This window comes from Streptomyces carminius, from assembly GCF_002794255.1.
GTDB classification, from domain to species: Bacteria; Actinomycetota; Actinomycetes; order Streptomycetales; family Streptomycetaceae; genus Streptomyces; species Streptomyces carminius.
The window spans coordinates 170366-224489 of sequence record NZ_PGGW01000039.1 but is presented as its reverse complement, the minus strand read 5'-3'; the positions used below and the strand labels follow the sequence as shown (position 1 = coordinate 224489).

General features: G+C 73.4%; 62 protein-coding genes and 2 tRNA genes (2 of these 64 cut by a window edge). 30 read left to right on the top strand and 34 right to left on the bottom strand.

What is annotated here, in order from left to right:
• On the top strand, positions 1 to 791 hold the 3' portion of the coding sequence (locus CUT44_RS11505; protein ID WP_100201832.1) for a MerR family transcriptional regulator. It extends 61 nt beyond the left edge of the window; only the last 791 of its 852 coding nucleotides appear in the window; its start codon lies beyond the left edge, outside the window; the stop codon is at positions 789 to 791.
• A gap of 56 nt (positions 792 to 847) precedes the next feature.
• Positions 848 to 2065 (top strand): FUSC family protein, encoded by a 1218-nt coding sequence (locus tag CUT44_RS11500; RefSeq protein WP_158239597.1) that lies wholly within the window; start codon positions 848 to 850, stop codon positions 2063 to 2065.
• On the opposite strand, the gene CUT44_RS11495 is transcribed toward CUT44_RS11500, so the two are convergent.
• Positions 2053 to 2850, bottom strand: coding sequence for an exodeoxyribonuclease III (locus CUT44_RS11495; protein ID WP_100201830.1), 798 nt, complete (start codon positions 2848 to 2850; stop codon positions 2053 to 2055). The genes CUT44_RS11500 and CUT44_RS11495 overlap by 13 nt on opposite strands.
• A gap of 23 nt (positions 2851 to 2873) precedes the next feature.
• On the opposite strand from CUT44_RS11495, the gene CUT44_RS11490 reads away from it, so the two are divergent.
• Both CUT44_RS11490 and CUT44_RS11485 read left to right on the top strand, forming a co-directional pair.
• The gene (locus tag CUT44_RS11490) at positions 2874 to 3353 is read left to right on the top strand and encodes a GNAT family N-acetyltransferase (RefSeq protein WP_100201829.1); all 480 of its coding nucleotides are present in this window, start codon (positions 2874 to 2876) and stop codon (positions 3351 to 3353) included.
• A 113-nt stretch (positions 3354 to 3466) separates the two neighbouring features.
• The gene (locus CUT44_RS11485; RefSeq protein WP_100201828.1) at positions 3467 to 4447 is read left to right on the top strand and encodes an arylamine N-acetyltransferase family protein; all 981 of its coding nucleotides are present in this window, start codon (positions 3467 to 3469) and stop codon (positions 4445 to 4447) included.
• 113 nt (positions 4448 to 4560) lie between these two features.
• On the opposite strand, the gene CUT44_RS33070 is transcribed toward CUT44_RS11485, so the two are convergent.
• Positions 4561 to 6348, bottom strand: coding sequence for a hypothetical protein (locus CUT44_RS33070; RefSeq protein WP_158239596.1), 1788 nt, complete (start codon positions 6346 to 6348; stop codon positions 4561 to 4563).
• Positions 6349 to 6536: 188 nt separating this feature from the next.
• On the opposite strand from CUT44_RS33070, the gene CUT44_RS11475 reads away from it, so the two are divergent.
• A complete protein-coding gene (locus tag CUT44_RS11475; RefSeq protein ID WP_100201827.1) occupies positions 6537 to 7295 on the top strand; it encodes an SAM-dependent methyltransferase in 759 nt (252 codons plus the stop codon).
• 33 nt (positions 7296 to 7328) lie between these two features.
• Here the strand turns inward: CUT44_RS11475 and CUT44_RS11470 are convergent, their stop codons facing one another.
• The 4 genes from CUT44_RS11470 to CUT44_RS11455 all read right to left on the bottom strand — a co-directional run bounded on the left by CUT44_RS11470 (position 7329) and on the right by CUT44_RS11455 (position 10107).
• Positions 7329 to 7607 (bottom strand): hypothetical protein, encoded by a 279-nt coding sequence (locus tag CUT44_RS11470; RefSeq protein ID WP_100201826.1) that lies wholly within the window; start codon positions 7605 to 7607, stop codon positions 7329 to 7331.
• Positions 7608 to 7682: 75 nt separating this feature from the next.
• The gene (locus CUT44_RS11465; RefSeq protein WP_233221346.1) at positions 7683 to 8318 is read right to left on the bottom strand and encodes a class F sortase; all 636 of its coding nucleotides are present in this window, start codon (positions 8316 to 8318) and stop codon (positions 7683 to 7685) included.
• A 5-nt stretch (positions 8319 to 8323) separates the two neighbouring features.
• Positions 8324 to 9166 (bottom strand): DUF4397 domain-containing protein, encoded by an 843-nt coding sequence (locus CUT44_RS11460; RefSeq protein ID WP_100201825.1) that lies wholly within the window; start codon positions 9164 to 9166, stop codon positions 8324 to 8326.
• Between the two features lie 326 nt (positions 9167 to 9492).
• Positions 9493 to 10107 carry a sigma-70 family RNA polymerase sigma factor gene (locus CUT44_RS11455; RefSeq protein WP_100201824.1) on the bottom strand — a complete coding sequence of 205 codons (615 nt, stop codon included), beginning with the start codon at positions 10105 to 10107 and terminating at the stop codon, positions 9493 to 9495.
• Positions 10108 to 10218: 111 nt separating this feature from the next.
• Here CUT44_RS11455 and CUT44_RS11450 point away from each other — a divergent pair, with 111 nt between their 5' ends.
• Together CUT44_RS11450 and CUT44_RS11445 are read left to right on the top strand one after the other, a co-directional pair.
• A complete protein-coding gene (locus CUT44_RS11450; protein ID WP_100201823.1) occupies positions 10219 to 11232 on the top strand; it encodes a MerR family transcriptional regulator in 1014 nt (337 codons plus the stop codon).
• A gap of 210 nt (positions 11233 to 11442) precedes the next feature.
• Complete coding sequence (locus tag CUT44_RS11445; protein WP_100201822.1) at positions 11443 to 11916, top strand: YxiG-like protein; 474 nt, start codon at positions 11443 to 11445, stop codon at positions 11914 to 11916.
• 3 nt (positions 11917 to 11919) lie between these two features.
• On the opposite strand, the gene CUT44_RS11440 is transcribed toward CUT44_RS11445, so the two are convergent.
• The 4 genes from CUT44_RS11440 to CUT44_RS33520 form a co-directional block, all read right to left on the bottom strand.
• Positions 11920 to 12768 (bottom strand): GNAT family N-acetyltransferase, encoded by an 849-nt coding sequence (locus tag CUT44_RS11440; protein ID WP_107488050.1) that lies wholly within the window; start codon positions 12766 to 12768, stop codon positions 11920 to 11922.
• Between the two features lie 99 nt (positions 12769 to 12867).
• Positions 12868 to 12993: a hypothetical protein gene (locus tag CUT44_RS34505; protein WP_269846176.1), complete on the bottom strand. Its 126-nt coding sequence runs from the start codon at positions 12991 to 12993 to the stop codon at positions 12868 to 12870.
• Positions 12990 to 13475, bottom strand: coding sequence for a hypothetical protein (locus CUT44_RS11435; RefSeq protein ID WP_100201820.1), 486 nt, complete (start codon positions 13473 to 13475; stop codon positions 12990 to 12992). The genes CUT44_RS34505 and CUT44_RS11435 overlap by 4 nt, the downstream gene beginning before the upstream one ends.
• Entirely contained in the window at positions 13472 to 13627 is a 156-nt protein-coding gene (locus tag CUT44_RS33520) for a hypothetical protein (protein WP_199185675.1), read from the bottom strand. Before CUT44_RS33520 ends, CUT44_RS11435 begins: the two co-directional genes overlap by 4 nt.
• 357 nt (positions 13628 to 13984) lie before the next feature.
• Between CUT44_RS33520 and CUT44_RS11430 the strand changes: the two genes are divergently transcribed.
• The 3 genes from CUT44_RS11430 (at position 13985) to CUT44_RS11420 (ending at position 16076) form a co-directional block, all read left to right on the top strand.
• Positions 13985 to 14245, top strand: a complete 261-nt coding sequence (locus tag CUT44_RS11430) for a GntR family transcriptional regulator (RefSeq protein ID WP_100201819.1) — start codon at positions 13985 to 13987, stop codon at positions 14243 to 14245.
• A gap of 629 nt (positions 14246 to 14874) precedes the next feature.
• A complete protein-coding gene (locus CUT44_RS11425; RefSeq protein ID WP_408646733.1) occupies positions 14875 to 15474 on the top strand; it encodes an NUDIX domain-containing protein in 600 nt (199 codons plus the stop codon).
• Positions 15475 to 15596: 122 nt separating this feature from the next.
• Positions 15597 to 16076: a hypothetical protein gene (locus CUT44_RS11420; RefSeq protein ID WP_100201817.1), complete on the top strand. Its 480-nt coding sequence runs from the start codon at positions 15597 to 15599 to the stop codon at positions 16074 to 16076.
• A 115-nt stretch (positions 16077 to 16191) separates the two neighbouring features.
• Here the strand turns inward: CUT44_RS11420 and CUT44_RS11415 are convergent.
• The 7 genes from CUT44_RS11415 to galU all read right to left on the bottom strand — a co-directional run bounded on the left by CUT44_RS11415 (position 16192) and on the right by galU (position 21849).
• Positions 16192 to 16265: transfer RNA gene (locus CUT44_RS11415), tRNA-Ala, on the bottom strand.
• 102 nt (positions 16266 to 16367) lie between these two features.
• Complete coding sequence (sepX, locus tag CUT44_RS11410; protein ID WP_100201816.1) at positions 16368 to 17537, bottom strand: divisome protein SepX/GlpR; 1170 nt, start codon at positions 17535 to 17537, stop codon at positions 16368 to 16370.
• Between the two features lie 171 nt (positions 17538 to 17708).
• A complete protein-coding gene (locus CUT44_RS11405) occupies positions 17709 to 18335 on the bottom strand; it encodes a GNAT family N-acetyltransferase (protein ID WP_100201815.1) in 627 nt (208 codons plus the stop codon).
• Positions 18332 to 18844 (bottom strand): MogA/MoaB family molybdenum cofactor biosynthesis protein, encoded by a 513-nt coding sequence (locus CUT44_RS11400; RefSeq protein ID WP_100201814.1) that lies wholly within the window; start codon positions 18842 to 18844, stop codon positions 18332 to 18334. The genes CUT44_RS11405 and CUT44_RS11400 overlap by 4 nt, the downstream gene beginning before the upstream one ends.
• The gene (moaC, locus tag CUT44_RS11395) at positions 18841 to 19359 is read right to left on the bottom strand and encodes a cyclic pyranopterin monophosphate synthase MoaC (protein ID WP_100201813.1); all 519 of its coding nucleotides are present in this window, start codon (positions 19357 to 19359) and stop codon (positions 18841 to 18843) included. The genes CUT44_RS11400 and moaC overlap by 4 nt, the downstream gene beginning before the upstream one ends.
• Positions 19360 to 19497: 138 nt before the next feature.
• Positions 19498 to 20943, bottom strand: a complete 1446-nt coding sequence (locus CUT44_RS11390) for a molybdopterin molybdotransferase MoeA (protein WP_100201812.1) — start codon at positions 20941 to 20943, stop codon at positions 19498 to 19500.
• A gap of 3 nt (positions 20944 to 20946) precedes the next feature.
• Positions 20947 to 21849, bottom strand: coding sequence for a UTP--glucose-1-phosphate uridylyltransferase GalU (gene galU, locus CUT44_RS11385; protein WP_100201811.1), 903 nt, complete (start codon positions 21847 to 21849; stop codon positions 20947 to 20949).
• Between the two features lie 124 nt (positions 21850 to 21973).
• Here galU and CUT44_RS11380 point away from each other — a divergent pair, with 124 nt between their 5' ends.
• Positions 21974 to 22624 (top strand): 5-formyltetrahydrofolate cyclo-ligase, encoded by a 651-nt coding sequence (locus tag CUT44_RS11380; RefSeq protein ID WP_100201810.1) that lies wholly within the window; start codon positions 21974 to 21976, stop codon positions 22622 to 22624.
• A gap of 42 nt (positions 22625 to 22666) precedes the next feature.
• Here the strand turns inward: CUT44_RS11380 and CUT44_RS11375 are convergent, their stop codons facing one another.
• Positions 22667 to 25435, bottom strand: a complete 2769-nt coding sequence (locus tag CUT44_RS11375; RefSeq protein WP_100201809.1) for a penicillin acylase family protein — start codon at positions 25433 to 25435, stop codon at positions 22667 to 22669.
• Positions 25436 to 25706: 271 nt separating this feature from the next.
• On the opposite strand from CUT44_RS11375, the gene CUT44_RS11370 reads away from it, so the two are divergent.
• From CUT44_RS11370 to mscL, 6 genes are all read left to right on the top strand, one after another.
• A complete protein-coding gene (locus CUT44_RS11370; protein ID WP_100201808.1) occupies positions 25707 to 27194 on the top strand; it encodes a potassium/proton antiporter in 1488 nt (495 codons plus the stop codon).
• A 270-nt stretch (positions 27195 to 27464) separates the two neighbouring features.
• Entirely contained in the window at positions 27465 to 28901 is a 1437-nt protein-coding gene (locus CUT44_RS11365; protein ID WP_408646732.1) for an MFS transporter, read from the top strand.
• 110 nt (positions 28902 to 29011) lie between these two features.
• Positions 29012 to 29377 (top strand): FmdB family zinc ribbon protein, encoded by a 366-nt coding sequence (locus CUT44_RS11360; protein WP_100201807.1) that lies wholly within the window; start codon positions 29012 to 29014, stop codon positions 29375 to 29377.
• A 114-nt stretch (positions 29378 to 29491) separates the two neighbouring features.
• Positions 29492 to 30340: an S-methyl-5'-thioadenosine phosphorylase gene (locus CUT44_RS11355; protein WP_100201806.1), complete on the top strand. Its 849-nt coding sequence runs from the start codon at positions 29492 to 29494 to the stop codon at positions 30338 to 30340.
• Positions 30341 to 30609: 269 nt separating this feature from the next.
• Positions 30610 to 31209, top strand: coding sequence for an RcpC/CpaB family pilus assembly protein (locus tag CUT44_RS11350; protein ID WP_233221345.1), 600 nt, complete (start codon positions 30610 to 30612; stop codon positions 31207 to 31209).
• Between the two features lie 132 nt (positions 31210 to 31341).
• Positions 31342 to 31899 carry a large conductance mechanosensitive channel protein MscL gene (gene mscL, locus CUT44_RS11345; protein WP_100201805.1) on the top strand — a complete coding sequence of 186 codons (558 nt, stop codon included), beginning with the start codon at positions 31342 to 31344 and terminating at the stop codon, positions 31897 to 31899.
• Positions 31900 to 31966: 67 nt separating this feature from the next.
• Here the strand turns inward: mscL and CUT44_RS11340 are convergent, their stop codons facing one another.
• Positions 31967 to 32179 (bottom strand): hypothetical protein, encoded by a 213-nt coding sequence (locus CUT44_RS11340; RefSeq protein WP_199185674.1) that lies wholly within the window; start codon positions 32177 to 32179, stop codon positions 31967 to 31969.
• A 131-nt stretch (positions 32180 to 32310) separates the two neighbouring features.
• On the opposite strand from CUT44_RS11340, the gene CUT44_RS11335 reads away from it, so the two are divergent.
• Entirely contained in the window at positions 32311 to 33483 is a 1173-nt protein-coding gene (locus tag CUT44_RS11335; RefSeq protein ID WP_408646736.1) for a P1 family peptidase, read from the top strand.
• Between the two features lie 185 nt (positions 33484 to 33668).
• Here CUT44_RS11335 and CUT44_RS11330 read toward each other — a convergent pair whose 3' ends face one another.
• Positions 33669 to 34685, bottom strand: a complete 1017-nt coding sequence (locus CUT44_RS11330; protein ID WP_100201804.1) for a sigma-70 family RNA polymerase sigma factor — start codon at positions 34683 to 34685, stop codon at positions 33669 to 33671.
• 180 nt (positions 34686 to 34865) lie between these two features.
• On the opposite strand from CUT44_RS11330, the gene CUT44_RS11325 reads away from it, so the two are divergent.
• Complete coding sequence (locus CUT44_RS11325; RefSeq protein ID WP_100201803.1) at positions 34866 to 35387, top strand: GNAT family N-acetyltransferase; 522 nt, start codon at positions 34866 to 34868, stop codon at positions 35385 to 35387.
• A gap of 158 nt (positions 35388 to 35545) precedes the next feature.
• Here CUT44_RS11325 and CUT44_RS11320 read toward each other — a convergent pair whose 3' ends face one another.
• Positions 35546 to 36217, bottom strand: coding sequence for a TetR/AcrR family transcriptional regulator (locus tag CUT44_RS11320; RefSeq protein WP_100201802.1), 672 nt, complete (start codon positions 36215 to 36217; stop codon positions 35546 to 35548).
• Between the two features lie 273 nt (positions 36218 to 36490).
• Here CUT44_RS11320 and CUT44_RS11315 point away from each other — a divergent pair, with 273 nt between their 5' ends.
• Together CUT44_RS11315 and CUT44_RS11310 are read left to right on the top strand one after the other, a co-directional pair.
• Entirely contained in the window at positions 36491 to 38314 is a 1824-nt protein-coding gene (locus CUT44_RS11315) for a glycoside hydrolase family 3 protein (RefSeq protein ID WP_100201801.1), read from the top strand.
• 97 nt (positions 38315 to 38411) lie between these two features.
• Positions 38412 to 38487, top strand: a tRNA-Arg gene (locus tag CUT44_RS11310).
• A gap of 116 nt (positions 38488 to 38603) precedes the next feature.
• On the opposite strand, the gene CUT44_RS11305 is transcribed toward CUT44_RS11310, so the two are convergent.
• The 4 genes from CUT44_RS11305 to CUT44_RS11290 form a co-directional block, all read right to left on the bottom strand.
• A complete protein-coding gene (locus CUT44_RS11305) occupies positions 38604 to 39071 on the bottom strand; it encodes a type II toxin-antitoxin system VapC family toxin (RefSeq protein WP_100201800.1) in 468 nt (155 codons plus the stop codon).
• Complete coding sequence (locus tag CUT44_RS11300; RefSeq protein ID WP_100201799.1) at positions 39061 to 39330, bottom strand: type II toxin-antitoxin system Phd/YefM family antitoxin; 270 nt, start codon at positions 39328 to 39330, stop codon at positions 39061 to 39063. Before CUT44_RS11300 ends, CUT44_RS11305 begins: the two co-directional genes overlap by 11 nt.
• A gap of 186 nt (positions 39331 to 39516) precedes the next feature.
• Positions 39517 to 39705, bottom strand: coding sequence for a hypothetical protein (locus CUT44_RS11295; protein ID WP_233221344.1), 189 nt, complete (start codon positions 39703 to 39705; stop codon positions 39517 to 39519).
• A gap of 158 nt (positions 39706 to 39863) precedes the next feature.
• Entirely contained in the window at positions 39864 to 40748 is an 885-nt protein-coding gene (locus CUT44_RS11290; protein WP_100201798.1) for a fructosamine kinase family protein, read from the bottom strand.
• Between the two features lie 541 nt (positions 40749 to 41289).
• Between CUT44_RS11290 and CUT44_RS11285 the strand changes: the two genes are divergently transcribed.
• The 3 genes from CUT44_RS11285 (at position 41290) to CUT44_RS11275 (ending at position 43650) form a co-directional block, all read left to right on the top strand.
• Positions 41290 to 41493 carry a cold-shock protein gene (locus CUT44_RS11285; RefSeq protein WP_100201797.1) on the top strand — a complete coding sequence of 68 codons (204 nt, stop codon included), beginning with the start codon at positions 41290 to 41292 and terminating at the stop codon, positions 41491 to 41493.
• A 286-nt stretch (positions 41494 to 41779) separates the two neighbouring features.
• Entirely contained in the window at positions 41780 to 43222 is a 1443-nt protein-coding gene (locus CUT44_RS11280) for a DEAD/DEAH box helicase (protein WP_100201796.1), read from the top strand.
• 80 nt (positions 43223 to 43302) lie between these two features.
• Positions 43303 to 43650 (top strand): SCO5918 family protein, encoded by a 348-nt coding sequence (locus CUT44_RS11275; RefSeq protein WP_100201795.1) that lies wholly within the window; start codon positions 43303 to 43305, stop codon positions 43648 to 43650.
• 169 nt (positions 43651 to 43819) lie between these two features.
• Here CUT44_RS11275 and CUT44_RS11270 read toward each other — a convergent pair whose 3' ends face one another.
• Positions 43820 to 44158: a MerR family transcriptional regulator gene (locus tag CUT44_RS11270; RefSeq protein WP_100201794.1), complete on the bottom strand. Its 339-nt coding sequence runs from the start codon at positions 44156 to 44158 to the stop codon at positions 43820 to 43822.
• A 611-nt stretch (positions 44159 to 44769) separates the two neighbouring features.
• Here CUT44_RS11270 and CUT44_RS11265 point away from each other — a divergent pair.
• The 3 genes from CUT44_RS11265 (at position 44770) to CUT44_RS11260 (ending at position 46052) form a co-directional block, all read left to right on the top strand.
• Entirely contained in the window at positions 44770 to 44994 is a 225-nt protein-coding gene (locus CUT44_RS11265) for a cold-shock protein (RefSeq protein ID WP_100201793.1), read from the top strand.
• A gap of 216 nt (positions 44995 to 45210) precedes the next feature.
• Entirely contained in the window at positions 45211 to 45351 is a 141-nt protein-coding gene (locus CUT44_RS33065; protein ID WP_158239595.1) for a hypothetical protein, read from the top strand.
• A 263-nt stretch (positions 45352 to 45614) separates the two neighbouring features.
• Complete coding sequence (locus CUT44_RS11260) at positions 45615 to 46052, top strand: DUF4259 domain-containing protein (protein WP_100201792.1); 438 nt, start codon at positions 45615 to 45617, stop codon at positions 46050 to 46052.
• Positions 46053 to 46149: 97 nt separating this feature from the next.
• Here CUT44_RS11260 and CUT44_RS11255 read toward each other — a convergent pair whose 3' ends face one another.
• Both CUT44_RS11255 and CUT44_RS11250 read right to left on the bottom strand, forming a co-directional pair.
• Positions 46150 to 46629: a pyridoxamine 5'-phosphate oxidase family protein gene (locus CUT44_RS11255; RefSeq protein WP_100201791.1), complete on the bottom strand. Its 480-nt coding sequence runs from the start codon at positions 46627 to 46629 to the stop codon at positions 46150 to 46152.
• A gap of 135 nt (positions 46630 to 46764) precedes the next feature.
• Positions 46765 to 47223: a PaaI family thioesterase gene (locus tag CUT44_RS11250; RefSeq protein WP_100201790.1), complete on the bottom strand. Its 459-nt coding sequence runs from the start codon at positions 47221 to 47223 to the stop codon at positions 46765 to 46767.
• A 488-nt stretch (positions 47224 to 47711) separates the two neighbouring features.
• Between CUT44_RS11250 and CUT44_RS11245 the strand changes: the two genes are divergently transcribed.
• Positions 47712 to 48206 (top strand): SRPBCC family protein, encoded by a 495-nt coding sequence (locus CUT44_RS11245; RefSeq protein WP_100201789.1) that lies wholly within the window; start codon positions 47712 to 47714, stop codon positions 48204 to 48206.
• Between the two features lie 50 nt (positions 48207 to 48256).
• Positions 48257 to 48691 carry a DUF6234 family protein gene (locus tag CUT44_RS11240; RefSeq protein WP_146252202.1) on the top strand — a complete coding sequence of 145 codons (435 nt, stop codon included), beginning with the start codon at positions 48257 to 48259 and terminating at the stop codon, positions 48689 to 48691.
• A gap of 7 nt (positions 48692 to 48698) precedes the next feature.
• On the opposite strand, the gene CUT44_RS11235 is transcribed toward CUT44_RS11240, so the two are convergent.
• The 5 genes from CUT44_RS11235 to CUT44_RS11215 all read right to left on the bottom strand — a co-directional run bounded on the left by CUT44_RS11235 (position 48699) and on the right by CUT44_RS11215 (position 52493).
• Positions 48699 to 49580, bottom strand: coding sequence for a helix-turn-helix domain-containing protein (locus CUT44_RS11235; RefSeq protein ID WP_100201787.1), 882 nt, complete (start codon positions 49578 to 49580; stop codon positions 48699 to 48701).
• Positions 49581 to 49665: 85 nt separating this feature from the next.
• On the bottom strand, positions 49666 to 50313 hold the full coding sequence (locus CUT44_RS33060; protein WP_100201786.1) for a hypothetical protein: 648 nt from the start codon (positions 50311 to 50313) through the stop codon (positions 49666 to 49668).
• On the bottom strand, positions 50310 to 50810 hold the full coding sequence (locus CUT44_RS33055) for a hypothetical protein (RefSeq protein WP_158239594.1): 501 nt from the start codon (positions 50808 to 50810) through the stop codon (positions 50310 to 50312). Before CUT44_RS33055 ends, CUT44_RS33060 begins: the two co-directional genes overlap by 4 nt.
• Entirely contained in the window at positions 50807 to 51115 is a 309-nt protein-coding gene (locus tag CUT44_RS11220) for a hypothetical protein (RefSeq protein WP_146252200.1), read from the bottom strand. The genes CUT44_RS33055 and CUT44_RS11220 overlap by 4 nt, the downstream gene beginning before the upstream one ends.
• A 181-nt stretch (positions 51116 to 51296) precedes the next feature.
• Entirely contained in the window at positions 51297 to 52493 is a 1197-nt protein-coding gene (locus tag CUT44_RS11215) for a helix-turn-helix domain-containing protein (RefSeq protein WP_233221343.1), read from the bottom strand.
• Positions 52494 to 52629: 136 nt separating this feature from the next.
• On the opposite strand from CUT44_RS11215, the gene CUT44_RS11210 reads away from it, so the two are divergent.
• Positions 52630 to 53352 carry an HAD family hydrolase gene (locus tag CUT44_RS11210; RefSeq protein WP_100201783.1) on the top strand — a complete coding sequence of 241 codons (723 nt, stop codon included), beginning with the start codon at positions 52630 to 52632 and terminating at the stop codon, positions 53350 to 53352.
• A gap of 231 nt (positions 53353 to 53583) precedes the next feature.
• Here the strand turns inward: CUT44_RS11210 and CUT44_RS35035 are convergent.
• Positions 53584 to 54124 (bottom strand): IS630 family transposase gene (locus tag CUT44_RS35035; RefSeq protein WP_456300517.1); it runs 529 nt beyond the window's last position. Within the gene, positions 53584 to 54124 belong to an annotated coding region that runs on past the window's edge; the region does not span the whole gene.

The window sequence follows — 54124 nt, the reverse complement described above, 5'->3', positions numbered from 1 at the left end:
AAGGAGCGGCGGACGGGACGGGACGCGCGGAGTACCGCACGGCCGAGCTCGCCGGTGCGGCCGGCATCACCGTGCGCACCCTGCGGTTCTACCGCGAACGCGGACTCCTTCCGCCGCCGCGCCGCGAGGGCCGGATCGCCTGGTACGACGAGCACCACCTCGCCCGGTTGCGGACGATCTCCGAACTGCTGGCGCGCGGCCACACCCTCGGCGGCATCGCCGATCTGATCGACGCCTTCGAGAAGGGCCGGGACTCCGGCCGGGCCGCCGAACTGCTCGGGCTGGACGGCACCCTCGTCCCGCCCTGGTCGGAGGAGACCCCCGTCCGGCTCACCCCCGAGGAGCTGGCCGCCCACTTCCCCGGCGAGGTGACCCCCGAGAACCTCGCCGCCGCCCTGCGGCTGGGCTATCTGGCCGTCGACGGCGACGAGGTGGTCCATGTCAGCCGCCGGCTGCTCGACGCCTCCACCGCGCTGGTGCGCGAGGGCATACCGCTGGCGGCGGTGCTGGAGGCGGGACGCGTGGTCCGCGAGCACGCCGACGCCGTCGCCGGCCTGTTCACCGAACTGATCAGGAACCATCTGCTCGCGGACGCCCGCCGGCCGGCCGGCGCCGGCCCGGAGTGGCTCACCGAGGTCATGGACCGGCTGCGCCCGCTGTCCAAGCAGGTCGTCGACGCCGAGGTGGCCCTGGCCGTGGACCGCCGGATCCGCGCCGAACTGGAGAACTGGCCGCGGCCGGACGACGAGCCCGGAACCGGGACCGCGCCGGAACCGGACACCGGGGCCTGACCGGCCCGCGGGAACCGCCCGGCATGACGGGCCACCCTCGTGGCACCGGTATCTGCATGATGCATACACGCCCTCCGGCGCCGCGCGCCCGGGCCGCCGCCGCGCTCCGCGCCGTACGGGCGGAGGTCTCCTGGGCCGCCCGCGCCGCGCGCCGCGCCGGGCGGGGGCCGGGCCGGGAGCGCGACATGGTCGTCCAGTCGCTCAAGGCCGCGCTCGCCGCCCTGCTCGCCTGGTTCGCGGCAGCCTGGCTGCTGCCCGACGCCTTCGCCCTGATGGCGCCCTGGGTGGCCGTGGTACTGGTGCAGGCCACCGTCTACCGCTCGGTGCGGCAGGGCCTCCACCAGACCCTGGCGATCACCGTGGGCACCGTACTGGCCGCCGCCCTGGTCATCCCCCTGGGCCATCCCATGGCGGCGCTGGTCGTCGTGCTGCCCGTCACCACCCTGCTGGCCAACTGGCCGCGCTTCGGCGACCAGGGCATCTACACCTCCACCGCCGCCCTGTTCACCCTGATCCCGGGCGAGGCGACGCTCGACTCCGCCGTCTCCCGCATCCTGGCGGCACTGCTGGGCACGGCCGTCGGCGTCGGTGTCAACGCGCTGGTCATGCCGCCCGTCTACCTGCGCAGCACCCGCGAGGCGGTGGACGACGTGCTCCGCGAGGCGCGGGAGATCGTCACGGACCTCGCCGACGGCCTGGACGAGCCCTGGGAGCGGGACCGCGTCCGCGGCTGGCACGAGCGGGCCCGCCGTCTCCCCCGGCTGATCCGCGGCGTGCACTCCGCGATCGGCTGGAGCCAGGAGAGCCTGCGGCTCAACCCCGAGCGCCGCCGCCGCACCGAGGCCACGGCGCTGGCGGCGGCGTACGAGGAGACCCTGGACACCCTGGAGGACATCGCCGACCGGCTCGTCGGCCTGACCCGCACCCTTGTGGAGTCCGCTGAGGAGACCGACGACGACCTCCGCCCCGGCCACGGCGTCACCCGCCCGTACGCCGACTTCCTGCGGCAGGTCGACGCCGCGCTGGGCGCCTACGGGCGCACCGTCACCGGCGACGACACCGAGGCGGCCCGCGAGGAGCTGCGCGAGGCCGTCGCCGAGGTCCGCGCCGTCCAGGACCGGCTCCGCGCCGAGCTGCCCGGGCACGTCGCCGCCGTCCCCGAGGGGCTGGCGGTTTTCGGTCCGCTGCTGGCAGAGGCCCGCCGGCTCACCACCTGCCTGCTGCCCCGCGACCGGGACCGCGACCGGGACCGCGACTCCGGTCAGGAGCCGTAGACGACCGTCACCGGCGCGTGGTCGCTCCACCGGCCCGCGTGGTCGGCCGCCCGCTCCACGACCGCCTTCACCGCCCGCTCCGCCAGGCCCTCCGTCGCGATCTGGTAGTCGATGCGCCAGCCCGCGTCGTTGTCGAAGGCCCGGCCCCGGTAGGACCACCAGGTGTACGGCCCGTCCTGGTCGGGGTGGAGGCGGCGCACGACGTCCGCGTAGCCCGCCTCGTCGAGGACCCGGCCGAGCCAGGCGCGCTCCTCGGGCAGGAAGCCGGAGTTCTTCCGGTTGGCCTTCCAGTTCTTCAGGTCCGCCTCCCGGTGGGCGATGTTCCAGTCGCCGCAGACAACGACCTCCCGGCCCGCGGCGGCCGCGCGTTCGCGCAGGGCGGCCAGGTACGGCAGGAAGGCCGCCATGAAGCGCTCCTTCTCCTCCTGCCGCTCGGTGCCGACCTCGCCCGAGGGCAGGTAGAGGCTGGCGACGGTCACCCCGGGCAGGTCCACCTCCAGATAGCGGCCGGAGTCGGTGAACTCCGTCACCCCGAAGCCCACCTGCACCCGCTCCGGCGCGCGCCGGGTGAGCACCGCCACACCGGCGCGCCCCTTGGCGGCGGCGGGGGCGTACAGGGCGTGCCAGCCGGCCGGCTCGCGCACCTCGTCCGGGAGTTGGCCGGGCTCGGCGCGCACCTCCTGCAGGCACACCACGTCCGCTTCGGTGGCGGCCAGCCAGGGGACGTAGCCCTTCTTCGCCGCGGCCCGCAGCCCGTTCACGTTGACCGTCGAAATCGTCAGCACACCGGGCACCTTACGATGCGGTCATGCGCATCGTGCCCGCCGCCTACGACCATCCCGACGCCGTGAAGCTGAACGACATGGTGCAGCAGGAGTACGCCGAGCGGTACGGCGACGAGGGCGACATCACCCCGCTGGCCCCGGAGATGTTCCGGCCGCCGAACGGGCTGTACCTGATCGCGTACGACGCGGCGGACCGCCCCGTGGCCACCGGCGCCTGGCGGGCCCGGGACTCCGGCGGCGAGGGCTACCGGGACGGCGACGCGGAGATCAAGCGCATGTTCGTGGTCCGCGAGGTCCGGGGGCAGGGCCTGGCCCGCCGCCTCCTGGCCCTGCTGGAGGAGGACGCGCGGCAGGCGGGCCGGATCCGGATGGTGCTGGAGACCGGCATCGCGCAGCCGGAGGCGATCGCCCTGTACGAGTCGAGCGGCTACACCCTCACCGAGAAGTTCGGGCTCTACCGCTGCCACGACAGCAGCCGCTGCTACGCCAAGCCGCTGCGCTGAGCGTCCCGTCCCGCTCCTCCCCTCACCCGTGCGCCCCGTCCGCCTTGACCTCAAGTCCGCTTGAGGTCATAGCGTTGGTACCGCCACCGGCTCGCACAGGGAGGGCAGCCACCATGAAGCGCACCCCCACCCGCACCCGCATCCGTCCCCGTGCCGAGATCCGTGCCGGGGCCCGTACCGGAGCCCGTGCCGGAGAGGTCCGCCACTGGGACGACGGGTCACTGGACCTGGACGCCTATCTGGCCCGGATCGGCCACACCGGGGACCTCTCCCCCACCCCGGCGACCCTGCGGGCCCTGCACCGCGCGCACATCACCGCCGTCCCCTTCGAGAACCTGGAGATCGTGCTCGGCCGCCCGGTCCTCCTCGGCGTGCCCGCCCTCCAGGACAAGCTGGTCCGCCGGGCGCGCGGCGGGTACTGCTACGAGCACTCCCGGCTCTTCGCGGCGGTCCTGGAACGGCTGGGCTTCGGAGTGACCGCGCTGTCCTCCCGGGTGGACATGGGGAAGGGCCGTCCCGAGGCCGCGACACACGCCGTCCTGCGGGTGGCGACCGCCGAGACGGCCCGGACCGGGCAGGTGTGGCTCTGCGACGCCGGCTTCGGCAGCGGTCCGCTGGAGCCGGTCGAGCTGGCCGACGGCGCCGGGGTCGCCACCGGCGGCCGGGCCTTCCGCCTGGCGCGGCGCACTTCGGAGCTCGGCACCGGGGAGTGGGTGCTGCGCGAGCGGCGCGCGGCGGGAGCGCCGGGCGAGGAGTGGCGCGAGCTGCACTCCTTCGTGCCCGTCCCGCAGTACCCCGTCGACTGGGAGGTGGGCAACCACTACGTCTCCACCCACCCCGACTCCCCCTTCACCGGCCGCCCGGTCGTCCTGCGCAACGGCCCGGACGTCCGCCACGGGCTGTACGGCACCACCCTGGTGTCCACCCGCGCGGACGGCTCGCGCCGGGTGCGGGAGCTGGAGCCGCACGAGGTGCCCGGGGTCCTGGCGGACACCTTCGGCATCGTGCCGGCCGCGGACGACACGAAGGCGCTCGTCACGGTGCTGGAGCGGCTCTCCGTCCCCCGGACCGCCGAGGGAGCGGCGCGGGGGTGACGCGGGGGTGACGCGGGGCGCGCCGCCGGGGCCGGGCGCGGGAGGGGGAGCGGAACGGGGGTGCGCCACCGGACTGGTGGCGCACCCCCGTACGGGTTCCCGGCACGGCCCGGTCAGGCCACCGCACCACCGGTGCCGCCCGCGCCACCGGCCCGGCGGCCGCGCACGGCGAACACGACACCCGCGCCGGCGGCCAGCAGGACCAGCGCCGCGCCGCCCAGGACCAGCGCGCTCGTACCGGTGAGGGCCAGGGCGCCGTCCCCGGATCCGTCGCCTCCGGTGTCACCGCCGGTGGAGCCGTCGCCGCCCCCGGCGTCCGCACCGTCCTCGCCGGGATCCTTGCCGTCCTCGGCGTCCTCGCCGGGGTCCTTGCCGTCCTCGCCGTCCTCGCCGGGGTCCTCGCCGTCCTCGCCCGGGCCGTCACCGTTCCCGCCCGGGCCGCCGGTGTCGCCGGGGGTCTCCTCGTCGCCGGTGCCGTTCAGCACGATCCAGCCGGTGTCGTTGGCGGGGTCCCCCTCCCAGGGGTTGGCGCCGCCGCCCCACTCCGGCAGCCGGACCGCGCCCTTGGCGCCCCGGACGACCTTGTCGATCCGCAGCTCGAACGGGAACTCCTCGCTGTCCTTCTCCAGCAGCGGGGTTCCGGCCCAGCACAGGTACCGGTCGTCCCGCTCCCCGCCCTCCTCGTTGGACCGCCCGCACGCCCTGGGCGCCTCGGTGACCGTCGCGCCCTCGGGGATGTCCACCGTGAAGCTGACGGGCTCACCACCCGAGCGCAGCGCTCCGAGCCAGGCCGGGCCGTGGTTGTGCAGGGCGACGTCCACCGTCACCGTCTCGCCCTCGGCACCGCCGACCCGCTCGCCGGTGAGGTCGAGGTCGTAGCTGTTCCTGGTGGGGAAGTCCAGCTCGGCGTACTGCGCGTAGTCGCCGGGGTCGGCGTTCCCCACCGGCTCCAGTGTCAGCTTCCGGCCGTCGCCGCGGCGGTAGTCGGCGCCCTCGCGCAGCCGGTCCGCCTCCTCCGGGGAGAGGGCGGTGAAGTAGTAGTGGAAGATGTCGTTCAGCGCGAAGCCGGCCGTCTTCACCGCCACCGGCCTGTCCAGCGCGTACGCCGCCCCGGGGGCGAAGGTGCCCTCGAAGGTGCACAGGGCCACCCGCCGCATGCGCAGCAGGTCGCCCTCCTCCTCCACGGCGTACTCGCAGTTGCCGTACTCCTCGGGGAAGGACAGTCCGCGCGAGCCGCCGAACCGCAGGACGACCCCGTTCGCCGCCGTACCGCCGGCGTTGCGGAAGCCCAGCGGGGCCTCGTAGGTGTCGCCGGGGGCGAAGCCCGCGGGCTCGGAGAGCTCGCGCATCCGGAACTCCGGTCCGCCGACGAGCACGTCGACGGTGTGCTCGGTGAACTCCAGCCCCTCGCCCTCACCCGTGACGGTGATGGTGCCCAGGTCCCCGGCCTCGCTCTCCCCGCTGACGGCGAGACCGATGTCCCAGCGCGGGTTCACCTCGGTGCCGCCGTACAGGTCGTACTCGGTGCAGACGGCCACCAGCCCCTCGGCGCCGCACGGCAGGTTCACGTCGGCGACGCCCGCCATGCCGGTCGCGTCGATGGTGACGCTGTACTCCCCCCGGTGCACGGGTATGTAGACCCCGTCCTCGTCGGTCTCCGCCTCCCCCGGCCCCTTGAGCCGCAGTTCGATCTCCGGCTCGCCCTCGACGGGCTCGGCGTCGAGCGACAGGTCGTACGAGTCCGGCCCGGCGAAGGTCACCGGGACCGGCGCCGGCGGTTCGTCCGCGTGGGCGGTACCGACGGTGCCGGCGGCGCCGGCCGCCAGCAGAGCGGCGGTCAGTCCGCCGGCGGTCCACCGCCGCAGCCGGCGGGCAGGTCTGTGGGGTGAGTGGCGTCGCACTCTTCAACTCCTAAGGAAACAGCCGGAAGTGGGGGCACGAGGTCAGCGGCCCGGGACGGAAGACCGGCGACCGGTTCCCCGGGTTGTACTTGCCGTGGTCACGACTTGGCCGCGCTCCGGCCGGTGCCCGCCGCCGGCAGACCGGTAACCGGTACCCCCGCCCCGCCCGCCGGGCTACCGTTCGCCCGGTGACAGACCACGACGGGCCGCCGCACCTCACCCGGCTCGCCTTCCACGGTCCGCTCTCCGAGGAGCGCGCCGCGCGTGTCGTCCGGCGGCTCGTCCGCACCGGGCCCGCCACCGTCCTGGACGTCGGCTGCGGCTGGGGGGAGCTGACGCTCCGGCTGCTGGCCGCCGCGCCCCGGGCCACGGCCGTCGGGCTCGACACCGACGGGGAGTCCCTGGCCCGCGCCCGCCGCGCGGCGGCCGCCCGCGGGCTGGCGGACCGGGTGGAGTTCGCCGAGGAGTCCGCCCGGGGCACCGTCCGCGGTCCGGCCGACGTGGTGCTGTGCGTGGGCTCCGGACACGCCCTGACCGGTGCCGAACCGCCCGGTCACGTCCCCGCCGCGCTGCGGGAGCTGCGCCGGCTGGTCGCCCCCGGCGGCCGGGTGCTGTTCGGGGAGGGCTTCTGGCAGCGCGTCCCGGCCCCCGCCGAACTGGCCGGGATGTGGCCGGGGGCCTCGGCCGCCGACCACCCGGAGCTGGCCGGGCTGGTGGACGCCGCCGTCACCGCCGGTTTCCGGCCGGAGTGGACCGAGACGGCGAACGGGGACGAGTGGGAGGAGTTCGAGTCGGGCTACCAGGCCGACGCCGAGGAGTGGCTCGCCGCCCACGGCGACCGTCCCGGGGCCGGGGCGGTGCGTGAGCGGCTGGACCGCCACCGCGCCGCCTGGCTGCACTACCGGGGTGTGCTCGGCATGGCGTACCTCACTCTGATCCCGGCCTGAGCCCTGCCTGGGTCCTGCCCTGATCCCGCCCGGTCACCGCTCGCGGACGGGCCCCGTGCCGTCCGGTGCGTCCGTGCCGTCCCCCTCCGCGGTGACGGCGTCGGCGACGGCCTGCCAGACCCGCCCGGGAGGCCGGACCGCGTCGCCGCCCGGCGACGCGGTCCGGGCGGTGGCCACCAGTTCCTGGAGCTCCGCCAGTTCGGTGCGGCAGGCGGCGCAGTGCCCCAGATGGCATCCGGCGGTGTACGCCTCCGCCGGGGAGGCGTCACCGAGGGCGAGGGCGGCCAGGAGTGTGTGGTCGCAGCCGTCCACGCCGCCCTCCTCCCTCGCGCTCCCTCGTGCCCCTCGCGCTCCCTCGCGCGCTGTCCGGTGTGCTCCGCCGTGCGGTCAGTCCCCGGCCGGGACGGCGTACACCACCAGATTGCGCTGGTAGCCGCCGCGTTCGCGGTCGTAGGGGGGCGCGCAGGTGACCAGGGTCAGGACCGGCTGTCCGGTGCGCCGGAACACCTCGGCGGGAAGCCGGTCCTTGGCCACGGTCTCCCGGGCGGTCACCTCGTACCGTACGGCGGGGGCCCCGCGGCGGGCGACGGTCACGGCGTCGCCCGGGCGGATTCCGTACAGCTTGGCGAAGGCGCCCAGTTCACCGGTGCGGTCGTCCACATGTCCGACCAGGACGGCCGAACCGGCGTCGGCGCCGGGCGGCGGACCGTAGCGGTACCAGCCGGCCGAGCCGGCGTCGGCGGGGACCTCCACCGTGCCGCCCTCCTCGACCCCCACCGGGCCGACACGTGCCGTCAGCCCGAGCCGCGGGACGCGTATCCGCACCGGCTCGGCCGCGGCCCCGGAACCCTTCTCCCCGGCCGGACCGGCGGACGGACCGGCCGCGGGCGCCTGAACCCGCGGCCGGTCGCCGAATCCCTCTGGTGCGGCGGTCCCGGAGGGCCACAGCGCCCAACCGAGCATCCCCAGGACCGCCGCCGCGACGGCCGCGAGCGCGGCCCTCGCCGTACCGGAGGTGCGCACGGCCGTCAGTTGTCCCGTGCGTACCGGCGGCGCGCCACCAGCAGCCCGGCGGCCGCGACGGCGCCCGCGGCACCCCAGCCGAGCCAGGTGGTGGCGGCCTCGTTGGACTGCGCCATCGCTCCGCTCTCCCCGGCGTCCACCCCGGAGGGCGCGCCGTGCATGCCGCTGATCGTCTGGGTCTTCAACGCCAGGCTCTCGTCCTCGGCGCTGCCCCAGGCGTAGACGACGTTGTTCGTGCCCTCGGCCAGCTCCAGGTCGGCGGGGCCGAGGACCACGTCGTCGGTCCCGGCCAGGACGACATCGGCGCTCACCGTCCCGGCGGGCACCTCCAGCGACTCCTCGTTCGGGTTCTCCAGTCCCTCGATCACCGGGTCTCCGCCCGCCCGGACGTCCACGGCGGGCGCCGCAGCGACATGACGGACCGTCAGCCGGGACTGACCGGCCGGGATCTCGGAGGTGTCGTTGACGAACGCGGTGAGCATCGGGTCGCCCTGCGCGTTCAGATGGGCGGCGAGCGTGGCGTTCGCCCCGGCCGGCACCTCGACGCTCTTCTGGACGGCGGGCTCGCCGTCGGGGCCCTCGCCGTCGGCGAAGACCTCGATGTCGTAGGTGCCCGGGTCCAGGGACTGGGGCTCGGTGAGGGTGCCGGGCTCGAAGTCGGGAAGCAGTTCGTTCCCGTTGGCGTAGACGTCGACGGTCAGACCGGGGACGGCGTGGAAGACCGACACCATGGCCTTCTCGTCCTGGGCCGGGGCGGCCGCCGCCGAGGCGGGCAGGGCGGCGGTGAGGGCCAGCGCGCACACACCGGCGGCGGTGGCGGCGACGTTCCTGCTGCGCGGGTTCATCATCGAACTCCCTTCGTACGAGCCCCGCTCAACCGCGGGACTCTCACCCCCACTTCCGTGCGAGCGCCCTTCACGGATGCACCACACGACGGGTTTTCCGGATTTCTCGGCTTCCTCGGATCCACTGGTTCTCGTTGCTGTCCACTGGGTCGCCCGCCGGCTCCACCGGCCGGTCGCCGTCGCGCCGCCCACCGCCGTACGGCGGCGACACCCGTCCCCCGACGGCCCGTTCGCGGGCACCTGAGCCAGTATGTGGCGGCACCCGAGAACACGCCATATTTCACCTCAAATCCCTCAGATCACCAGCTCGCAGACCGTTTCACCACCGCTCAGCCCCGGTGACGGAGAGCGTCCAGCTCCCGGCGCAGCCGCAGCAGCCCCCGCCGGGCGTGGGCCTTGACCGTGCCCAGCGGCATCCCGGTCCGGTCGGCTATCCGCTGGTGCGTCAGGTCCTCGTAGAAGGCCAGGTAGAGCACCTGGCGCTGGGCCGGCGGCAGCCCGGCCAGGGCATGGGCGAGCAGGACGCGCTCCACGACCTGGTCGGGGTGCGGCCCGGACACCGCGGGCCCGCCGCCGGCGGCCGCCTCCGTCCGCTCGGCCAGCGCGCGGCGGCGGGTACGGGCGGCCAGCGCGTCGGCCACCGTCCGGCGGGTGATGCCGACCAACCAGCCCGGCAGTGTGCCGCGGTCGGGCCGGTAGCCGGCCCGGCCGCGCCAGGCGGCGAGGAAGACCTGCTGCGTCACGTCCTCCGCCTCCCGGGCGTCGCCCAGGGTGCGGGCGGCCAGCGTGTGCACGAGCGTTCCCCAGCGGTGGAACATCTCCGCCAGCGCCCGCTCCTCGCCGCGCGCCAGGGACCGTGCCAGCTCCTCCTCGGAGTCGGCCGCGCCGAAAGGGGCGGGGCCGGTCCGGCGGGGTGCCCTCTCCTGTACCGCTGTGGGCGTCATGATCTCTCGCTCCTCCCACCGGGCGCGTGGCGCGCCCCGGTACCGACACCGTCGGCGGGCATGACAGCGGAGAACAACTCGCATCGTTTCTGCATCGTTTACTCTGGCGCCATGGCAGAGCACCCCGGCCCCGCCGACCGCCCCTCCGTCGCCGGCCTGAGCACCGGCGCCGTCGCCCGGCGGCTGGGCGTCTCGCCCACCACCCTGCGCTCCTGGGACCGGCGGTACGGACTGGGGCCCACCGTCCGCGCGGACGGCCGTCACCGCCGCTGGTCACCGCGGGACATCGCCGTGCTGGAGCGCATGTGCCGGCTGACCGCCGCCGGGGTGCCCCCGGCGGAGGCCGCCCGCCAGGCCCGCGCCCCCGGCTCCCCGCCCACCCCCGCGCCCGAGCCGCTTCCCGCCGCCCCGCCGCCCCGCACGGGCGGGGGCAACACCCTTCCCGTGGGCGCCGTAGGTCCGGAGTGCCGGGGGCTGGCCCGCGCCGCCGTACGCCTCGACGCGCCCGCCCTGGACCGCCTGCTGGACCGGGCGATCACCGATCACGGGGTGGTCGCCGCCTGGGAGGAGGTGATCATGCCCGCGCTGCGGGCGGCGGGCCGCAAGTGGGCCACCTCCAACGGCACCTCCGACACCCCCTCCGGCGAGCGCTACGTCGAGGTGGAGCACCTGCTGTCCTGGCACGTCTCCTCGGCGCTGCGCCGCGTCACCGCCCGGCCCCGCCCCGGGCCGGAGCCGTCCCCCGCGCCCGGCCCCCCGCTGCTGCTGGCCTGCGCCCCCGACGAGACGCACACCCTCCCCCTGGAGGTGCTGACCGCCGCGCTGAACGAGCGCGGCCTGCCGGTACGGATGTTCGGCGCCGCGGTACCGCCCGAGGCACTGGAGGAGGCCGTACGCCGCACCGGCCCCGCCGCAGTCGTCCTGTGGTCGCAGACCCGGCGGACGGCGGACGCCACCCTGGTCCGCCGGATCCGCGCCCTCACCTGGGGCGTGCGCGGCGCCCGGCTGCGCCCCGCCGTGCTCGCCGCCGGCCCCGGCTGGCGCGGCACCCGCCTCACCGGCGCCGTCCGCCCCCGCGGCCTGCGCGACGCCCTGGACGTGCTCACCGCCGCGGGCGGCGCCTGAACCGCCCGCGGCCCACTCCGGCGGGCACGGCCCCGCGCGATACCCGGCCCGTCTCCGGTTCCGGCCGCGAGGCCACACACCGCGTGGGGCCACCGAAGCGGATGACAAGCAACGTCCCCTGCCGTCTTCCCTTCATCCGCCGGTACGCCCCGGACCGACCCCATACGACGCGAGACGCGTCAACGGGCGTCCCTGCGGTAGAACGCCACCATGGACACGGCGGTACTCCAGCAGCGGCTGGACGAGATCTTCGACCACGCCCTGGTGCACCACGGCTACACCGGCTACATGCGCGACTACGAGGTCGTCGTCCACCTGACCGCCGCACCCTCCACCGGCATCGAGCCGGCCTATCTGCGGTACCTCTTCCGCCACTGCGTCGAGGCACGGTGCGAGACGACGGTGCCGCCCGGGACCTGGCGGGTCTCCCTGGACGACCGTCTCACCGACATCGAGACCGCCGACGGCCTGGACGGGTACGTCTGGGGCGTGAAGTGGCACGTCCTGTACCCCGGAGCGAAGCTCCTCCCCCCGTCCCGAGCGGTCCGGCAGTGGGAGGAGGCCGTCGGCATCGACTTCCACCGGGTGCTCATCGAGACGAACGCCCACCGGCTGACCCTGCTCTTCTCCGACCTGAAGGTGAGCGAGGTCCCGGTCGGCTACGCCCCCTTCGTCACGGACTAGCGATCAGCCGCGTTCAAAGCAGTGCGAGCGGCCTACGACCGAGAAACCCCGGCGCTCGTACCAGTGGCGAGGCCAGTCCGCCGCATCGGCGATGAGAAACCGCGTGCCGCAGTCCGCGTCGACGGCCAGACGCAGGGCGGCGTTCAGGACCGCGTCGGCGTAACCGCGTCCGAGATGGACCTCCGAAGTGACCAGGTCCTCTATCTGAGCCATACCCGTCGCACGGTCCAGATAGAGGTCGGCCCACGATGCGACCTCGCCTCCCTCGGTGTGCGCGCCGATGAAGTGGACGACGTCAGCGCCACGGTGGCGGACCTCTCTCCGGTCGACGAGGTGGCGTATGACCTCGTCGTCGACGTCCGGGAGGAAGTTCCGCCACTGTTCGGCGAGCGGGGCCCGGATCGCGTCGAGGCTCACCTTCCCCGCGTCACGGCCGTGCCGCGTCACCGGTCCGTCGTGCTGCATCACCAGGAGGGTGGAGTGGGTGTACCCGGACCGGAGCAGCGCTTCCGCACACGCCGTTCCGACCTCGTCATCGAGGACGGAGATCATACGGTGCGGTAAATGCCCCAGTGCCTCCTCTGCGACGGCGGGCAGTACGCCGGCGTCGACGACCGTGTCGATGACGATCTGGTTGTTCGCGCGGGAATGCGCGAAGGCGTCGTCATACACGGCGAATCCGCCGGGGACATCGACGCTGTGTGCGGCCTGGTTGCGTGCGAACGCCGACAGGAAGGCGTTGATCCGCCGGAGAGTCCGCGCCGTGACGCGTTCCTCCGGCACACCTTCCGCCGGTACGTGAGTCTGCCCCTTGTAGCCGCTGACGGTGATGCGTCTGACCCTGGGTGACATGGCCTCAATCTATCGACTGGTGCTGTCCGTCCGTATCCGACACCGGCCGCCGTACGGCTCCGGGCGGGGAGGTGAGGCCTTCCCCGCCCGGGGTTCCGGCTATCCGGTCGTGCCCCGCCGCGCGGCCTGCAACAGCAGGATCATCGCCACAGCCGAGGCGGCCACCAGCACGGCCGTCCAGGTGACCGACTCCAGCCGCCCGCGCCGCCGCACGTGCGACATCATGTCCCGTCCCCCGCCCGCTCCCGCCCGGGGCAGGCGAACAGCGCCGCCCACTCCTCCGGCCCGGCGATGCGGTGGGTGTGCGCCGACACCGCGCGGCTCTCGTACGACCAGCCGCCCGGGGTGTCCGCCAGCACCCGCACATGCACCGGATCGTGGTAGGCCGGTGGCGGCAGACAGCCGCGCATCCCGCGCAGTATCGCCGGAACGTCCCGCCCGACCAGCACCCCGTACTCCACCCCGGCCACCGCCCGCGGCGCCTCCGGCCGCAGCGTCCAGCACAGCCGGTACCACCGCTCCCCCACACCCTCAGCGGCCTCCCCGGCCGGGGCGGTCACCCGTCCCTCGTCCGCCGGGTGGCAGCCGCACCCGCACACCAGGTGCCGCAGCCCCGGCACCCCGCTCTCCCGCGCCGGGAAGTCCCCGCACTCGCCGTGCCGCCCGATCGCGCACGGCGCCGACCGGTACTCCTCCGCCCCGCTCACCGCGCTCCCCCGGCCGTGCGCAGGTGAATGTTCCGGGTATCCACATCCAGCCCCACCGTCGCCAGCCACAGCACCCGCCGCCTGCGCTGCCGCACGGCCCGCTCGTACGCCGCCCAGTACGGCCGCACCAGCGCCGACTCCTCCCCCGTCAACGCTCCGCCCTGCTCCCGGCTGTACGGCGAGCACCGAACGGGCACGCGCCCGGCCGCGGACGTACGGCCGGCAGCCGTCGGGCACCCGGACGGCGGTGCCGCCGCCCTCCGGTGCCGCCCGGAGGGCGGGAACATCCGGACCAGAAGCCGCAGAAGGGCAAGGCTGCACGCCCGGCCCAGGGCACCCCCTGTAGGGTTCCCCACTGTCATCAACTCCTTGGAAGTTGGTGGCCACGCCCCCGGACCGTTCCAGCGGTCGCGGGGGTCCTTCATATGGTGAGCGTACACCTAGCATACCTAGCATGCTAGGCAGAGCATGTCTCGCAGCGATAACCACACCGTGCTTACCGTGACCCAGTGATCGACTACGCGTCTGACGTGCCGCGATGGAAGCAGGTGGCCGATGTGATCCGAGCCCGGATCACCGATGGCACCTATCCGCCACGCAGTCGCGTACCGTCCGTGATCCAGTTGCAGTCCGAGTTCGGAATCGCGCAGGCCACGGCACAGAAGGTTCTCTCCCGACTACGGGATGAAGGTGCGACGTACACAGTGCCGGGGCTTGGCTCGTTCGTGGCCGAGCAGCCGACGGCGGGCAGCGAGAGCGAACAAGACTGAGGCATCAGACGACGCGGTGCTCTCCCCGCAGGGCGGGCTCGTCGCCGTTCCAGTAGACGTGCGCCTGACCGGGGACGCCTCCCACCGCATCCCGACCCGCCACCGGGGTCAGCACGGGTCGGAGTGCGAGGTGGGGCGGTGCCGAGTGCACCACCTCTGCGCCTACGGCAACCCCGCGCCTGCTCCCCCGCGCACGCGGACGACCTGCCCACCCGCAGCAGATTCACGGGCACGGCCCCACGCGAGTGAGCGCGTTCAACCTGAGCCGACCGCCCCCGGAAACGAGTGGCTGCGCTGCTCCGCCCGGTGCGGATCGGTATCCAGTGGGACCCTGGCGCGAGCGGTCAGGGAGACGTTTGCGGTTCTACCCGAACCGGCTGCCGGACACGGGGCGCAGACGGGCGACGGCGGAAGGGGACGGGGAGGGGCGGTTGGTCTGGACACCTGGGGTCCCCCATGCCGAAGGCAAGGGGAGTTATTTGCGGCCAATGAGAGGGCGACAAAGCGTGACGCGGCAACGGCCGTAAATAATGCCGTCCAGACCGACCGCCCCGGACCGGCCCCGCCCCAGTCGGCACCGCACCCGCACCCGCACCCAGAACACCTGGCCCACCGCCGAAAGGACCCTCGTGCCCCAGTCCCAAAACGGTGCCCGGTCCGAGGCGCTCAGGCCCACGCTCGAATCGACGACCCTGCTGGTCGCGGCTGTCATCGTCCACGACAGGGCCACTGACCGGATCGTCCTGCTCCAGCGCGGCCCCCGGTCCGCGTTCGCCCCGGGCCTGTGGGACCTCCCCACCGGCAAGAGCGAACCGGACGAGCCCGTCACCGGGACCGCCGTACGCGAGCTGCGCGAGGAGACCGGCCTGACCGTCGAACCCGATTCCCTGCACGCCGTCCACCTGGTCCACGGCTCCCCGCGGCCCACCGCACCCAACGGCTTCCTCACCGTCGTCTTCGCCGCCCACGAGTGGGCCGGCGAGCCGGACAACCGGGAGCCCGAGAAACACGCCCAGATTCGCTGGTTCGATACGGCCGCCCTGCCCGGCAACCTCGTGCCCTCCAACGCCCGCGCTCTCCGCGCCTACCTCAACGACAACGGCACCGGGCTCTCCCTGCACGGCTGGGACGGCCGACCCGGCGACACCACCCACGCCGGACGGCCCGTCAGCCGTCCCCGGGCAACGAAACACGTCGAGGCCCCTCCCGCTGATCTCCAGTTCCACTGACGGACGGAACGGACCCGATCACCGGCGATCGGCCGCGGCGGGGTGTGCGCGACAGGTCCACCGCTCCGCGCTCCTCTTTCGGGTGAGGGCACCAGGGCAAGTTTCAAAGTAGTTTCAAAGTCATGAGTACCGAGAACGCAGCCGTGAACTTCTCCGAGCTGGTGAACAGGAACAAGCAGACGCTTGCCCGACTCAAGGAATCGCCGAGGCTGCTCCTGCATCGCAGAGACGGCGAGGATCTGGTCCTCACCACCGCGGCGCGGGCCGAGCAGGATCAGACCGTGGTGTCGGCAGCCACCCGGATGCTGGCCTCGCTGGCCCGCCGGGAGCCCGGCGGCATGGAACTGCTCCTCGGCATACTGCCGGACGTCTTCCCCTGGGTTCGTTTCCTGCCCGAGCCCGATCTCCACGCCTTCACCGTCGAGCTGGTCGACACCATGCGCGCCGCCGACTCGCTCGGGAACAGCGCGTCCGTCGCCCAGTTGCTCATCACCTGGCAGCACACCGCCGAGGTGCACTCCGACCCCGAGCTGCTGGCCGCACTGACCAGGGATCACGCCGAGGACTACGGCCCGGCAACGAACCCGCGGGATGTCGCATGACCGGCACGCCGCCCAGAGCGTGAACGGCAGAAACGACGAAGACCCCGACCGGCCATGAAGACCGACGGGATCTCGTCAACTGCTCCCAAGCGAACGCGAGAGCAGCCGGATGTTGTGGACCTGAGGGGATTTGAACCCCTGACCCCCTCGATGCGAACGAGGTGCGCTACCGGACTGCGCTACAGGCCCCTGCAACGGGTGAAACCCTAGCATCCTCACCGCCGTGCGCGGAAATCCGTTCCGCGCTGGTCATGCCCCGGACCGGCGCCGGAGAGGGGTTGGGCGGGCGGGTCACTCGTTGGCGGCGCGCGGGCGGTCCTCGTCGGCGTACTGGTCGAACAGCGGGGTCTGGCTGCGCCGGGAGGAGGAGCGGTCGGACCGGCTCCGGTCGGACCGGCCGGACGGCGCGGCGGGCGCCTGGGCGGAGGTCGGAGTCTGAGCCGGGGCCGGCGTCGGGGCCGTGGCGGAACGGGCCGAGCTCCAGGCGTCCGGGGCGTCCAGGTCCACGCCGCCGGCGGTGCGCGGGGCGACCGGGGCGTTGACGTAGGTGGGCAGCGGTACGGGGGTGGGCTCCCAGCCGCCGTCCGCCGAGCCGGGGGCGCGCTCGCGCCGCTGGGAGTCGACCCACTCGGCGTGGTCCGTCTGCTCCACCAGGGCCCGCCGCTCGGCGGCGGCCCTCGGGTCGGTGTCGGGAACGGGCGCGGGCGCGGGCGCGGCCTCGGCCCCGGCCCCGGCCCCGGACTTCGGCTGCGACTTCGGAGCGGCCGGCGGCGCGGCGGCGCGGTTCTCGCGCAGCCGGCGGGCGGCGGCCTCGGCACGGCGGCGGTCCATGACGACGACGAAGCGGCGGCGCTCCTGGGCGCGCAGATGGGCGATGTACGCGCTCAGCAGCCCGGCCGGGATCGCCGGGGCCCACAGGAAGGCGACCCCGCCGACCGCCGCGACGACCGCGCCGAGCGTGAAGGCGAGGAAGAGCCCCATGGTGGTGCGGCGGCGGCGGGCCAGCAGCCTGGCCCGCTTCCGGCGGCCGGAGTCGTCGGCGCGGTCGTCGCGGTCACCGCGGCCGGTACCTCCGGCACGCTCCGGGTGCGGGCGCACCTGGGTGGGGGCCTCGGCGCGGGTGATCGCCGTGCGGGAGAGGATCTCGTGGTGCTCGGTCACGGGGTCGGCGAGGGCACGCACGTCCACACCCGCCACACCGTCGGCGGGCAGGCTCGTGGCGTCGTCGTCGGTGACCGCCCCGCTGACCGCGAGGTCGCCCTCCTCGCGCCCGGCCGCCTCCAGCTCCCTGGCGCAGCGGCGCTCCATGGCCGCTCGGCCGGAGAGCAGCCGGATGGCGGTGCCGAAGCGCTCCGTCGGACGGGCTTCGTTGAGCTCGTCCTGCCGACGGAGCCACATCGGCACGAGGTAGGCGGCCCAGGCCCCGACGATGACTGCGTAGATGAGGCCGCTGCTGCTCACCCCCCACACGGTAGAGGGATTTCCCGGGAGCGATAGGCCAATTGGCGCGGTGTGTCGCACGATCTGGCTGATATCCCTACCGTTTTTTGCGTTTGTCGGATCACTTTTCCGCAATTATGTACGACGAGTAATCAGCGGGTCGCCGCCGGACAGGAAAATCGAACATTTATTTTATTTTCGTGGCGCACCTGGTCTGGACCTCCGGTGCCAGCGGTCCAGCAGCCCCTCGGGGACGTCCTCCGTCGTCAGCGCGTACACCAGATGGTCCCGCCAGGCGCCGTCGATGTGCAGATAACGCGGCCGGAGCCCCTCCTCCCGGAATCCGAGTTTCTCCACCACCCGGCGGCTCGGTCCGTTCTCGGGACGGATGCAGACCTCGATCCGGTGCAGTCCGACCGTGCGGAAACAGTGGTCCACGGCGAGCGCGACGGCCGTCGGCATCACCCCGCGCCCGGCCACCTCGTGATCGACCCAGTAGCCGATATGGCCCGAGCACATCGACCCCCAGGTGATCCCGGCGACCGTCAGCTGGCCGGCCAGCCGCCCCTGGTGGTCGACGACGAACGGCAGCATCCGGCCCGCCTGCGCCTCCGCCCGCAGATGGCGCACCATCTGCCGGTACGTCGGGCGACGCGGCGGCAGCCGGCCGGGCAGGGCGGGCGGGACGGTGGCCTCCCAGGGGCGCAGCCACTCACGGTTCCGGTGGTTGACCTCGCGCCAGGCGCGGTGGTCGCGCAGCCTTATGGGGCGGAGGGCGACATCCCCGTCCGCCAGCTCGACCGGCCAGAACGCGTTCAGCTCTGGTCCTTCCTGGGGTGGTCCCCGCCGTGGAGCTGGTCCACGGCGTGCACCAGCAGCTTCTCCAGGACGGCCAGCCCGTCGCGCACACCGCCGGCGGAGCCGGGGAGGTTGACGATCAGTGTGGTGCCCGCGACGCCCGCGGTGCCGCGCGACAGCGCGGCGGTGGGGACCTTGGCGAGTCCGGCCGCGCGGATCGCCTCGGGGATGCCGGGGATCTCGTGGTCCAGTACGGAGCGGGTCATCTCCGGGGTGCGGTCGGTCGGGGAGATACCGGTGCCGCCGGTGGTGAGCACCACGTCGTAGCCGCCGGCGACCGCCTCGCGCAGCACCCCGGCCACCGGCTCGCCGTCCGGGACGACGCGCGGCCCGTCGGTGGCGAAGCCCAGTCCCGCCAGGGCCTCGGCCAGCAGCGGCCCGGTGGTGTCGGCGTAGACGCCCGCGGCGGCGCGGTTGGAGACGGTGACGGCCAGGGCGCGGCGGACGGGGGCCGGGGAGCCCGGGTTCACGACCGGCTCCAGTCCCCGGAGGCGCCCCCGGTCTTCTCCTCCACCCGCACGTCCGTGATGACGGCGCCCTTGTCCACCGCCTTGACCATGTCCACGACGGTGAGGGCCGCCACCGACACGGCCGTCAGCGCCTCCATCTCCACGCCCGTGCGGTCGGTGGTGCGCACCGTCGCCGTGATCTCCACCGCGTCGTCCGCCACCACCAGGTCCACCTTGACCCCGGAGAGCGCCAGCGGGTGGCACAGAGGGACGAGGTCGGGGGTGCGCTTGGCGCCCATGATCCCGGCGATCCGGGCGGTGGCCAGCGCGTCGCCCTTCGGTACGCCCGCGCCGCGCAGCAGCTCCACCACACGCGGCGCGACGAGCACCCGGCCGGTGGCGCGGGCGGTGCGGGTGGTGACGTCCTTGGCCGAGACGTCGACCATCCGGGCGGCCCCCGTCTCGTCGACGTGGGTGAGGCGCCCGGCCGGGCCGGGCGGACTGGCGGTGGGGTTCCCCTGCTGCGCGCTGCTCATCACTCTCCTGTGCGGCGATCCGTTCCGGTCGGTCGCCGGTCAATTGCCGAACACCTGTCGGACAACTGTCGGACAGGTGTCAGACAACTGCCGAACGACAACCGACAACGGTACCCGCAGGCGCCGGTGGCGGTCGGCTCACTCCAGGAGCACGACCTCCAGTTCGTCGCCCCGGGCTACCCCGGTGGTCTGCTCGGGTACCACGATCAGCGCGTCGGCACGCGCCAGGGAGGCCGTCAGATGGGAACCCGCGCCGCCGGCCGGGCGTACCGTGCCGGTCTTCTCACCGGGGGCCGGCGGGGTGTAACGGCCGCGCAGGAACTGCCGTTTGCCGTCGGGTGAGGTGAGCGGCCCGTCGCACTCGACGCGGGCGCGGACCGTCGGGCGGGAGACGGGCTCCAGCCCCATCAGGGTGCGCAGGGCGGGACGGACGAACAGCTCGAAGGAGACGTAGGAGCTGACCGGGTTGCCGGGGAGGGCGAACAGCGGGGTGCCGTCGGGGCCGACCAGGCCGAAGCCCTGCGGCTTGCCGGGCTGCATCGCCAGCCGGCGGAACTCCACACCGCGGGCGGGGGTACGGGCGGGGGCGGAGGCGGCCTCGGATCCCTCGGCGGCGTCGGTGGCGGCGGCGGTGGCGGCGGGCTCGGCGGAGTCTCCGTCTCCGTGCTCGTGCTCGTCCCCGGGGCGGACCGGTTCGGCGCCGCCCAGCGCCGTACCCGCCAGATCGGACAGCGCCTCCTTCACCACGTCGTACGCCCCCACGCTCACCCCGCCGCTGGTGACGACGGCGTCGGCGCGCACCAGCTGGTCCTCGATCACCTCGCGCAGCGCGGGCGCGTCGTCGGCCACCGCGCCGACGCGGTAGGCGATGGCGCCCGCGGCCCGGGCGGCGGCGGTCAGCGCGAAGCTGTTGGAGTCGTGGATCTGCCCGTGGCCCAGCGGCGAGCCGGGCGGGACCAGTTCGCTGCCGGTGGAGAGCACCACCACGCGCGGGCGCGGCCGTACGGTGACGGTGCCTTGGCCGATGGCGGCCAGCAGGCCGATCTGCGCCGGGCCCAGCACGGTGCCTGCGGTCAGCGCGACCGAACCGGCGCGTACGTCGCTGCCCTTGTCCCGCACGTACTGCCGGGCCTCGGCCGGCCGGTGGACACGGACCCCGCCGCCCGCCCCGGACGGGTCGGCGCGGTGAGCGGCCATGGCCTCGGCGGGGCCGCCGCCGGTACCGCCGTCGGTCCACTCCACGGGGACGACGGCCTCGGCGCCGGGCGGCAGCGGGGCGCCGGTCATGACCCGGGCCGCCTGGCCCGGGCCGACCTCCGGCGCCCGCCCGGTGCCCGCGGCCACGTCCCCGACGACCCGGAGCACCGCCGGGTCGTCCTCGCTCGCCCCGGCCACGTCGGCGACCCGCACGGCGTAGCCGTCCATGGAGCTGTTGTCGAAGGGGGGCAGGGAGACGGGCACCAGGACGTCCTCGACGAGGACGCAGCCCTGGGCGTCGAGCAGTTGCAGCTCGATCGGCTCCAGCGGCCGCACCGACCGCAGGATGTCGGCCAGGTGCTCGTCGACGGACCAGGTCTCGCTCAAGTCCTACAGCTCCTTGTTCACGAAGTCGCTCAGCCAGGCCCGGAACTCCGGGCCGAGGTCCTCGCGTTCGCACGCCAGCCGGACGATGGCCCGCAGGTAGTCGGCGCGGTCGCCGGTGTCGTAGCGGCGGCCCTTGAAGACCACGCCGTGCACCGGCCCGCCGATGGCGGGATCGGCGGCCAGCGCCTGGAGGGCGTCGGTGAGCTGGATCTCGCCGCCGCGGCCGGGCTCGGTCCGGCGCAGCACGTCGAAGACGGCCGGGTCCAGGACGTAGCGGCCGATGACGGCCAGATTGCTGGGCGCGGCCTCGCGGGACGGCTTCTCCACCAGGTCGGAGACCTTCACCACGTCGTCGTCGCCGGTGGGCTTGGCGACGGCGCAGCCGTAGAGGTGGATGTTCTCCGGCTCGACCTCCAGCAGCGCGACGACACTGCCGCCGTAGGCGGCCTGCACCTCGATCATCCGGGACAGCAGCGGGTCGCGCGGGTCGATCAGGTCGTCGCCGAGGAGGACGGCGAAGGGCTGGTCGCCGACGTGCGGGGCGGCGCACAGCACGGCGTGGCCCAGGCCCCTGGGGTCGCCCTGGCGCACGTAGTGGATGGTGGCCAGGTCGGTGGACTCCTGGACCCGGGTGAGCCGGTCCTCGTCGCCCTTGCTCCGCAGCACCTCCTCCAACTCGTAGTTGCGGTCGAAGTGGTCCTCCAGGGGACGCTTGTTGCGGCCGGTGACCATGAGGACGTCGGGGAGCCCGGCGGTCACGGCCTCCTCCACCACATACTGGATCGCGGGCTTGTCGACGACAGGCAGCATCTCCTTGGGAGTCGCCTTCGTGGCCGGCAGGAACCTGGTACCGAGCCCGGCGGCCGGGACGACGGCCTTCGTGATCCGTGCACGTGAGGTAGTCATGTCAGCACCATATCCGTTGGCCGGACGCACAACCCGCAGGTCCGGCAGGCCCGCCGCGATCCACGGCCGGCCGTCCGCGGGCGGTCCCGCGGAAGGGGAGAAACGGGGAGAGGGAGCGATCACCATGGGTGAGGGCAGCGGCGGAGGCGGTACCGGGGAGGGCACCGCGGGAGGTGGCCGTGCCGGTGCCGCCGCGGACAAGCGCGCGCTGCGGCGCGCCCTGCTGGCGGCGCGGGCGGCGCTGCCCCAGGAGGAGCTGCGGCGGGCCGCCGGGGCGGTCGTCCGGCACGCCCTGGGGCTGGCCGAGCTGACCGGCGCGCGCGCCGTGGCGGCGTACGTCCCGGTCGGCCGCGAGCCGGGGGGCCCGGAGCTGCTGGACGCGCTGCGCGGGCGCGGCGTACGGGTGCTGCTGCCGGTGCTGCTGCCCGACGACGACCTGGACTGGGCGGTGTACGAGGGCCCCGGCTCCCTGGCGCGGGCCGGCCGGGGGCTGCTGGAGCCCACCGGCCCCCGGCTGGGCCCGGACGCGGTCACGGCGGCCGGTGCCGTACTGCTGCCGGGGCTGGCGGTGGACCGGCGCGGGACGCGGCTGGGACGGGGCGGCGGCAGCTACGACCGGGGGCTGGCCCGTGTCGAGTCCGCCGGTGCCGCCCCGGCCCGGGTGGTGCTGCTCCACTCCGGCGAGCTGCTGGCGGCCGAGGTGCCCGCCGAGCCCCACGACCGGCCGGTGCACGCCGCGGTGACCCCCGAGGGGGTGCACCGCTTCACGGCGTGACCCGGGCGTCCGCGTCCGGCCGGGGCTCGGGGACGAGGGCCGTCAGGGCTCGGGGGTGAGGGCCATCTTGTCCTCGGTGGCCTTCTCCACGGCTTCCTCGCCGAACGGCCAGTCCAGCATCTCGCCGTCGGCCCACAGGTCCGTCTGGTCGATGTAGTTCGAGTGGTAGGCGTGGCCGGAGGCGCCGGTGAGGTTGATCCAGCGGGACTCGTCGAGCCTGGCCATGTTGACCACCATGCGCATCGACGGCACCCAGACCACCTGGTAGCCGCCTGCCGCGTTCCAGCCGGTGGCGTTGACGGCCGCCTCGCCGCCGCCCAGGTTCCACGGGCCGCGGTTGAGCAGGTGCTGGACGAAGCCCGGGCCCTCGGTGCCCAGCGTCTGGTTCTTCAGCATCAGCCGGTGCAGGCGGCCCCAGCTCCAGGTGTCGATGTCCTTGCCGAGCTTGGTGGTGAGTTCCCAGCGGGCGTCCCGCAGGGCGTCGGCCAGCAGCTCGTCCCGGTCGCCCGCGCCGGTCTCGTACCGGCTGCCGGGGGTCCACCAGCCGCTGTCGGGCTTCTCCAGCAGGTTGTACACGACCTCGTACCAGCGGTCGCCGCCGTCCGGCTGTGCGGACTCCGGGGCCCGCATGCCGCACTCGCGGACGGTGCGGACGGTGCCGTCGAGGTCCTCGACGGGGCCGGAGTCGTCGGCCGGGCGGACGCGCAGGCACTCGCCCTCGACCCGGACCTCCTTGGGGAGCTTGTTGCCGAAGGAGAGCTTGAGGAGGTTGCGCCACACGCCGTTGAAGTAGGCGGCGGGGGCCGAGTCGGCGTCCTGGGTGTAGTCCCAGCCCTCCAGCAGTTCCTGGGCCTCGCGGACGTAGGGGTCCTTGACGTCGATCCTCAGCAGGTGGGGCACCAGGATCTTGGCTATCTCGCTGCTGTTGTCCAGCTGCATGGTGGCCATGTCCTCGGTGGAGACCCTGCCGCCCTCCTTGATCTTCGACTGGATGAGGTCCTCGATCCGCCGGCTGCGCGCGCCGTAGCCCCAGTCCTCGGTGAGCAGGTAGGGGTACTTCTCGGCGTCGACGACGGCCTGGTTGGCGGTGACGATGTAGCCGCGCTCGGGGTTGTACTCCCAGGGCAGTTCGTCCTGCGGGATGTAGCCGGTCCACTCGTGGTCCGGGTCCCAGCCGGGCGCCGGGTAGCGGCCGTCACCCTTGCCGCGGACCGGGATGCGGCCGGGGGCCTGGTAGCCGATGTTGCCCTCGGTGTCGGCGTAGAGCAGGTTCTGGGAGGGGACGGCGAAGTCGGCGGCGGCGGCGCGGAACTCCTCGAAGTCCCCCGCCCGGTTGAGCTTGAAGACGGCGTCCATGGTGTTGGACGGCTCCAGCGCGGTCCAGCGCAGCGCGACGGCGTAGCCCTTGCCGCGGTCGGGTGCCCGGTCGCCGACGGGGGCGTGGTCGCCGACGGTGCCCAGTTCCGCGCTGCGGTCGGAGACGATCGGGCCGTGGCGGGTGGAGCGGACGGTGATGGTGCGGTCCTTGCCGCCGGCGACCTTGATGGTCTCCTGGCGGGTCTCGTACGGGATCCGCTTTCCGTCGTAGACGTACTTGCCGTCCTCGATCTTCTCCAGGTACAGGTCGGTGACGTCGGCGCCGAGGTTGGTGAAGCCCCAGGAGATGTCCTGGTTGTGGCCGATTATCACGCCGGGCATGCCGGAGAAGGTGAAGCCCGCGACGTCGAAGGGGCAGGCCTCGCCGACCTCGTTGCAGTGCAGGCCCATCTGGTACCAGATGGAGGGCAGTTGCGGGGCCAGGTGCGGGTCGTTGGCCAGCAGGGGCTTGTCGGTGGTCGTGTGCTTGCCGTGGACGACCCAGGAGTTGGAGCCGATGCCGTTGCCGTTCGGGCCGAGCAGGGCGGGGAGCCGGTCGAGGACGTCGGAGAGACCGGTGAGCTGCGTCCGTACGCCGTCGGGGGATCCGGCGCCCTGGGTGCCGGTGCCGGTGCCGGTGCCGTCGGCGGATCCCTCCGTACCCTCGCCGGTGTCCCCGTCGGCCTCCCCGCCGGAAGGGGCCTCGCTCCCGGGGTCGAACGCCTCCTGGGCGGGGTCCACCGCGCCCTCCCGCACGATCGGCTTGTTCCGCTCGTACGGGTAGTCCGGGTACAGCTCCTCGATCTGCCGCTCCTCCAGCCGGCCGGCGAGGAGGGCGCGGTCGATCTCGTCCTGCATGTTGCCGCGCAGGTCCCAGGCCATGGCCTTGAGCCAGGCGACGGAGTCCACCGGCGTCCACTTCTGCGGCGTGTAGTCGTTGACGAAGCCGAGGGCGGCGTACTCCAGGGAGAGTTCCGCGCCGCCGCGCTCCGCGAGGTAGGAGTTGACCCCCTCCGAGTACGCCAGCAGGTACTCCTTCGTCGTCTTCGACAGCTTGCTCTCGTACTCCTCCTCCGCCACCTTCCGCCAGCCCAGGGTGCGCAGGAAGGCGTCGGTCTCGACCTGGTCCTCGCCGAACATCTCCGACAGCCGGCCGGCCGTCAGGTGCCGCCGCACGTCCATCTCCCAGAAGCGGTCCTGGGCGTGGACGTAGCCCTGGGCGCGGAAGAGGTCCTCGGCGCTGTCGGCGTAGAGCTGGGGTATGCCGTGGCCGTCGCGCTTGACGGTCACCGGGGCGGACAGGCCGTCCAGCTGGAGCGAACCGGTCGTCTGCGGGAAGGAGGCGCGGACGGTGTCCACGCCCCAGTACGTCCCGTAGCCGAGACCCGCCACGAGCAGCAGCACGACTGCGATCACGGAGAAACGGGCGCGTCGTGAGGTCTTCTTGGCGGGCATCGCTGTCCTTCGCGGGCAGGGTGGGACCAGGAGTGCTGGAGCAACCATAGGACGAGACGGGCCCCGGACCGGCAGGGAGCCCGGGCAACAAAGCCGCAACCTTCAAGCAATGGTAAATTGTTAGGCAGGCAAATGACTTTCGGCGGCCGGAGTCCGGCCGTTTCGTCCCCTGTGTCCGCTTCGCACGTCCGTCCCGCACGCCCGCTCCGGTACGCCCGCCCGTACGCACGGAAGGACCCGCCCTCTGACTGTCGACCGCCTCAACGAACTCATGCTGCTCGGCTCGCTCGTCCTGCTCGTCGCCGTCGCGGCGGTCCGACTCTCCTCGCGCACCGGCCTGCCCAGTCTGCTGATCTACCTGGGGCTCGGCATCGCCCTGGGGGAGAACGGGCTGGGCATCAGTTTCGACGACGCCGAACTGACCCAGGTACTCGGCTACGCCGCGCTCGTGGTGATCCTGTCCGAGGGCGGGCTGAGCACCAAGTGGCGCGACATCCGCCCGGTCGCCTCCTCCGCCGCCGTACTCGCCACCGTGGGGGTCTGCATCAGCGTCGCGGTCACCGCGGCGGGCGCCCACTACCTGGTGGGGCTGGACTGGCGGCTGGCACTGATCATGGGTTCGGTCGTCTCCTCGACCGACGCGGCGGCGGTCTTCTCGGTCCTGCGCCGGCTGCCGCTGCCCAGGCGGCTGGCCGGGACCCTGGAGGCGGAGTCCGGGTTCAACGATCCCCCGGTGGTCATCCTGGTCGTCGCCTTCTCGATGGCCGGGCCGGTGGACTCCTGGTACGTCCTCCTGGGGAACATCGCGCTGCAGCTGGCCATCGGCCTCGTGGCCGGGATCGTCGTCGGCAAGATCGGCGAGTACGGACTGCGGCACGTGGCCCTGCCGGCCTCGGGCCTGTACCCGATCGCGGTGCTGGCGCTGTGCGTCCTGGCGTACGCCGGGGGCACCCTCGCACAGGGCAGCGGCTTCCTGGCGACCTACATCTGCGGGATCGTCCTGGGCAACGCCAGGCTGCCGCACCGGCCGGCCACCCGCGGCTTCGCGGACGGCATGGCGTGGATGGCGCAGATCGGGCTGTTCGTCCTGCTCGGACTGCTGGCGACCCCGGCGGAGCTGCTGGACGACTTCGGGGCCGCCCTGGTCATCGGCCTGGTGCTGACCCTGGTGGCCCGGCCGGTGTCGGTCGTGCTGTGCACCCTGCCCTTCCGGCTGCCCTGGCGGGCACAGGCGCTGATGTCGTGGGCGGGGCTGCGCGGCGCCGTACCGATCATCCTGGCGACGATCCCCATGTCCTCCCCCGGGCGGGACAGCGACCGGATCTTCAACATCGTCTTCGTCCTGGTCGTCGTCTTCACCCTGATCCAGGGGCCGACCCTGCCCTGGGCCGCCCGGAAGCTGGGACTGGGCGGGAACGAGGAGGCGATGGACCTGGAGATCGAGTCGGCCCCGCTGGAGCGGCTGCGCGGCCATCTGATCTCGGTCGGCATCCCGCGGGGATCGCGGATGCACAACGTGGAGGTCGGCGAGCTCCGGCTGCCGAAAGGAGCCGCGGTCACCCTGGTCGTGCGGGGGGACAGCAGCTTCGTGCCGGGGCCGACGACCGTCCTGCGGTACGGCGACGAGTTGCTGGTGATCGCCACCGACGAGGTGCGCGAGGCCGCCGAGCGGCGGCTGATGGCCGTGGGGCGCGGCGGCAAGCTGGCGGGCTGGCTGGGATCGGCGGGCAGTACGGCGCTGGGGGGCTCCCGGCGCTGAGGCGCCCGGCCGCCCGTTCGTCTGTCTGTCTGCCCACCGCCCGCCTGCCCACCGGCGGGCGGTGGGTTAACCTGAAATCCGACTTCGTCCGACTTCCGGAGCTCCGACTCCGCCTGATGCAGGGCTGACGCGACCGCCCGGCCGTCCGGCAGCACGCCGCGCCCGCGGTTCCCGCGTGAGAGGACAGCCCTCGGCCGGCCCCGCGCGGCCGCCGTACGCCCGCCGTACGGCGCCCGGGGGCGCGCTACCAGGCGGCAGAAAGGTCAGGTCGTGACCACCACGGTCACTTCCTCGGTCAACCCTGAGCCGGATCCCCCCGGCACGTCCGACGGCTCCTCCCGGAGCCCCTCCCGCAGGGCCGGCTACCGGGAGCTGCTGCGCACCCCCGGCGCCTGGACGTTCCTGGTGCCCGGCTTCCTGGCCCGCCAGCCGTTCGCGATGCTGACCCTGGGCATCGTGCTGCTGGTCGAGGACACCACCGGCTCGTTCGGCGCGGCGGGCACGGTGTCCGCGACCGCCGGGGTCGCGATGGCCCTGTGTGCGCCGCGCGCCGGACGGCTCGCCGACCGTTTCGGCCAGCGCGCCGTCCTGCTGCCCGGCATCGCGCTGCACGCCGTCTCCGTCGCCCTGCTGACCTCGCTGGCCCTGTCCGGGGCCCCGCTGTGGGCGCTGCTGGTGACGGCCGTGCCGGCCGGCGCCTCGGTGCCGCAGGTCGGCCCGATGGTGCGGGCCCGCTGGGCGCACCTGCTGCGGGACCGCCCCGGGACGCTGCCGACGGCGGCGGCGCTGGAGTCGGTCACCGACGAGCTGACCTTCGTCCTCGGCCCGGTGCTGGCGACGGCGCTGTGCACCGGGGTGCATCCGGCCGCCGGGCTGGCCGCGGAGGGGGTCCTCACCGTCGTCGGCGGACTGCTCTTCGCGGCGCGGCGCCGTACCCAGCCCCCGGTCCAGCGCCGCGCCCGGGTCACCGCGGACAGCGGGGGTGCCGGGGGTGCCGCGGGCACCGGGACGGACGGCGGCCCGCACGCCTCGGCGCTGTCGGTGCCGGGCGTACGGGTGCTGATCGTCGCCTTCCTGGGCGTCGGCGCGGTGTTCGGCGGCATGCAGGTGTCACTGGCCGCCTACACCGAACACATCGGGCAGCCGGACCTCAACGGCGTGCTGTACGGGATCTTCGCGGCGGGCAACATGCTGGCCGGCCTCGGCTACGGGGCGCTGACCTGGCGGTCGTCCCCGCGACGGCGGCTGCTGGTCTCGTACGGGCTGCTGGTGCTGGCCACCGCGCCGCTGTGGGCGGTGGACTCGGTGGTGCCGCTGGCCGTTCTCGGGCTGCTGGCCGGCGCGGGCATCGGGCCGAGTCTGATCACGGGTTTCACGCTGGTGGAACGGCTGACCCCGCCGACCGTCCGCACCGAGGCGTTCACCTGGCTGACCGGGGCGGTCGCGCTGGGGCAGGCCGGGGCGGCCACGGCGGCCGGGCAGCTGGTGGACGGCTTCGGGACGAACGCCGGGTTCGCGGTGCCGCCGCTGGTCACCGCGCTCGCGCTGGTGATCGTCGCGGTGCTGCGCGGGCGGCTGGTCCCGGCGGCACCGGACACCCCGGTGGTGAAGGGACCGGTCCCCTCCCGCCCGTCCCGTCCGGGGCCCGTCCGGGACGGGCGGGAGGACTCCGGGCAGGACTCCGGACGGGGGACGCGGAGGGGGTGACGGCACGTGGCGAGGGTCACCGTCGGCCGTCCGCAGTGGACTAAGCCGCCGGAATGCTGCACCATGGTGCGTCGTTAGCACTCCACAGGTAAGAGTGCCAGGAGGAGCAAGTGCCGACCTATCAGTACCAGTGCACCGAGTGCGGCGAGGGCCTGGAAGCGGTTCAGAAGTTCACCGACGACGCGCTCACCGAGTGCCCGAGCTGCGAGGGACGCCTGAAGAAGGTGTTCTCGGCGGTCGGCATCGTCTTCAAGGGCTCCGGCTTCTACCGGAACGACAGCCGCAGCTCCTCGTCCGGCAGCTCGGCTTCGTCGTCGTCTTCGTCTTCCTCGGCTTCCTCGGCTTCGTCGTCGTCCTCGGCCGAGAAGAAAAGCGACAGCTCGTCGTCTTCTTCCTCGTCGTCGGGTTCGTCGTCGTCCTCGTCGTCGGGTTCGTCGGGCGGCTCGTCCTCCAAGGCGGGTTCGACGGCGGCCTGAGGCGGCGCGTCCCCACGACACGTCCGGCCCCCGGACGCATCCCGAACGCCACCGACCCCGCCGCGGCCCGGCGGGGTCTCCGGCGTGCCCGCCGGGCGGGCTAGGGTGACGGCCATGACTTCTCAGACAGGAAGCGCTCCGCAGGCGGAGATAGGCGTCATCGGCGGGTCCGGGTTCTACTCCTTCCTGGAGGACGTGACGGAGCTCACGGTGGAGACGCCCTACGGCCCACCGAGCGACTCCCTCTTCCTCGGCGAGGTCGCCGGGCGGCGCGTGGCCTTCCTGCCCCGGCACGGGCGCAAGCACCACCTGCCGCCGCACCGCGTCAACTACCGCGCCAACCTCTGGGCCCTGCGCTCGGCCGGTGTGCGCCAGGTGCTGGGGCCGTGCGCGGTGGGCGGTCTGCGCCCCGAGTACGGGCCGGGCACCCTGGTCGTCCCGGACCAGCTGGTGGACCGTACGAAGTCACGCGTCCAGACCTACTACGACGGCGAGGCACTGTCCGACGGCTCGGTGCCGAACGTGGTGCACCTGACCTTCGCCGACCCCTACTGCGGAGCGGGCCGTACGGCCGCGCTCGCGGCGGCCCGCGGCCGGGGGTGGGAGCCGGTGGACGGCGGCACGATGGTGGTGGTCGAGGGACCGCGCTTCTCGACCCGCGCGGAGTCGCGCTGGCACGCGGCACAGGGATGGTCCGTGGTCGGGATGACCGGGCACCCGGAGGCCGTCCTCGCCCGGGAACTCGCCCTGTGCTACACCTCGATCGCCCTGGTCACCGACCTGGACGCCGGTGCGGAGACGGGTGAGGGCGTCTCGCACGAGGAGGTGCTCGAAGTCTTCGCTCAGAACGTCGGACGGCTGCGCGAGGTGCTCTTCGACGTGGTGGCCGGACTGCCGGTGGAGCGGGAGTGCGGGTGCGCGGGCGCGCTGGACGGCATGGACCCGGGGATCGCGCTGCCGTAGGGACGGCCGGCGTGGAGCCGGCGTGGGGCCGCCGCGGGACGCGTCCTGCGTGGCGTGAGGGGCGTGTGCGGCCCGTGTGGGTGACGGAGTTGTCCACAGCCTGTGGGCTCTCCACAGGGCCCGGCGGACTCGCGCGGAACCGGCCATCGTGAGGGAGTTCCCTCTCCAAGGCGGTGACCGCGGTGTCCTCTTCCCCCTGCCCTTCTCTCCCTTCCGCCTCCCGGCGCTCTTCCTCCCAGCCGTCCTCCTGTCCGCCTCCTTCCTGTCCCGTGCCGGAGTTCGAGCCGGTGCGCGCCGGCCGCGGTCTCCTCGGGTCGCTGCGGACGGCGGGACGGGGCAGGCGCGCGGCGGCCGTCTCCCTCGCCGCGGCCGCCACGGTGGCCGTGGCCTGGATGCCGCGTGGCGGGCCCGGCGGGGAGCCGGCCCCGTCCGCGCTCGGGTCCGCCGCACAACGGGCGCCGGCACCCGCACCACCCGCACCGTCGGCAGCGGCCCGGTCCTCGCCCGGGCACGGCGGTGACACGGCGGCCGAGGTCGAGGCCCCGGTGCGGATTCCGGACGCCGCCGTGGTGCGACTGCTGCGGCCCGGCGACCGGGTGGACGTACTGGCCACCACCGTCGACGACACCACCGCGGGCGTCCCGGCCGGCCGTCCTGCCCGGACCGTCGCCCGGAACGTACGGGTGGCCGCCGTTCCCGGTCCCGGCCCGGACGGCTCCGGCTCCTCCGGTGCGTCCGGTCTCTCCGGTGCCTTTGGTGCCTCCGGCGAGGAAGCCGGGGCGCTGGTGGTGCTCTCGGTGCCACGGCCCGTGGCGGCCCGGCTCGCCGGGGCCGCCGCACACTCCCAACTGGCGGTGACCCTGTGCTGACCTGCGCCGACCGGCCGCTCCCGGGGCCCGCCCCGGACGGATCCCCGGATTGGACAACCGGCGCGGGGGTCATGCAGCGTGTGCTGCGTTCCGTCGGCGAGGGTCGGCGCGCATGTGCAGAGAGGCAGTCCGTTGAGCGAGAAGCAAGGCGTCCTGAACGGGTTCAAGGCCTTCCTGATGCGGGGCAACGTGGTCGACCTGGCCGTTGCCGTCGTCATCGGAGCGGCCTTCACCAAGATCGTGAACTCGGTCGTGGAGGGCGTCATCAACCCGGTGGTGGGCTCCATCGGGCCCAAGGACCTCGACCGCTACCACTCCTGCCTCCAGGGCCCGTGCGAGATCGACGAGTCGACGGGCGCGGTCATCAACGGCATCACGATCAAGTGGGGCACGGTGCTGAGCGCCTCCCTGACCTTCCTGATCACCGCGGCGGTCGTGTACTTCCTCATGATCGTGCCCATGAACAAGCTCAAGAAGCGGCTGGACGCCCTGGACACCGAGGAGGCGGCGGAGATGGCCGCGACACCCGCTCAGAAGAGCGAGGTGGAGCTGCTCGCCGAGATCCGCGACACCCTGGTCGCCCTCCGCGCCGAGCAGGGCCCGGCGGCGGGTGCGGCCGGGCTGGGCCCGCAGCGCGGTGCCCCCGGCGGCCCGGGATTCACCGGCGGCGAGGGCACCGGCCGGGCGTAGTCCCGGACACACCCCGCCGTCCACCCGCGCCCGCACTCGTGCTCGAGCCCGCGCTCGCGCTCGTGCCTCACAGGTGGTGCGGGGGCTTCTCCTCCAGGAAACGGGCCAGGTCGGCCGCGTCGCCACCCGCCGTGTCCGCCCGTTCGCCCCAGCCCCGGTCGCCCCAGCCCCGGTCGGTGTCGTCGTTCGACGGCCGGCTCAGCGGGTCGGTGAAGTCCAGTGCGGAAGCCGGGTCCGCCGGGGCACGGTGCCCGGGGCCGGGAGTGGCGGGGGTGTTCATGCCCCCAGGGTACGGCGGCCCCGGCCCGCCGCCCCGGGAGCGTCGCGGCAGCCGCCTCCGGGGCCGTACCGGGGACCATGGCCCGTATGAACAGCACGGACAGCACGGACGGCACGGACGGCACGGACGGCATGGGCGGCACGGACGGCACGGGGTCCGCGGAGGCCATGGGCCCCCTGGACGCACTGACGGACGTAACGGGGCTGCGGGTCGGCCATGCCCGCTACCGGGGCGACGGCCGGCTGACGGGTACGACGGTGGTTCTCGCGCCGGAGGGCGGGGCGGTGGCCGCGGTGGACGTCCGGGGCGGCGGCCCCGGCACCCGGGAGACCGACGCCCTCGACCCCCGCAATCTGGTGCAGCGCGTCGACGCCCTGGTGCTGACCGGCGGCAGCGCGTTCGGGCTGGATGCGGCCTGCGGGGTCGTGGACTGGCTGGCGGAACGGGGCCGCGGCTTCCGGGTCGGCCCCGAACCGGAGCAGGTGGTGCCGGTGGTTCCGGCCGCGTGCCTCTTCGACCTCGGCCGCGGCGGCTCCTGGCGGGCCCGCCCCGACGCCGCGCTCGGCCGCGAGGCGGCCGGGGCCGCCGACCGTACGGCTCCCGGGAGCCCGGTGCCCCAGGGCTGTGTCGGCGCCGGAACGGGAGCGGTGGCGGGTGGCCTCAAGGGCGGAGTGGGCACCGCGAGCACGGTCCTGCCCTCGGGTACGACCGTGGGCGCGCTGGTCGTGGTCAACGCCGCGGGTTCGGTGCTCGACCCGGCGACGGGTGCGCTCTACGGCGAGCTGTACGGCGGCGGGCGTCCGGCCTTCCCTTCCGCGGCCGAGCACGCCGAGGCGCTGCGCAGGCTGGCAGCCGCCCGGCAGGAGTCCGAGCGCCGTACGGCCGCCTCCGTACGCGCGCCGCTCAACACCACCCTGGCCGTGGTGGCCACCGACGCCGCGCTCTCCCGTGCCCAGGCGCACAAGCTGGCGGGCACCTCCCACGACGGGCTGGCCCGTGCGGTCCGCCCGGTCCATCTGCTCACCGACGGCGACACCGTGTTCGCCCTGGCCACCGGGGCCCGGCCGACGGCCGTACGGGAGGCCGCCGACGGCCCCGCCGCCGGAGGGCCCACCGGGGAGCCCGCCGGGGGCCCCACCGGGTTCGAGGCCGTCGAGGAGTTCAACGCCGTGCTGGCCGCCGGGGCCGACACCCTGACACGGGCGGTGGTGAAGGCGGTGCTGGCCGCGGAGGGCGTGGACGGCCCGGGCGGGGTGTTCCCCGCCTACCGCGATCTCTACAGCCGCCCCCGCCCCCGCTCCTGAGCCGTCCCTCCGGGATCCCCCCGGCACCGGAGGCGGCATCCCACGGGCGCGGCAGAGCCCCGGTCACTCGGGGAGTGCCGGGGCTCTGGCCGTGCGGGTCGTGCTGGTCGGATGCGGGTCTTCCGCCGGGGTGTCTCGGGGGCCGGGGCCGCGCGGCACGGTGCGTTCCGCCGTGCCCCGCCCCGTCACGCCGCCGCGTCGAAGCCCGTGTCACGAGCCATCTTCTTCAGTTCCAGCAGGGCGTGCTTCTCGATCTGGCGAATGCGTTCCCGCGTCAGGCCGTGCTGCTTGCCGACCTCCGTCAGCGTGCGCTCGCGCCCATCCTCGATGCCGTAGCGCGCGCGGATGATGGAGGCGGTGCGGTCGTCCAGGCGCCCGATCATTTCCTCCAGCTCCTCACGCCGCAGCATCACGAGCACGGAGTCCTCCGGCGAGGTCGCGGAGGTGTCCTCCAGCAGGTCGCCGAACTGCGTCTCGCCCTCGTCGTCCACGGACATGTTGAGGCTGACCGGGTCGCGCGCCCAGTCGAGCACGTCCGTGACGCGCTCGGCCGTCGAGCCCAGCTCCTCGGCGATCTCGGCGGGCTCGGGGTCGCGCCCGTGCTCGCGGTTGAACTCCCGCTGCACACGGCGGATCCGGCCCAGCTCCTCCACCAGGTGGACGGGCAGCCGGATCGTGCGCGACTGGTCGGCGATCGACCGTGTGATGGCCTGCCGGATCCACCATGTCGCGTAGGTGGAGAACTTGAAGCCCTTGCGGTAGTCGAACTTCTCGACCGCCCGCACCAGGCCCGCGTTCCCCTCCTGGATCAGGTCCAGCAGCGGCAGTCCGCTGCGGGGGTAGCGCCGTGCGACGGCGACGACCAGACGCAGGTTGGAGCGGATGAAGACGTCCTTGGCACGCTCGCCCTCGGCGACGATCGCCGCCAGCTCCTCCCGGCGCGCGGTCGCGCTCGGCGAGTCCTCCGAGACGGGCTCGACCTCGCCGTCGAGGATCTGCTGGGCGTACACACCCGCCTCTATCGCGAGCGAGAGCTCGACCTCCTTGGCCGCGTCCAGCAGCGGAGTGCGGGCGATCTCGTCGAGGTACATGCCGACCAGGTCCCGGTCCGCGACATCCCCCGAGGACGAGGTACGAGCAGTGCGTGCCTCGCCAGAGCCCTTGCTATCGGCCTGACGACGGGCGACGGCACGGGTTGCCATACGTACTCCCTTACGAGTGGTCTACAACTGGTCGGTGGCGGTTCCGGCCACCCGGCGTCTTCTCAACCGGGTGCCCGCTTCGCTGGAAACAACGACTTCAATCCGGACAGAATTCCCAAGCCGCCCATCGACTTTGTCGATCTTGCGGTATCCTGCGCCGCCGCACGAAGGGGGAGCCTTGTGACGGGGAACGGAGAAGTGCAGGTCAGGGCGGGTGGAGAGGAGGACCTCCCGGAGCTGACCGAGATCTACAACCACTACGTCCGTGAGACACCCATCACATTCGACACCGTTCCCCTCACCGCGGCGGACAGACGTCCCTGGCTGCTCTCCCACCCGATAGACGGCCCGCACCGCCTCCAGGTTGCCCGGGACACGGGGACGGGCCGGGTGCTCGGCTACGCCACCAGCGGCCCGCTCCGCCCCAAGCCCGCCTACTCCACCTCGGTCGAGACCAGCGTCTACCTCTCCCCCACCGCCCGCGGCCGGGGCATCGGCACCCTGCTCTACAAGCACCTCTTCGAGGCCCTGTCCGGCGAGGACGTCCACCGCGCCTACGCGGGCATCGCCCAGCCCAACCCGGCCTCCGTACGCCTCCACACCCGTTTCGGCTTCCGCCACATCGGCACCTACGGGGAGGTGGGCCGGAAGTTCGGCCGGTTCTGGGACGTCGCCTGGTACGAGAAGCCGCTGGACTCCTGACCGCCTGCCACTGCGTCGCCCGCCCCGTCCGGACGCCCGGCACACACCGGCCCCCACCGCGAACACCCCCGTCGTCCGCGGTGGGGGCCGGTCACCGGGACGCGGCGTACGCACGCGCTCCCGGCCGTCTCCCGCAGGGCCGTCTCCGGTCGCTCCGGTCAGTCCTCCCGCCGCAGCGCCTCCAGGGTCGCCGCCCGCCCGGGGAGCCGGGACTCCGCCGGGGCACGCAGCCCGTCGAGGTAGATCTGCAACTGCCGGCCGGAGAACCGCTCCAGCCGCGCGCAGTCCGCGCCGGGCAGCGGCCGGGTGAGCTGCCCCACGGCCATCAGCAGATCGCCGGTGTCGGCGTCCGCGCGGAGGCGTCCGGCCCGCCGCGCCCGGTCGAGGAGTTCCCCGACCGCCCCCTCCAGCCGGCGCCGGGCGGCCAGCAGCCGGGGCTCCTCGCTGTCGAAGTCCGCGTCCAGCATCGGGCAGAGGGCACCGACGCGCTCCTGCGCCGCCCCGGTGACGAAGCGGTGCAGCGCCTCGAAGGGATCGTCTCCCCCGCCGCTCGGGCCGCACTCCGCCAGGGCCGCCCGCGCCCGGTCCGTGATCCGCTCCACCACGGCGAGCACGACCTCGTGCGCGAGTGTCTCCCGGTCCGGGAAGTGCCGGTAGAGGGTGGCGTTGCCGACGCCCGCGCGCCGGGCGATGTCGTCGAGCGACGCGTCGGAGCCGTAGCGGGCGAACGCCTGGCCGGCTGCGGCGACGATCCGCTCCCGGTTGCGGACCGCGTCCGCGCGCCGGGGCGGGACGGTGCCGCGCGGGGCGGTGGTGCCGGTGGCCGCCATGCCGTCCCCTCTCGCGGACTCCCGGGGAGCGGGCTCCCGTCGGAATAGGTAACGTCGCAAACGGGGATCGCCTCCCCGGTTGTTCCACATCACCACTGTGACCCGCGTCACATTTCGAGGTGCCCCCGTCCACGGACCACCGGCCCGGCTCCCGGCACTTGTCCACACCCCTGGCCGCCGGCTCGGCACGCTGCGACGATGTGCCCGCCACAGCCCCGACGACAACCCCACAGCCCGTACGCCACCCACCCTCCCGTGTGAGGAGAGCCCCGAATGCAGCAGCCCGTGCCACCCTCCCGCAGACAGGCCCTCGCCACCGGTCTGCTCGGCGCCACCGCGGCCCTGACCGCCTCCACCGCCCTGGCCTCCCCGGCAGGTGCCGCCCGCGCCGACCGTTCCCGGGGCGTACGGGCCAGGGCGCGGGCCGTCCTGCGCCGCATGTCGCTGGAGGAGAAGGTCGGGCAGTTGTTCGTCGTCGAGGTGTACGGCCGGTCCGCCGACGAGCCCGCCGCGGGCAACCGCGCCCTGTACGGCGTGGACACCCCCGCCGAGGTGATCGCCAAGTACCTGCCCGGCGGCGTCATCTACTTCGACGCCCGGCGCGGCCCCGACAACGTCTCCGACCCGCGCCGGACCGCCCGCCTCTCCAACGGGCTCCAGCGCGCCGCCCGCACCCGCGGCGCCCGCGTACCGCTGCTGATCTCCGTCGACCAGGAGGGCGGCAGCGTCGTCTACCGGCTCACCGAGCCCGCCACCCTGCTGCCCGGGAACATGGCGCTGGCGGCCGGCCGCTCGGCGGCCGACACCCGGCGCTCGGCCGAGATCCTCGCCCGGGAGCTGGCCGCGCTGGGCATCACCCAGAACTACGCGCCCGTCGCCGATGTCAACGTCAACCCCGCCAACCCGGTCATCGGCGTCCGCTCCTTCGGCTCCGACCCCGGGCTGTGCGCGGAGCTGACCACCGCCTCCGTACGCGGCCACCACCGCGGCGGGGCCGCCTCCGCCGCCAAGCACTTCCCCGGCCACGGCGACACCGACACCGACAGCCACACCGGACTGCCGCGCATCGACCACACCCGCGAGGAACTGGACCGCATCGACCTGCCGCCCTTCCGGGCCGCCGTCGCCGCCGGGGTCGACACGATCATGACCGCCCACATCGTGGTCCCGGCCCTGGACCCGTCGGGCGTCCCGGCCACCATGTCGCACCCGATCGTCACCGGCCTGCTCCGCGAGGAGCTGGGTTTCGACGGCCTGGTCGTCACCGACGCCCTGGACATGCGCGGCGCCGCCGGCCAGTTCCCACCGGACGTGGCCCCGGTCCGGGCCCTGCGGGCGGGCTGCGACCAGCTTGTCCTCGCCCCCGAGCTGGACACCGCCCACGGCGCCGTCCTGGCCGCCGTCCGCGGCGGCGAGATCCCCCTCTCCCGGCTGGACGCCTCGGTGGAGCGCATCCTGGTCCACAAGATCCGCCGCGGCCTCCTGGCCCATCCGTACGTGGACGAGGAGCGCGCCGTCCGCACCGTCGGCAACGCCCGCCACCGCGCCGACGCACAGGCGATCACCGACCGGACGATCACCCTCGTCCGGAACCACGGCGGCCTCCTCCCCCTCTCCCCCGCCGCCCGCTCGGTGCTGGTCACCGGCTGGGGCACCGGGACCACCCGCGCCCTGGCCGACGCCGTCGCCGACCGCCCCGGCCAGACCGCCACCGTCCTGGAGACGGCAGCCGTCCCGACCGACTCCCTCATCGCCGAGGCCGTCTCCGCCGCCGCGGAACACGACGTGGTGCTCGTCTCCGTCAACGCCGCCGCGGCCGGCTCCGAGCAGGGCGCCGCCCAGGCCGCGCTGGTCCGGGCCCTGACGGACACCGGCCGCCCGGTCGTCGCGCTCGCCGTCCGCAATCCGTACGACATCCGCCGCTTCCCCGGCGTCCCCGCCTACCTGGCCACCTACTCCTACGGCATCCCCTCCCTCCGCGCCGCCGTCCGCGCCCTCTACGGCGACCTCTCCCCCACAGGGAAGCTCCCGGTCACCATCCCCACCCTCGACGCCACCGGCACCCTCCACCCCTTCGGCCACGGCCTGACGTACTGACCCCGCCCGTCCGACCGTCCGCCCGTCCGACCGATCCCCGAAGCACCGCCAACGCGTTCGGCACGCCCCGCCCCGATCCGCTAACCTGTCTGCGCACGCCTTCGTAGCTCAGGGGATAGAGCACCGCTCTCCTAAAGCGGGTGTCGCAGGTTCGAATCCTGCCGGGGGCACCAGCCGAAGGGCCGGTTCGAGGGTTTGCTCCCCCGAACCGGCCCTGTTGCGTGCTCGCGTCCGTGCCGGGCTCGCACCACCGAGTCCGTCGTGATTCCACCGATCCGGCTCCCTGGCATCAGCCCTCGTGAGGCGCCTTCGGGCGGGTGACCGGTACCACGGTGAGGAGTTCGTCCAGCCCTTTGAAGTCATCGGGGTTGGTGGTGAAGAGGGGAAGGCCCTCGGCCACGGCAATGGCGGCGATCATCAGGTCGGCCACCCGGCGACGCGGCTTGCGGCCCGCGCTGATCACCGCGGCGCAGATGCGGCCGTAGGCGCGGGCCGCTTCCGCGTCGAAGGGGATGGGATCGAACTCGTTCTCGGCGCGCTGGAGAACGTCGAGCCTGCGGGCGCGTTCGGCGTGTTCGTCGTAGCCGCTCTGTTCGTCGTTGCGGCGGACCTCGTGCGGACCGGCGGACAGCTCGGCCAGGGTGACGGCGGTGATCGCCATTTCGTCCGGCAGTTCCTCGGGAGCCACCCACCGGCGCAGAATCATGATGTTGGTGTCGAGGAGGCCCTGGGCGTACGCCGAGCGGTCAGCGGACATAGGGATCGTCCGGGTAGGTCTCGGCCGTGGCGGCCTGGTCGGCGCGGAACGTGTCGAGGTCGATGCCGGGAGCGCTCCTGGACATCGCGGTGAACTCCTGACGGGGAACGAACCGGCGGCGTCGCCGCAGAGGAACGAGCTGACCGATCGGATGTCCGTCCCGGGTGACGGTGAACGACTGGCCGCCCTGTATGGCGTCCATGATCTCTCGGGACCGGTTGCGCAGATCCCGTTGGGTGATTTCGGGCTGAATACTCACACTCTTCACGGTAGCACCCGGTGCTACCTGGTGGCATCGGGTGCTGACAGCTTGCGCCGACAAGCCTTCGGCCGTGAGCGCGGCGATCGGCCGCGCAGACCAGCCAGTCGCCAAGGACAACCTGAACCACTCCGGCTACGCGCGCACTGCATCGGCGCGGCCCGGGCCTGGTGTCGAGCAGGCAGATCACTCGGTGCCCGGCTGCTCGTCGCAGGAGCGGGCGCCGAACTCCAGCCCTTCGAAGGGAGCGGAGAGCAGGAACTCCTCGAAGCCGTCATTGCCCGGCGTCACCCGGCGGTGGGGTATCTCGGACAGCGCCTCGATCTCCGTGTCGGCAAGTTCCGTGTCGAAGCGCCGACGCCGACCCTCGGGCAAGGACTCCCGGATGTCACGGATGGTCCGCAGCGGATGCGACGACCGGAACGGCGGGCGGGCCCGCCGCTGGGAGCTGTGGTCACCGGCATTCCCTCCCGTACCTGTTGATCTCGACCGGCAGCCCGACCTGTCGGCCGGAAGCTCCAGGACCTCCCAGGTCAGGTCCGCCGGCGGAACGGAGCGAGCGTGGCGCGGACGAGATCGGCGGCACCCCAGTCGGGGTCGAACTGGGCGATCACGGCCAGGTGCTGGCGGAGCTGGAGGATCGGCATGCGTTCGCGCCAGTCGCGGTCGAGCCCGGTCAGCTCGGCGTACAACTCGAACAGCACATGCGCCTCGGGCGGCGGTGCCGTGGTCCACACGTGGGCCAGGTCGACCTCGGCCCATGTGTACGACACGGCCGGGTCGATCAGTGCGGGTCGCCCGTCGGGGGTGGCCATGACGTTCAGGGCCCACAGGTCACCGTGCGTCAGGCACGCGGGTCTGACCGGCAGCAGCTCGGGCAGCCGGTCGCACAGTCGCTCCAGGGCCGCCCGGTCCGCGCTGTCCAGCGCCTCCTCGACACGGGGCTCGCCCAGCCAGCGCAGCAGGCGGTGCCGGGCGAAGAACTCGAACCCGTCGTCCTCCCAGGTGTTGACCTGCCGGCGACGGCCCAGCCAGTTGTCCCGGTGCCACCCGAACCGGGGGTGCCGCGTGGTGGTGTGCAGGTGTGCGAGCACATGCGCGAGCCGCTCCCAGAAGGCTTCGGTACGCGGCCGGGGCCGCAGTACGGACAGCACGAGCAGGTCGCGGTCCGCGAGGACGACGTCGGGCGTGGCGACGCCGCCCGCCTCGCGCAGCACGGTGAGCCCCTCGGCCTCCGCGGCGAAAACGGCACCCGGCGACGGCTCGCCGAACGCCTTGGCGAACACCGATGTGCCGTCACCGCGGCGTGCGAACCCCGCGGTCGCGGCGAGCCCTCCGGTGGCCGGCTCGACCGCGACGACGTCGTGCAGACCGGCCGCGTGCAGGCGGGAGAGCAGGAGGGACGTCGGTTCTGTCACGGGCGTGCTCCTCTGTGCCGGTGTGCCGGTGTCCGTCGATGGCCTGTGAGGCGGGTGCCGCGGGCTCGCGTCCTGCCCGCCGCGCAGGGCGGGCGGAGTGGCCGTCTCCCGCGGGCAGCCCCCGCCGGAGCGGATCCAGCACACACGGGGAACCGTGCGACACCCCGGCCGGCGTCCGCCCGCGTCGATCCGGTCTTCGCCCCCGTGGCCGAGGGAGACGCCGTGGCCGTGGCTCCACGGACCGACGAGGCCCGGACGGCATCATATCTGTACCCGCGGGAAGAGAATTCGGTGAAATGTGCGGGCAGTTTCGCTGCGACAACAGGCGGAGCAAATTCATTGAGCGCGCACAGACCGCCGCAACGTGCTACTGTCGATCTCAGTTGCAGTTGTGGTTCCCGAATTCCAGTTTCCTCCCGGTCGGCTTCTGCGCCACTGGGAGTGTTTTTTGGCACCGGTCTTCTTCCGGCGGGGTGATCATCGCGGCGACACGGCGTCCGTACAGTGCGGACGCCGACTCACTGCCCCGAAGGAGCAAGACATGGCTACTGGCACCGTGAAGTGGTTCAACGCGGAAAAGGGATTCGGCTTCATCGAGCAGGACGGTGGCGGCGCCGACGTGTTCGCCCACTACTCGAACATCGCCGCCCAGGGCTTCCGCGAGCTGCTCGAAGGCCAGAAGGTGAGCTTCGACATCGCGCAGGGACAGAAGGGTCCGACGGCCGAGAACATCGTCACCGCCTGACACCGGCGCACACTTCGCAGCAGGGGCCCGCATCCTTCGGGGTGCGGGCCCCTGCTGCATGCGCTTCCCACGGTGGCCCCGCCTGCGGGACGACGCCGGGAGGACTGCGGGAAACCCGCGGCCCCACCCACCCGGACTCCCTCCGGGAAAACCCGCTCGGCGCCTCTCGACCGCGCCGTGACACACGATTCAATTCTTCATTCCACCCGGCCTGTTCTTGCAATTCTCCGTGCCGCTTCCCGCTGCGAGAATTCCTTGATACGCGCCGCATCGAGGAAGGTTCCGCATGGACCGCATACGCTCGAACAACCGGTTCGGCTCATCGGCCCCGCGCCGCTCCGGCAGGCCGGTCCGTTCCCACGGCCGCGCCCGCCGCCCCGCCGCGCTCCAGGGCGAGTTCGCCCTCCCGGAGACGGTCACCCCGGCGCTGCCCGCCGTCGCGAGCTTCGCCGATCTCGGCATGCCCGCGGAACTGCTGGCCGCACTCGGCGCGCAGGGCCTGACCACACCGTTCCCGATCCAGGCCGCGACGCTGCCGAACTCCCTCGCCGGCCGCGACGTCCTCGGCCGGGGGCGCACCGGTTCCGGCAAGACCCTCGCCTTCGGACTGGCGCTGCTGGCCCGTACGGCCGGACGGCGCGCCGAGCCCCGGCAGCCGCTGGGGCTGGTCCTCGTACCGACGCGTGAGCTGGCGCAGCAGGTCACCGAGGCACTCGCGCCGTACGCCCGCTCGGTGCGGCTGCGCCTGACCACGGTCGTGGGAGGGATGCCGATCGGCAGGCAGGCCGGCGCGCTGCGCGGCGGTGCCGAGGTCGTCGTCGCCACCCCCGGGCGCCTCAGGGATCTCGTCGAACGCGGCGACTGCCGGCTGGACCAGGTCTCCGTCACCGTCCTCGACGAAGCGGACCAGATGGCCGACATGGGCTTCATGCCGCAGGTCACCGCCCTGCTCGACCAGGTACGCCCGCAGGGCCAGCGCATGCTGTTCTCCGCCACCCTCGACCGCAACGTCGATCTGCTCGTGCGCCGCTACCTGAGCGACCCCGTCGTGCACTCCGTCGACCCGTCGGCCGGTGCGGTCACGACGATGGAGCACCATGTGCTCCACGTCCACAGCGCCGACAAGCACGCGGCCACCACCGAGATCGCCGCACGCGACGGCCGAGTGATCATGTTCCTGGACACCAAGCACGCCGTCGACCGCCTCACCCGGCACCTCCTGAGCAGCGGGGTACGGGCCGCCGCCCTGCACGGGGGCAAGTCCCAGCCGCAGCGCACCCGTACGCTGACGCAGTTCCGGAGCGGGCACGTCAACGTGCTGGTGGCGACCAACGTCGCCGCGCGCGGCATCCACGTCGACAGTCTCGGCCTCGTCGTCAACGTCGATCCTCCGACCGACCACAAGGACTACCTCCACCGCGGTGGCCGGACGGCCCGCGCGGGCGAGTCCGGCAGCGTCGTCACCCTCGTCACCCCGGACCAGCACCGCGCCATGACCCGCCTCATGGCGACGGCCGGCATCGTCCCGCAGACCACCCGGGTCCGCGCCGGTGCGGAGGCCCTGCAGCGCATCACCGGTGCCCGGGCGCCCTCCGGCGTGCCGGTCGTCATCACCGCACCGGTAGCCGAACGCTCCGGGCGCGGTGCCACCTCACGCGGTCGGCGCCACCCGGCCGCGGCGGCCCGGCGCGCGTCCGCACGGCGGTCCGTCTCCGGTGCGGCCGCCTAGCACCGGAACCGCTCCGACCGGGGGACCGGTCCCTCTCCCCCCTCCCCCTCCCCTCTCCTTCCGCTCCTCTGTGAGGCATCATGCGCTGTGTAATCGCCCGCTTTCCGTTCGAGCTCACCAAGGGTGGCGTGCTGACGTCGATGAAGGGCGTCAAGCCCGAGCCGGTCACCGGCGAGTCCGTGATCATCGGGCGCCGCCACTACCCCGCCAAGCAGGTCGGTCAGGTCATCACCCACCAGGACCGCCGCGATTTCAGCAGCGACGAGGTGCTCAGGGCGATGGCCCGGCTCGGCTTCACCTGCCGCACCGCCCCCAGGGCCGCGGTCGCGACGATCGTCGATCCGCTCCAGCGGGCTTCCGCGATGCTCGGCGCCCCGGCTCCCGGTGGCTCGCGGGACGGGCGGGAGCCCGCATCAGGACAGCGATGACAGCAGTGACAGCAGTGAAGTGACGACAGCGGTGCGGGCGGTGCGGGCGGGGGCGACCACAGTCCTGGGCGCTCCCGCCGCGGACACCGCGGGAGCCGCGGTACGCCCGGTCGGCACACCGCTCGCGGGCCGAGCGGTGTGCCGGCTGCCGTCCCCGTGAGGACGCGGGTCAGGCGTCCGCCTTGTGGCCGGAGCCGACACCACCGCGTCGCAGTTCCTCGTTGATGCGCTGGGCCTCTTCGAGCTGGTCTTCCAGGATGATGATGCGGCAGGCCGCCTCGATGCCGGTGCCCTGGTCGACCAGTTCACGGGCGCGGGCGGCGATCCGCAGTTGGTAGCGGGAGTAGCGGCGGTGGCCGCCCTCGGAGCGCAGCGGCGTGATCAGCCGGGCTTCCCCGAGCGCCCGCAGGAAGGCGGGCGTGGTGCCGAGCATCTCCGCCGCCCGTCCCATGGTGTAGGCGGGGTAGTCGTCGTCGTCGATTCGGTCGAGCGGTGTGCCTGCGGTCATCTGCACCTCTGATCGGGGAACGCGTCAAGGGGGCCTTGGTGCCGTACGGCACCAAGGCCCCGAGGGATTTGTAACACCATCGACCGGCTACTGCGACGCCGGCCTTCTGCTTCCGCACCGGCCCCCGGCGGGGGGCGGAGAGTGCGGGGATCGCGGATGCGTGACCGTGGGACCACCTTCCGTTCCGGGGCCTGCGGTACCCGGGCGAACCGTTCTCACCCGGGCGATCCTGATGGCGTCCTCCTCCTTCTCTCTTCCTTCTGACAAACCTCTTGGTACTGCGGATCCTGCGTACTGCCGGCGGCCCTGTCTTAAGGCCACCAGGCCCGGCGATCAGCGGGGGGACCCCAAAACCTGCTCCGGCCCCGCCACTCCACCGCCGTGCCACAACCTCGTGTACCGCATGCGGGCAGTTCGTCTCTGCCACGCCTCACTCACTTCCTGGCTACAGCAAACACACTAGCCCTGCTGCGGAAGCATGTCTACATCAGCCACTGCAGGTTTCAGTCCATGCGAGTGAAAGGTTCCGCGCCGGTACCCGTCTGCCGCAGCCGTCCGCCTCCGGCCGGGGCACCGGGTCACCCGCCCGGCCGAGCCGTAGGGTTCCCCGCATGGTGACTGCGACTGTCCGCGAGTGGCACGACGAGGAGGGGTGGGGCGTGCTCGACTGCCCCGAGACCCCCGGCGGATGCTGGGGCCACTTCTCCGACATCAGGATGGCCGGATTCCGCACGCTCTCCCCCGGACAGCACGTGGACCTCGTCTGGGAGGCCCCCGGCTTCCAGCAGGACGGATACGACTACCGCGCGGTGAGCATCACGCCCCGGCCCGCCTGACCTCCGCCGCCGTCGCCGGCGGTGACGCGCGCCGGCGGCCGGACCGGCCCGGGCACCGCCCACCGCCGCGCGCCCGGTGAACGGGCCGCCGGCCGTCTCCGGAGATCTCCGCACGCACCGGCCTCATGCACCGGCCGCATGCACCGACCGCATGGATCGCGCGAGAACTGTGCATTTGTGCCATGTTCCCCGGTCGCCTTGAATGCCGGGAGCGGTGTGCGGGGCGCCGGAACCGGCCGCGCCGTCCCCTTCCCCGGCCTCGCCCTGGTCTGGAACCCGTGGCTCTACGACAACCACCTCCGGACCTGGCTGCGCACCGTCCTCACCGAGGCCGCCGCCACCCTGCCCTCGCACTGACGGCGCGGGCCGCTACGGCCGGACGGATGCCACCGCCATGCCCGGCCCCGGCACACCTGGCGTCCCACCATCCCGGCCACCTCGTACGACTCCAGCTACAAGAAGCCCCCCTGCACAAACAGCGGTGTGCCGGAGACGAGCCTGCCGAGATGTCCGGCCGCGCCGGCTCCGCCCTCCCCCGGAAGCATGTCCTGCTTTCCCCATGACAGCCACTGTCAGTGGCCGCTGCGACGATCGCCGCACGTCAACACGAGGAGAACACCATGGGAGCCTGGGACGTCGGTCCTTTCGAGAACGACATGGCCGCGGACTTCGCCCACACCCTGGACGAGACGGCCCCGGACAAGCGCGAGAGCCTCGTGCGCTCGACGCTCGGCCGAGCCGTCCAGGCCCGCGACTACCTCGAGAGCTCGGAGGGCGAGAAGGCTGTCGCAGCCGCCGCGCTCGTCGCGGCGCAGTGCCCGGGCGGTGAGGCGATCAGCACCGGCTACGGGCCCAAGCAGGCCCTTCCCGCTTTCGCCGGCGATCTCCGGCCGCTCGCCGTCGAAGCCCTCGACCGGGTGGTCGCCGAGGATTCCGAACTCGCCGAACTCTGGGACGAGGCGCACAGCAGCCCGAAGTGGCAGCAGGGCATCGGCCGCCTTCGCGCCGTCCTCGCACCTGAGTCCGGCCCCCGGGAAGAAGCACCGTCCGGCGTTTGACCGGCAACCCGGTACTACGGACCACGGGACTTGAGCGGACCCCGATCCCGCGGAGAAGACCGGCCGCGTCCCGGCGCCGTGCCGGGCGCCGGAGCGCCTACGGCCGGACGGTCCCGTGGTCCGCGTCGAAGGTGTCGCCGGTCAGTTTCGTCTTGGCGAAGCTGATCAGCGAGGAGATCTTGCCGCCGGGGGTGTCCCAGTATTCGGCGCGCTCCACGTCGACGCGGATGAGTACCGCGTCCGGGTTGTCGGGGCCGCCGGGCAGCCACGCCTCGGCGAAGGTGTTCCACAGCTCCTTGAGCTTGGCCTGGTCGCGGACGAGCTCCGCGCGCCCGGTCATCGCCACCCAGGAGTCCCGGGAGGAGAAGGTCAGCGACACCCGCGGGTCCGTCCCGAGCTCGCGGACGTGGCGGGTGTCCTGGGCGGTGATGAACCACAGTTCGGCGCTCGGCTCGACCTCCTGGCGGGCCATGGGGAAGCTGTGCGGCCCTTCCAGCCCGAAGGTGGTCATCATCGCGATGGGCATGTCCCGCATCAGCTCGACCAGCTTCTTCTGCTCGTTCTGCTCCTCGGACATGGGGCCTCCGTACGTCGTGGGGTGGCTGGGCCGGGCCCTTCCCGCAGTACCCGGTCCGGCGTCCCCGACACGGCCCGGACGGCGCCCGCGGGTGGCGCCCCCGGAGCGCAGTCCGGGGCAGTACGCCGGAGGGGGTCACCGCCCGGGGCGCTCGCCCACCCGGATCAGCGTCTGCTGGCCCGACACGACGAGCGACCGTTCGCCGTCCCGGACGGCGAACACCTCCAGGCGGCACACGGTCAGCGTCCGCCCGGCCCGCAGGACCGTCCCCACCGCCTCGACGTGGTCGCCCACGGCCGGCGCCAGGAGGTTGATCTTGTACTCCACCGAGAGCACCGAGGTGCCCTCGGGGAAGAGTGTGAGCGCCGCGCAGCCGCCCGCGCTGTCCGCGACCGCGCTGGTCGCCCCCGCGTGGAAGTAGCCGTGCTGCTGGGTCACTTCGGGACGGCCCGGGAGCACGATGTGCGCGCTCCCCGGCCCGATGTGCGTCAGGCGGGCGCCGAGGTGGCGCATCAGCCCCTGGCGTTCGAAGTCGGCCCTGACGCGCGCCCGCACCTCGGGGCTCGCCTGCTCCTGCCGCGTCCGGTCCTCCACGTGCCCTCCTTGAGCGGTCCTCCCCGGGTGTCCCACGGGAAGGAACCCGCCGGGAGCGGTCATCATGACACCGCCGCCCCGGGCGCCCGCGGGGGGCCACCGCGGGCGGTACGGGCGCCGCCCACGCCGTCGGCGCACGGCGGACCGCCGCCGTGGAGCGGCAGAAGCCCGGACCGGGGCCGGGGAGAGCGGTGAGAGGGGGGCGGAGTCGGAGCCTTTTCGCGGCCCCGGGGCCCGCAGGCCCGGGGACCGCTCAGCGGCCACCCCCCTTGGCCACCGCGTCCCCCACCGGGGGCGCCGAACCGGCCGGCAGCGGACGGAAAGCCAGCACCCGCCACCGACAACGCCGCCGGACCGCCGTAGGACCCCGCCGTCCGGATGGACACCGCCGCGGGCCGCGCCGGGCAGGGCCCGTACCGCCGCCCCGGCCGGTACCGTGTCGCACGTCCCCGCACACACCCGCACGTCCCCGCACGGGAGGACACGGCATGACCCCCGCCCCCACCGGACGGCTCGTCCCCACCCCGGCCGGCCACGACCTGATCCTCACCCGCACCTACCGCGCCCCCGTCGCCGACGTGTGGGCGAGCGTCACCGAACCGGAGCGCACCGCCCGCTGGTTCGGCCCGTGGCGCGGCGAGGCGGGCCCCGGGCGCACCGTCGAGGTGCAGATGGTGTTCGAGGAGGAGGCGCCCTGGTCCCCGCTGCGGATCGACGCCTGCGAGCCGCCGCACCGGCTCGCCGTCTCGGCGGAGGACGAGGCCGGCCCCTGGCGCCTGGAGCTGCTGCTGTCCGAGGCCGGCGACGGCACCACCGAGCTGCGCCTGGTCCAGCACCTGGCCGACACGGACGGGATCGGCGAGATCGGCCCGGGCTGGGAGTACTACCTGGACATGCTCACCGCCGCCCGCACCGGCGGCCCCCGCCCCGACTTCGGCGACTACTACCCGGCGCAGAAGGCGTACTTCGACGCCCTGCCCTGAGCCCCGGCCCGCGCTCCTCCCCCGCAGTCCCCCGGTGCAGGCTGGTGGACATGACACCCCCCGACGGCCCCCTCCGCCCCACCGGTTCTGCCGACCGCACCGACCGCGCCGCCGGGCGGACGCGCCGGATCGCCGACGCGTCCGCCGCCTCCGCCCTGGTCGCCCTGGAACTGCTCGCCCTGGACGCGGTCCTCGACCTGTGGTTCCCCGCCCGCCTGACCCTCGGCCCGGTCGCACCGCCCCCACCCCACCCCCTCTGGGGCTACCTCGCCATCACGGGAGCACTGTGCGCGCTGCTGGTGTGGACGGCGCGGGCCGCCCGCCGCCGGGGCGCCCGGGTGACCGCGTGGACGCAGGGCCTCATGGCCGTCGCGACGGCGGTGCTGCTCATGTGCGGGACGTCGGAGTCGTTCCACGGCTACGCCACGATGCCCCCGCCGGACGGGTGCGGCACCTCGCCGTCCGTACCGCGGTGCGGCGGCTGACCTCCCCTCACGCCCCCGCGCCCGCCTCCGCCGCCCGCTTCCCGACGAGCGCCGACGACTCGTCCGGGCTGAGGGCCTGGGCGCGCAGGGCGGCGTAGCGCTGCTCCAGCGCACGCACCTCCGCCCGCCGGACGGTGACCCGCTCGCCGTCCCCGGTGCGGGCCACCGGCAGCCGTCCGTCGGCGGGTTCCAGCAGGACGAAGGCGCCGCCCTCGGCCCCGGCGTGGTCGGCGGCGCCGGTCGGCATCACCTGCACCTCCACGTGTCGCAGCCGCCCCAGTTCCGCCAGGTGCGCGAGCTGCGCCCGCAGCACCGCCGGGCCGCCGTAGGGGCGGTGCAGGACGGCTTCGTCCAGCACGCAGGTGACCAGCGGCGCGGGCCGCCGCCCCAGCACCCGTTCGGCGCGCTCGGCCAGCGCCGCCGTACGCCGCTCGACGGTCTCCTCGTCCAGCAGCGGGCGGGCGGCGCGCAGCACCGCCCGGTGGTAGTCGGGGGTGCGCAGCAGCTCGGGGACGGTGGCGGGGGCGTACGCGTGCCAGGCGGCCAACCACTCCGGTTCGCCGGGGACGCCGGCCAGCCCGGCGGCGCGGGCCTGCTCGACGAGGTCGGTCGCGCAGGTCAGCAGCCCGCCCGCGTCCAGGACGCTGTCGGCGGCGGCCAGGAACTCCGGCTGGGGCGGGCGCCGCCCCAGCTCGACGGCGGCGACCATGGACGGGCTGTAGCCGATCGCCGGGCCCAGCTCCGCCCGTTCCAGACCGGTCCGGCGGCGCAGGATCTTGATCTGCCGCCCGACGCAGCGCAGCACCTCCCGCGCCCCGACCTGCCCGCGCACGGGCGTCGGCGGTACGGACTCGGACGCCTCGGGCGTCCCCGGCGGTGTGTCGTTCATGTGCGGTTCCTTGCGTGCGAGAAGTGGGCCCCGTACGCCCGCGACGGGGGCGCGGGCGGACGGGGCGGTCTGCGGTCGTCGCCCGTCAGGGCAGGGGCAGGGCGGCCGGGGTGCAGCCGTGCAGGGTGCGGGTGAGCTGCCCGGCGACCACCCACGGGGCCTCGGGCCGGCCGTGGAGGACGACCTCCTTCCCGCCCCGGTACAGCCGCCCGCCGCGCGAGTGCCACAGGCGGCCGTACACCCCCTCGACGGCGGAGTGCCGCACCCGTACCGCCACCCACCCCTCCTTCAGCAGGTGGGGGCAGCGGTTCACGGACTGCCGGGCGCAGGGCAGGCACAGCGGCGGGTGGGTGGTGACGGCCCGTTCGGGCCAGCCGTCCCACGCCCCGCGGTCGTCCTCGATCACCCACAGCACCCCGTCGGCGGTACGGCTCGCGGGGCGGGCGCAGATCTGGCACAGCAGCCGGAGCATCGCGCGCCGCTGCCGGGCCGGGTGGATCCGCCCGAACTCGGGGCGGCCCCGGCCCGGGGCCTGCTCCGTCCGGGACCACAGCACGCCGTGCCGGTCGCGGTCCTGCGGCACCTCGCCGACGTAGGCCAGGCCGTACGGGCCGGCGACCACGTCCGGCGAGACGCAGCGCTCGCCCGACCAGGCCACCACGTACGGCACGGTCTCCCCCCGCGCGTTCCCGCGGGCGTCCCGGGCGTCCCCTCCCGCGTTTCCCCCGCTCACCGCAGCACCTCCCCGGCCTCCGCGAGCGCCAGGGCGTACGCGGACGCCACGTCCCCGCCCCGCGCCGGCTCCCGCCCGGCGGGCCCCACCAGCCAGCCGCGCCCGCCCAGCCGGTACGGCTCCACGACGCACGCGGGCGGCAGCAGCACCGGCGTCCCCGGCGGCAGTACGGCGTCCCCCTCGGCCGTCCCCTCCGCCACGACGAAGTCCGCGCCGTCCGGCCCCACGAGCACCGGCCCGAGCGGCACCCCGGCCACCCGCAGCCACCGCACCGTCTCGGGCCCCAGCCCGACGGGCACCCGCACCACGTCGAACCCGCCCCCGGCCGGCACCTCCGCCGGCCCACCGCGCGCCCACGCCCCCAGCACCTCCCAGGCCCGCCCACTCCCGGCGAGCCACCGGGCGCCTCTCCCCACGGGTGGATATCCACCGGCCACCTCGGCGACGGCCGCCCGCCGTACCCGCTCCCCTGCCGTACGCCAGACCAGACCGTTCACCGTGCGGCCTTCCCTCGCGGCCCCAGCGTCTCCTCGATCGCTGCGCGCAGGGCGTCCACATCGGTGTGCAGAGGCCCGTGAGTAGGCGAGGTCAGCCAGTAGATTCCCGGCTCAGCTTCCTTGCCAGCAGGCGGGACGACCACATACGAGGCGGTGCTGAGGGGAGTGGTGTGCTGCACCTCCCAGCCCTGGGTGCTCCGAGGCGGAACCAGGAAGTACAGGGCGCGTTCGTGAGGATCGACGACGACAGCACCGTGCGGTCCTTTCAGCCGCTCCAGAGCTTCGAGGCCGATCCATCGGGACACCTTGACGGCATCCCATTCGACCCCGGCAGGAGCCAACTTCAGACCGCCCGCTGTCTCAATGCCGCCAGCTTCCATGGTCAAAACCGCTTCCCATCCGTTGTTCTCGTCTGGTGTGCGGCGACCGTATGGGCGAATCGGCGGGCCTACCCGAACTGAGAGTTCGGGTAACCACAGGCTCGGGTCACAGCAGGCTCATTCGCTGTGCCAGTGCGGCGGCCTGGCGGCGGTACGTCGGCCGTACCCGGCGCACCAGGTTGGTGACCATCTCCCGGGCCAGCGGGCTGCGTACCAGGTCCTCTGGCGCCAGTTCCTCAAGAGACAGCAGATGGACCAGCACTGCGGCGTCCTCACGGCGCAGGTCGTAGCAGCGGGCCACTTCCAGACCAAAGGTGAACTGGCGCTCACGTGACGGCAGATGGGAGGTGTCGATCTGATCGGCAACACGCAGGGCCTCTGATGCCTCGCCTGCAAGCATGCCCAGACTCATCGCGTGGAGTTCCACGTTGGTCGGCCCGAAGACCGTCCACTGCACGTTGCCGTCCCCCACCTGTTCTGCGAGCGGTCTGGCGCGCTGCTCCAGCCGTTTCCGAGCTTCCGACCACCGGCAAGTTCTCGCGGAGGACAGGACGGCCACCAACTCCAGCGCGCCTCGTACTGCGGTGGCTTCGGGGGATTGCGGAACGCATTGAAGCCCCTCCACCGCGAGCAAGGCCACTGCCCCGGCCTCCTGCGCCTGCTCCTCCCCCTGGGACAGCAGCACATGTCCGAGGTTCCACTGGGCAGTTGCGATCCTCACCGGGTCGTCGGCATCCTCGGCAGCCCGGCGTGCGCGGTCGGCGGCCACCAGAGACAGGTCCAGGCGTCCGGTTCGTCGGCAGTACGACCGCAGCAGCCCGTACAAATCCGCAGCGGTACGGAACACCTCACGTCGTCCACCGGTATCGGTACCAGTCCGGTGGGCACAGATGGCGTGCTCGGTATCGCTGATCAGCGAAGGCAAAAGCTTCTCCGCTTCGGTGAACCGCGCGGGAGACTCCTGCCAGATCCGCCATACCGCCTCCACCCGTTCACGCAGGGCGGTCGGCGTAGCGGGCTCGGTCCCGCGCGGGACACCACGGCCCATGAGCGCCCTGACGACACTGGACGCCGTGGTGGTGGAAGCCTCAGTTGTGCTCGGGGCGGGGTCTTCGCCGAGCAGGGAAGCGACCGGCACGTTCAACTCTGCGGCGATGCGAGTCAGGACATCGGCCGAGGGAACCTTCAGGCCACGCTCGATCTGGGACAGGTACGCCTCGGTGATACCGGCCAGACCGGCGACTGCGACCTGCGTTCGCCCACGCCTGGTGCGGTGGTACCTGATCCGCTCACCGATGGGCAAACATGGAGAATTCACACTATTCCCCTTCTTCCTGGGGCAGGTTGAGGGTTCAGCGTAGGGCGACAGGCACAAGATGGCACCCTGAGTACACATACGTGTGAAAGTAGTTACGGGATCCGATAGGCGGGAGACGACGATGGTGCTGGTGCTGTGGGACATCGACCACACGCTCATCGACACGCGAGGGGTCGGCCGTGAGCTGTCGGCCGAAGCCTTCCACCGGACCACCGGCCTCCAGATGCGGCAACAGGCGAAGGTCGACGGCATCACCGAAGCGGTCATCTTCCGCGAGACCGCCAAGCTCCACGGCCTGACCACCGACCGGGCCGACTTCGAGCGCTTCGCCCGGGAACTCGTCGCCGCCCACCAGCGCCGGATCGCAGACCTCCGCGAGCGTGGCTGCGCTCTGCCGGGGGCAGCGGCGGCACTCGACGCCCTGGCAGCTCAGCCGGACGTACGGCAGAGCGTGCTCACCGGCAACGTTCGAGGCGTCGCCGAAATCAAGCTCCAGACGTTCGGCCTCGACCAGCACATCGGCTGGGAGGCCGGCGCCTACGGTGAGGACGACGACGTACGCAGCGAACTGGTCCGCATCGCCCTGGAACGCGCCACACTCACCCCGGCCGACGCCGTCCTCATCGGCGACACCCCCGCCGATGTCGAGGCCAGCCACGACAGCGGCGTAAGAATCATCGCCGTCGCATCCGGCCACAGCAACGAGGCCGACCTGCAAGCCGCCGGCGCCGATGTCGTCCTACCCGACCTCCAGAACACCGACCTACTCCTCAAGTTGGTACTCCACAGCACCACCCCGGAGCACAGTCGACCCTCAACATCGATCAACCGGCTGGTTGAGTAACAATCTTCACGGGCTCAAGGCGGCTCGCTCTGCTCACCATGCGGCCCGGCCTCCGGCTTTACCAGCACCCAGTCGCGCACTCACAGCGATCAGCTGTCTGAAGTCGGAGAGGAGGTGTGCCGCGGCTGCCCCCTGATGATGCTCACCCCTATGGAGCGGGCCACCAGCAAGGTATTCACCTAACTCAAATACTCTCGGATGGAACTACTGAACTTGAATTCGTGATGTCGGTCAGTCGTTGAGTGTCAAGCCGGTGCCGGCGAGGCAGCCGTCAACCACGTCGGGCCGGTACTGGATCTGCTTGAGCTTGAGCTTGCGCTTGACGGCTCGGGTGACCTGGGAGAGATCGGCGGCCGCGAGGTTGCCGATCTCTCGTTTGACCAGCGACCAGATGCCCTCCTGCGGGTTGAGATCGGGTGCGTAGGTGGGCAGCTGGAAGACGGTCAGCCAGTCGGCGTTCTTCTCGATGAACTCCCGCATGCCGCGGGTGAGGTGCAGGCGGACGTTGTCCCAGACCAGCACGATCGGGCCGCCGAGCTGGATGCGGGCCCGCACCAGGAGGCGGCAGAAGTCCTTCCAGCCGAAGCCCTTCGGCTCGTCCTTGCGGCCTCGGTACTCCCGCAGCCCGTAGATCAGCCGCGACCTGGTGCCGGGTTTGAAGCAGCACATGCCCATCATGGACAGGCGGCCACTTCCCCGGCTGCGGACCCTGACCACCGGCGTGCGGCCGATCCTGCCCCAGGTCCGGGCCCGGGGCGGTGTCATCGACTGC

What these genes read in the sequence shown, in the direction of transcription:
- CUT44_RS11445 (WP_100201822.1), top strand. Translation starts at nt 11,443, where the DNA reads ATGGACACGGCGGTACTCCAGCAGCGGCTGGACGAGATCTTCGACCAC.
- CUT44_RS11330 (WP_100201804.1), bottom strand. Translation starts at nt 34,685, where the DNA reads ATGGCAACCCGTGCCGTCGCCCGTCGTCAGGCCGATAGCAAGGGCTCT.
- CUT44_RS11500 (WP_158239597.1), top strand. Translation starts at nt 848, where the DNA reads ATGATGCATACACGCCCTCCGGCGCCGCGCGCCCGGGCCGCCGCCGCG.
- CUT44_RS11235 (WP_100201787.1), bottom strand. Translation starts at nt 49,580, where the DNA reads ATGAACGACACACCGCCGGGGACGCCCGAGGCGTCCGAGTCCGTACCG.
- CUT44_RS11490 (WP_100201829.1), top strand. Translation starts at nt 2,874, where the DNA reads ATGCGCATCGTGCCCGCCGCCTACGACCATCCCGACGCCGTGAAGCTG.
- CUT44_RS11320 (WP_100201802.1), bottom strand. Translation starts at nt 36,217, where the DNA reads ATGGCGGCCACCGGCACCACCGCCCCGCGCGGCACCGTCCCGCCCCGG.
- CUT44_RS11270 (WP_100201794.1), bottom strand. Translation starts at nt 44,158, where the DNA reads ATGACCGCAGGCACACCGCTCGACCGAATCGACGACGACGACTACCCC.
- CUT44_RS11460 (WP_100201825.1), bottom strand. Translation starts at nt 9,166, where the DNA reads ATGATGAACCCGCGCAGCAGGAACGTCGCCGCCACCGCCGCCGGTGTG.
- CUT44_RS11280 (WP_100201796.1), top strand. Translation starts at nt 41,780, where the DNA reads ATGGACCGCATACGCTCGAACAACCGGTTCGGCTCATCGGCCCCGCGC.
- CUT44_RS11315 (WP_100201801.1), top strand. Translation starts at nt 36,491, where the DNA reads ATGCAGCAGCCCGTGCCACCCTCCCGCAGACAGGCCCTCGCCACCGGT.
- CUT44_RS11275 (WP_100201795.1), top strand. Translation starts at nt 43,303, where the DNA reads ATGCGCTGTGTAATCGCCCGCTTTCCGTTCGAGCTCACCAAGGGTGGC.
- CUT44_RS11380 (WP_100201810.1), top strand. Translation starts at nt 21,974, where the DNA reads ATGGGTGAGGGCAGCGGCGGAGGCGGTACCGGGGAGGGCACCGCGGGA.
- CUT44_RS11440 (WP_107488050.1), bottom strand. Translation starts at nt 12,768, where the DNA reads ATGTCACCCAGGGTCAGACGCATCACCGTCAGCGGCTACAAGGGGCAG.
- CUT44_RS11335 (WP_408646736.1), top strand. Translation starts at nt 32,311, where the DNA reads ATGGGCGGCACGGACGGCACGGGGTCCGCGGAGGCCATGGGCCCCCTG.
- CUT44_RS11340 (WP_199185674.1), bottom strand. Translation starts at nt 32,179, where the DNA reads ATGAACACCCCCGCCACTCCCGGCCCCGGGCACCGTGCCCCGGCGGAC.
- CUT44_RS11245 (WP_100201789.1), top strand. Translation starts at nt 47,712, where the DNA reads ATGACCCCCGCCCCCACCGGACGGCTCGTCCCCACCCCGGCCGGCCAC.
- moaC (WP_100201813.1), bottom strand. Translation starts at nt 19,359, where the DNA reads ATGAGCAGCGCGCAGCAGGGGAACCCCACCGCCAGTCCGCCCGGCCCG.
- CUT44_RS11305 (WP_100201800.1), bottom strand. Translation starts at nt 39,071, where the DNA reads ATGTCCGCTGACCGCTCGGCGTACGCCCAGGGCCTCCTCGACACCAAC.
- CUT44_RS11210 (WP_100201783.1), top strand. Translation starts at nt 52,630, where the DNA reads ATGGTGCTGGTGCTGTGGGACATCGACCACACGCTCATCGACACGCGA.
- CUT44_RS11370 (WP_100201808.1), top strand. Translation starts at nt 25,707, where the DNA reads ATGCTGCTCGGCTCGCTCGTCCTGCTCGTCGCCGTCGCGGCGGTCCGA.
- CUT44_RS11375 (WP_100201809.1), bottom strand. Translation starts at nt 25,435, where the DNA reads ATGCCCGCCAAGAAGACCTCACGACGCGCCCGTTTCTCCGTGATCGCA.
- CUT44_RS11355 (WP_100201806.1), top strand. Translation starts at nt 29,492, where the DNA reads ATGACTTCTCAGACAGGAAGCGCTCCGCAGGCGGAGATAGGCGTCATC.
- CUT44_RS11260 (WP_100201792.1), top strand. Translation starts at nt 45,615, where the DNA reads ATGGGAGCCTGGGACGTCGGTCCTTTCGAGAACGACATGGCCGCGGAC.
- CUT44_RS11285 (WP_100201797.1), top strand. Translation starts at nt 41,290, where the DNA reads ATGGCTACTGGCACCGTGAAGTGGTTCAACGCGGAAAAGGGATTCGGC.
- CUT44_RS11265 (WP_100201793.1), top strand. Translation starts at nt 44,770, where the DNA reads ATGGTGACTGCGACTGTCCGCGAGTGGCACGACGAGGAGGGGTGGGGC.
- CUT44_RS11485 (WP_100201828.1), top strand. Translation starts at nt 3,467, where the DNA reads ATGAAGCGCACCCCCACCCGCACCCGCATCCGTCCCCGTGCCGAGATC.
- CUT44_RS11240 (WP_146252202.1), top strand. Translation starts at nt 48,257, where the DNA reads ATGACACCCCCCGACGGCCCCCTCCGCCCCACCGGTTCTGCCGACCGC.
- CUT44_RS11450 (WP_100201823.1), top strand. Translation starts at nt 10,219, where the DNA reads ATGGCAGAGCACCCCGGCCCCGCCGACCGCCCCTCCGTCGCCGGCCTG.
- galU (WP_100201811.1), bottom strand. Translation starts at nt 21,849, where the DNA reads ATGACTACCTCACGTGCACGGATCACGAAGGCCGTCGTCCCGGCCGCC.
- CUT44_RS11455 (WP_100201824.1), bottom strand. Translation starts at nt 10,107, where the DNA reads ATGACGCCCACAGCGGTACAGGAGAGGGCACCCCGCCGGACCGGCCCC.
- CUT44_RS34505 (WP_269846176.1), bottom strand. Translation starts at nt 12,993, where the DNA reads ATGATGTCGCACGTGCGGCGGCGCGGGCGGCTGGAGTCGGTCACCTGG.
- CUT44_RS11420 (WP_100201817.1), top strand. Translation starts at nt 15,597, where the DNA reads ATGAGTACCGAGAACGCAGCCGTGAACTTCTCCGAGCTGGTGAACAGG.
- CUT44_RS11255 (WP_100201791.1), bottom strand. Translation starts at nt 46,629, where the DNA reads ATGTCCGAGGAGCAGAACGAGCAGAAGAAGCTGGTCGAGCTGATGCGG.